48 protein-coding genes, 1 tRNA gene and 2 other annotated features (1 of these 51 running past the window's edge) are annotated in these 57,671 nt (G+C 47.0%); of the genes, 2 read left to right on the plus strand and 47 right to left on the minus strand.

Going from position 1 to position 57,671, the window contains the following annotated elements:
- Positions 1-462: 462 nt before the first annotated feature.
- From MHH93_RS21270 to MHH93_RS21495, 46 genes are all read right to left on the minus strand, one after another.
- Complete coding sequence (locus tag MHH93_RS21270; protein ID WP_500055650.1) at positions 463-2,085, minus strand: LysM peptidoglycan-binding domain-containing protein; 1,623 nt, start codon at positions 2,083-2,085, stop codon at positions 463-465.
- Positions 2,086-2,280: 195 nt separating this feature from the next.
- A complete protein-coding gene (gene ilvE, locus MHH93_RS21275) occupies positions 2,281-3,165 on the minus strand; it encodes a branched-chain-amino-acid transaminase (RefSeq protein ID WP_500055651.1) in 885 nt (294 codons plus the stop codon).
- 148 nt (positions 3,166-3,313) lie between these two features.
- The gene (gene pheA, locus MHH93_RS21280; RefSeq protein WP_500055652.1) at positions 3,314-4,186 is read right to left on the minus strand and encodes a prephenate dehydratase; all 873 of its coding nucleotides are present in this window, start codon (positions 4,184-4,186) and stop codon (positions 3,314-3,316) included.
- Entirely contained in the window at positions 4,183-5,151 is a 969-nt protein-coding gene (thrB, locus tag MHH93_RS21285; protein WP_500055653.1) for a homoserine kinase, read from the minus strand. Before thrB ends, pheA begins: the two co-directional genes overlap by 4 nt.
- Positions 5,148-6,218, minus strand: a complete 1,071-nt coding sequence (gene thrC, locus MHH93_RS21290) for a threonine synthase (RefSeq protein WP_440391641.1) — start codon at positions 6,216-6,218, stop codon at positions 5,148-5,150. Before thrC ends, thrB begins: the two co-directional genes overlap by 4 nt.
- 115 nt (positions 6,219-6,333) lie before the next feature.
- Entirely contained in the window at positions 6,334-7,620 is a 1,287-nt protein-coding gene (locus tag MHH93_RS21295) for a homoserine dehydrogenase (protein WP_500055654.1), read from the minus strand.
- Between the two features lie 58 nt (positions 7,621-7,678).
- Entirely contained in the window at positions 7,679-8,116 is a 438-nt protein-coding gene (locus MHH93_RS21300; protein ID WP_500055655.1) for an ACT domain-containing protein, read from the minus strand.
- A gap of 225 nt (positions 8,117-8,341) precedes the next feature.
- The gene (gene obgE / locus MHH93_RS21305) at positions 8,342-9,652 is read right to left on the minus strand and encodes a GTPase ObgE (RefSeq protein WP_500055656.1); all 1,311 of its coding nucleotides are present in this window, start codon (positions 9,650-9,652) and stop codon (positions 8,342-8,344) included.
- A gap of 17 nt (positions 9,653-9,669) precedes the next feature.
- Positions 9,670-10,467: a Spo0B domain-containing protein gene (locus MHH93_RS21310; RefSeq protein ID WP_500055657.1), complete on the minus strand. Its 798-nt coding sequence runs from the start codon at positions 10,465-10,467 to the stop codon at positions 9,670-9,672.
- A gap of 90 nt (positions 10,468-10,557) precedes the next feature.
- The gene (gene rpmA, locus MHH93_RS21315) at positions 10,558-10,869 is read right to left on the minus strand and encodes a 50S ribosomal protein L27 (protein ID WP_017692622.1); all 312 of its coding nucleotides are present in this window, start codon (positions 10,867-10,869) and stop codon (positions 10,558-10,560) included.
- 23 nt (positions 10,870-10,892) lie between these two features.
- Positions 10,893-11,222 carry a ribosomal-processing cysteine protease Prp gene (locus tag MHH93_RS21320; protein ID WP_342570893.1) on the minus strand — a complete coding sequence of 110 codons (330 nt, stop codon included), beginning with the start codon at positions 11,220-11,222 and terminating at the stop codon, positions 10,893-10,895.
- A 14-nt stretch (positions 11,223-11,236) separates the two neighbouring features.
- Positions 11,237-11,548, minus strand: a complete 312-nt coding sequence (gene rplU / locus MHH93_RS21325; RefSeq protein ID WP_342570894.1) for a 50S ribosomal protein L21 — start codon at positions 11,546-11,548, stop codon at positions 11,237-11,239.
- 14 nt (positions 11,549-11,562) lie between these two features.
- Positions 11,563-11,647, minus strand: a sequence feature (ribosomal protein L21 leader region).
- Between the two features lie 56 nt (positions 11,648-11,703).
- Positions 11,704-12,954: an Rne/Rng family ribonuclease gene (locus MHH93_RS21330; RefSeq protein WP_500055658.1), complete on the minus strand. Its 1,251-nt coding sequence runs from the start codon at positions 12,952-12,954 to the stop codon at positions 11,704-11,706.
- Positions 12,955-13,060: 106 nt separating this feature from the next.
- Positions 13,061-13,921, minus strand: a complete 861-nt coding sequence (locus MHH93_RS21335; protein ID WP_500055659.1) for a site-2 protease family protein — start codon at positions 13,919-13,921, stop codon at positions 13,061-13,063.
- Positions 13,914-14,762, minus strand: coding sequence for a peptidoglycan DD-metalloendopeptidase family protein (locus MHH93_RS21340; RefSeq protein ID WP_500055660.1), 849 nt, complete (start codon positions 14,760-14,762; stop codon positions 13,914-13,916). The genes MHH93_RS21335 and MHH93_RS21340 overlap by 8 nt, the downstream gene beginning before the upstream one ends.
- Before the next feature lie 148 nt (positions 14,763-14,910).
- On the minus strand, positions 14,911-15,705 hold the full coding sequence (gene minD / locus MHH93_RS21345) for a septum site-determining protein MinD (RefSeq protein WP_024633965.1): 795 nt from the start codon (positions 15,703-15,705) through the stop codon (positions 14,911-14,913).
- Positions 15,706-15,708: 3 nt separating this feature from the next.
- Positions 15,709-16,371, minus strand: coding sequence for a septum site-determining protein MinC (minC, locus tag MHH93_RS21350; protein WP_017692615.1), 663 nt, complete (start codon positions 16,369-16,371; stop codon positions 15,709-15,711).
- Between the two features lie 75 nt (positions 16,372-16,446).
- Complete coding sequence (mreD, locus tag MHH93_RS21355) at positions 16,447-16,980, minus strand: rod shape-determining protein MreD (RefSeq protein ID WP_036605906.1); 534 nt, start codon at positions 16,978-16,980, stop codon at positions 16,447-16,449.
- Entirely contained in the window at positions 16,980-17,852 is an 873-nt protein-coding gene (mreC, locus tag MHH93_RS21360) for a rod shape-determining protein MreC (RefSeq protein ID WP_500055661.1), read from the minus strand. The genes mreD and mreC overlap by 1 nt, the downstream gene beginning before the upstream one ends.
- Before the next feature lie 185 nt (positions 17,853-18,037).
- Positions 18,038-19,072 carry a rod shape-determining protein gene (locus MHH93_RS21365; protein WP_500055662.1) on the minus strand — a complete coding sequence of 345 codons (1,035 nt, stop codon included), beginning with the start codon at positions 19,070-19,072 and terminating at the stop codon, positions 18,038-18,040.
- Between the two features lie 184 nt (positions 19,073-19,256).
- Complete coding sequence (radC, locus tag MHH93_RS21370) at positions 19,257-19,946, minus strand: RadC family protein (protein WP_442033309.1); 690 nt, start codon at positions 19,944-19,946, stop codon at positions 19,257-19,259.
- Positions 19,947-19,983: 37 nt separating this feature from the next.
- The gene (locus tag MHH93_RS21375) at positions 19,984-20,595 is read right to left on the minus strand and encodes a Maf family protein (protein ID WP_500055663.1); all 612 of its coding nucleotides are present in this window, start codon (positions 20,593-20,595) and stop codon (positions 19,984-19,986) included.
- A 94-nt stretch (positions 20,596-20,689) separates the two neighbouring features.
- Complete coding sequence (locus MHH93_RS21380; RefSeq protein WP_105410708.1) at positions 20,690-20,932, minus strand: DUF4321 domain-containing protein; 243 nt, start codon at positions 20,930-20,932, stop codon at positions 20,690-20,692.
- A gap of 145 nt (positions 20,933-21,077) precedes the next feature.
- Positions 21,078-22,307 (minus strand): SPOR domain-containing protein, encoded by a 1,230-nt coding sequence (locus MHH93_RS21385; protein WP_500055664.1) that lies wholly within the window; start codon positions 22,305-22,307, stop codon positions 21,078-21,080.
- 118 nt (positions 22,308-22,425) lie between these two features.
- Positions 22,426-23,796: a UDP-N-acetylmuramate--L-alanine ligase gene (murC, locus tag MHH93_RS21390; RefSeq protein ID WP_500055665.1), complete on the minus strand. Its 1,371-nt coding sequence runs from the start codon at positions 23,794-23,796 to the stop codon at positions 22,426-22,428.
- 5 nt (positions 23,797-23,801) lie between these two features.
- Positions 23,802-25,178 (minus strand): bifunctional folylpolyglutamate synthase/dihydrofolate synthase, encoded by a 1,377-nt coding sequence (locus tag MHH93_RS21395; protein WP_500055666.1) that lies wholly within the window; start codon positions 25,176-25,178, stop codon positions 23,802-23,804.
- 78 nt (positions 25,179-25,256) lie between these two features.
- A complete protein-coding gene (locus tag MHH93_RS21400; RefSeq protein ID WP_500055667.1) occupies positions 25,257-27,923 on the minus strand; it encodes a valine--tRNA ligase in 2,667 nt (888 codons plus the stop codon).
- A gap of 67 nt (positions 27,924-27,990) precedes the next feature.
- Positions 27,991-28,272: a binding site (T-box leader), on the minus strand.
- A gap of 155 nt (positions 28,273-28,427) precedes the next feature.
- Entirely contained in the window at positions 28,428-29,960 is a 1,533-nt protein-coding gene (locus tag MHH93_RS21405; RefSeq protein ID WP_500055668.1) for a LysM peptidoglycan-binding domain-containing protein, read from the minus strand.
- Between the two features lie 365 nt (positions 29,961-30,325).
- Complete coding sequence (locus MHH93_RS21410; RefSeq protein ID WP_500055669.1) at positions 30,326-31,231, minus strand: RluA family pseudouridine synthase; 906 nt, start codon at positions 31,229-31,231, stop codon at positions 30,326-30,328.
- Entirely contained in the window at positions 31,228-32,532 is a 1,305-nt protein-coding gene (gene hemL / locus MHH93_RS21415; RefSeq protein ID WP_074096251.1) for a glutamate-1-semialdehyde 2,1-aminomutase, read from the minus strand. Before hemL ends, MHH93_RS21410 begins: the two co-directional genes overlap by 4 nt.
- Before the next feature lie 26 nt (positions 32,533-32,558).
- Positions 32,559-33,560 carry a porphobilinogen synthase gene (gene hemB, locus MHH93_RS21420; protein ID WP_017692601.1) on the minus strand — a complete coding sequence of 334 codons (1,002 nt, stop codon included), beginning with the start codon at positions 33,558-33,560 and terminating at the stop codon, positions 32,559-32,561.
- 101 nt (positions 33,561-33,661) lie between these two features.
- Positions 33,662-35,224 (minus strand): uroporphyrinogen-III C-methyltransferase, encoded by a 1,563-nt coding sequence (gene cobA, locus MHH93_RS21425; RefSeq protein ID WP_500055670.1) that lies wholly within the window; start codon positions 35,222-35,224, stop codon positions 33,662-33,664.
- Positions 35,225-35,228: 4 nt separating this feature from the next.
- Positions 35,229-36,185 carry a hydroxymethylbilane synthase gene (hemC, locus tag MHH93_RS21430; RefSeq protein WP_253440311.1) on the minus strand — a complete coding sequence of 319 codons (957 nt, stop codon included), beginning with the start codon at positions 36,183-36,185 and terminating at the stop codon, positions 35,229-35,231.
- 2 nt (positions 36,186-36,187) lie between these two features.
- Positions 36,188-36,838 (minus strand): precorrin-2 dehydrogenase/sirohydrochlorin ferrochelatase family protein, encoded by a 651-nt coding sequence (locus MHH93_RS21435; RefSeq protein WP_500055671.1) that lies wholly within the window; start codon positions 36,836-36,838, stop codon positions 36,188-36,190.
- A 5-nt stretch (positions 36,839-36,843) separates the two neighbouring features.
- Entirely contained in the window at positions 36,844-37,671 is an 828-nt protein-coding gene (ccsA, locus tag MHH93_RS21440; RefSeq protein WP_500055764.1) for a cytochrome c biogenesis protein CcsA, read from the minus strand.
- 14 nt (positions 37,672-37,685) lie between these two features.
- Positions 37,686-39,071 (minus strand): glutamyl-tRNA reductase, encoded by a 1,386-nt coding sequence (gene hemA, locus MHH93_RS21445; RefSeq protein ID WP_500055672.1) that lies wholly within the window; start codon positions 39,069-39,071, stop codon positions 37,686-37,688.
- A gap of 341 nt (positions 39,072-39,412) precedes the next feature.
- Positions 39,413-39,814, minus strand: a complete 402-nt coding sequence (speD, locus tag MHH93_RS21450) for an adenosylmethionine decarboxylase (protein ID WP_500055673.1) — start codon at positions 39,812-39,814, stop codon at positions 39,413-39,415.
- Between the two features lie 303 nt (positions 39,815-40,117).
- Positions 40,118-40,705 (minus strand): non-ribosomal peptide synthetase module, encoded by a 588-nt coding sequence (locus MHH93_RS21455; RefSeq protein WP_500055674.1) that lies wholly within the window; start codon positions 40,703-40,705, stop codon positions 40,118-40,120.
- Between the two features lie 267 nt (positions 40,706-40,972).
- A complete protein-coding gene (gene yihA / locus MHH93_RS21460; protein WP_500055675.1) occupies positions 40,973-41,629 on the minus strand; it encodes a ribosome biogenesis GTP-binding protein YihA/YsxC in 657 nt (218 codons plus the stop codon).
- A 155-nt stretch (positions 41,630-41,784) separates the two neighbouring features.
- The gene (gene lon, locus MHH93_RS21465; protein ID WP_500055676.1) at positions 41,785-44,124 is read right to left on the minus strand and encodes an endopeptidase La; all 2,340 of its coding nucleotides are present in this window, start codon (positions 44,122-44,124) and stop codon (positions 41,785-41,787) included.
- A gap of 86 nt (positions 44,125-44,210) precedes the next feature.
- On the minus strand, positions 44,211-45,965 hold the full coding sequence (lonB, locus tag MHH93_RS21470) for an ATP-dependent protease LonB (RefSeq protein ID WP_500055677.1): 1,755 nt from the start codon (positions 45,963-45,965) through the stop codon (positions 44,211-44,213).
- 167 nt (positions 45,966-46,132) lie between these two features.
- On the minus strand, positions 46,133-47,230 hold the full coding sequence (ispG, locus tag MHH93_RS21475) for a flavodoxin-dependent (E)-4-hydroxy-3-methylbut-2-enyl-diphosphate synthase (protein ID WP_339237119.1): 1,098 nt from the start codon (positions 47,228-47,230) through the stop codon (positions 46,133-46,135).
- A gap of 118 nt (positions 47,231-47,348) precedes the next feature.
- Positions 47,349-48,602 (minus strand): ATP-dependent protease ATP-binding subunit ClpX, encoded by a 1,254-nt coding sequence (gene clpX / locus MHH93_RS21480; RefSeq protein WP_253440333.1) that lies wholly within the window; start codon positions 48,600-48,602, stop codon positions 47,349-47,351.
- 12 nt (positions 48,603-48,614) lie between these two features.
- Positions 48,615-49,205, minus strand: coding sequence for an ATP-dependent Clp endopeptidase proteolytic subunit ClpP (gene clpP / locus MHH93_RS21485; protein WP_076216932.1), 591 nt, complete (start codon positions 49,203-49,205; stop codon positions 48,615-48,617).
- 379 nt (positions 49,206-49,584) lie between these two features.
- Positions 49,585-50,925: a trigger factor gene (gene tig, locus MHH93_RS21490; RefSeq protein WP_500055678.1), complete on the minus strand. Its 1,341-nt coding sequence runs from the start codon at positions 50,923-50,925 to the stop codon at positions 49,585-49,587.
- 138 nt (positions 50,926-51,063) lie between these two features.
- The gene (locus tag MHH93_RS21495) at positions 51,064-51,999 is read right to left on the minus strand and encodes a hypothetical protein (protein ID WP_500055765.1); all 936 of its coding nucleotides are present in this window, start codon (positions 51,997-51,999) and stop codon (positions 51,064-51,066) included.
- A gap of 235 nt (positions 52,000-52,234) precedes the next feature.
- Between MHH93_RS21495 and MHH93_RS21500 the strand changes: the two genes are divergently transcribed.
- Both MHH93_RS21500 and MHH93_RS21505 read left to right on the plus strand, forming a co-directional pair.
- Positions 52,235-52,308: transfer RNA gene (locus MHH93_RS21500), tRNA-Arg, on the plus strand.
- A gap of 773 nt (positions 52,309-53,081) precedes the next feature.
- Entirely contained in the window at positions 53,082-54,311 is a 1,230-nt protein-coding gene (locus MHH93_RS21505; protein WP_500055679.1) for a CynX/NimT family MFS transporter, read from the plus strand.
- A 136-nt stretch (positions 54,312-54,447) separates the two neighbouring features.
- Here the strand turns inward: MHH93_RS21505 and MHH93_RS21510 are convergent, their stop codons facing one another.
- Positions 54,448-57,671, minus strand: partial view of a S8 family serine peptidase gene (locus MHH93_RS21510; RefSeq protein WP_500055680.1) — the 3' portion only. The gene runs 736 nt beyond the window's last position; only the last 3,224 of its 3,960 coding nucleotides appear in the window; its start codon lies beyond the right edge, outside the window; it ends in the stop codon at positions 54,448-54,450.

Genomic DNA, 57,671 nt, shown 5'->3' on the forward strand with positions numbered 1-57,671 from the left:
CTCAAACTTTCGCGTTCATTCTGCAAGCAGAATGTTCACTCACTCGTTGTTCAGTTTTCAAAGATCAAACTTGTTTCATCATTGCTTGTGTTTCTCATGTCCACCGTGTGTTTCAGCGGCGACTTAAATAATATATCATACGGCTGAATCTAATGCAATAGTTTTTTTTCAATTCTTTTCTTTAGTCGTTTTGCATTAGCTAGAGCTATCATAACGGTTCCCTATCTTGTCCTATCATAATGGTATGAACTCTCATAGGGTACAAATATTTTAACATATTCATGAAAGGGTTTACAATAAAATCTTAATAAAATATATTCCATTATTCATGAACAATTATATCTCCCTTATGCGAAACACATTGTTTACTCAGGTTAACGGGAAGCCAGCTCTCTATTACAGAGTAAGCTTCCCGCTGATAACAAGCACTTTATTACTTATTCATCATTCGCAAATCTCTGATTAGTTTTGTATCCATGGATTGCGACGCTTTTTATTAGATTTCCGTTGGTTGGAAGTAGCTACACTCTCTCTGGATGTTTTCCCGGACACGGATACCTTGGATTTATTCTTCAGAGGAGCCTTGCTTGTTCTGCGTTTTGCAGATGCTGACTTATTCCCGCCTTGCTTGGACTTTGCCTCTGAATCTGATCCAACCTCTTCAATGGCTACTTGACTTAAATTAGCGTCTTCACGCCCCCCTTTTTTACCACCCGTACCTTGCCCTTGAGGAGGATACATCTCACCAAACGCTCCAAGCGGGGATGGTGGAACCATGTTCTGAGTAGGGTATGGATTCTGATAAGCATACTCAATAGGTTGGTTTGGCATCGTAGATGTCGACATTTCAGGCGGCATACCGTAAGAAGGACCATACATATTCCAAGCTGGATCCTGATAACCATGAGAAGGATAAGTATACTGAGGAACATGTGTATGTGAGCCACATCCGCATGGAGGATACGGGAGCATCGAGTATGGCGATATAAAAGACGGCTGGTGATTCATATGACTAGGTGCTGCATACGTTGGAAATGGACTATTCACTTCGCCAGCTGGCGCAATTGGAAATGAGTTGTTTTGCATTTCTGGGGACAGATTTGGCATAACGTTATTGTGGTTATAGCTCTGCTCCGCACCAGTCCACGGACTGTTAGGCAGATCACTGCCACTGTAAGGACTAACTTCCGTAAGCCCTGGGAACGGCGCATTGTTGCTCATTCCTGCCGTGTACATGTCTTGCTGAACACCATATACCTCTTGTACAGGAACCGGGATTTGAACGTAAGGATGTTCCGCTGGCGCATGATGCAGCTTGTTACCACAACCACAAGGCTTTTTCGTTGCTTGTGCAACCTCAGTTGGAGACTTTGTATTAGGCATTACAGGCAGAGGCATAATTTCAGGCGAAAGATTAGGCATTGTGTATTTCTTGGATTCCGCTACCGGTTTTACATGAACTTCGGGTTTAACCTCTTCTTTTTTATGCGTTTCCTTTTCAGGTTTCACTTCAGGAAGCTCTGGCAATTGCGGCAGTACCTCCAGTTCAGGCTTCACATTCGGCTTCTCCGTATTGGCTGGTGGTGGCGCAGGTACTGGAACAGGAACCTCTGCTACTGGAGCAGGAGGAGTTGGCATAACTGGCGCCGGTGGTTCCGGTTCTTTGACTCCCGTGTATTCCTTACCTTCAGGTGACAACTTTTCATGAGCAGCAATATTGCTGGCACCCGAATTAGATGTGCTGTTTCCTTGTGCGTGCATTGATGGAATATAAACTGTCTCCCCCACCAGCAGAGCGTTCGGATTCTTCAACTGTGGATTGGCATTGATCATATCTTTCAAAGGAACTCCCCAGGCTTGTGCCAACTTCCATAATGAATCTCCTTGCTGAACCTTGTGACTGTGCAGCACACCTTCTGGCTTCGGTGTTACTGGCTCTGCAGGAATTTTGACCTTCATGCCAATATCCAGCTTGTCGGGATTTGTGATTTGCGGATTAGCCGCGATCAATTTGTCCAGCGCTACATTGTATTTTTGGGACAGCAGATATAATGTGTCGCCTTTTTTCACCATGTGTATTTTCACAGGGAACTAACCTCCTAGACGTCATACTTGGGCAGTACATTCGCCCATACCGTTACTACATCCTATGCAGAAACCGGGCTAATGACATCAACTAAACAAAAAAAATCCTCCTGTCTCTAAAATTCCCATACACCAGGTATGCTGAATTTTATCGGACAAGGAGGATTTCTGTTCCCTTTGCTATACAATTCTAACTTAAGCTTCCCACACTTTATAGCCATCTTTGTCAACAATCTGACGGAATGCTTCCAGCAGTCTCAGCGTTACCGGACCTGCTACACCCGTACCAATTGTTCTTCCATCCACTTCATATGCAGCGATAACTTCTGCAGCTGTCCCGGTGAAAAAGACTTCGTCTGCGATATACACATCATGCAGGGTGAATGGTATTTCTTTTAATTCAAGCTCCAGTTCTCCACATAGATCGATAATGGCTTGACGTGTAATCCCCTCAAGTGCACCGAGATAACAAGGCGGCGTGTACACTACACCATTTTTGATGATGAAGATGTTATCACTTGAACCCTCAGTAACGTAACCTTGGGAATTCAACATAATTGCTTCTCCAGCACCTGAATAGTTAGACTGGATTTTAACCAGGATGTTATTCAGATAGTTCAAAGATTTAATTTTCGGATTCAAGGCGTCCGGGATGTTCCGGCGTTGGGATACGGACACGGCTTTCAACCCAGTAAGATATGCTTCCTCTGGATAGATCGCCAATTGCTCCACGATGATGATTACAGATGCCTTAGGGCAACGTAACGGGTCCAACCCCAGATTACCAGGGCCACGCGATACAATAAGACGAATATAACCATTACGCATATCATTGCGGCGCACCGTTTCAGCCATCACTTCCAGCATCTCATCCATGGACAGCGGAATGTTCAAACTGATGGATTTTGCCGAATCATACAAACGATCCAAGTGGGCCTTACATCTGAAAATATTTCCGTTATAGATCCGAATACCTTCGAAAATCCCGTCTCCATACAAAAATCCATGATCATATACCGAAACGGTTGCGTTCTCCTTGGTCACATACTGACCATCCAAATAGATCCATTGTTCTGCCACTGATGACTGCACCTCCATAAAAGTTCCATTCCCTGTACTCCGAAACGTTATTAACCCGTCCATTGTACACCAAATGACAAGCCATTACTCGCTCATTCTACCCCGACTTATGACAACCTTCTAACATTCCCAAACACCATCAGGTCAATTATCTCGAAGGATATGTATAACAAGGATAGCTACCCAGAACGCGCACCTGACAATTCAATGCTTCAATCTCTGCCATGGCTGCGGTAAGCAATACCGAATCGACCGTTTCCACAACATCAATGTAGAAATAGTAACTGCCCAGTCGTTTCTTCGTTGGACGAGATTCGAGACGGGTCAAGTTCAGCTTCCGCCATGCAAAAGCTGACAATACCTGATGCAGCGCACCCGGTGCATCTTCTGGCAATGTCACCAGCAAGCTGGTTTTTACATGATCCGGTTCACGTGGAATGTTCACAGGTTCATGGCCAATGAGCACAAAACGGGTGTAGTTGTTGTCATGATCTGTAACCCGTTCAGCCATAATGTCCAAGCCATGCTTCTGAGCAGCAAGCTTTGTACCGATCGCCACCCAGCCCTTACCTGGATTTTTTTTCACAATTTCTACAGCTTCGGCTGTACTGTTCACACCTTCAAGGTCCGCCCCAGGCGAATGCAGCCGAATAAAATTCTGACACTGCGGAATAGCCACAGGATGAGACATGATCTTGGTAATTTTACCGAAATCATATTCGCCGCTCGCCGTCCTAAATTCCGAGCCATGTCCAATAACATTTTGGATGGATGGGTATACCCACTCCGCTTGCATTGGAATATCGACTTCATTCACAAGCCAGTCCATATGAAGACTAACGGAACCTTCAATTGTATTTTCAATCGGAATGACACTGTATTGTGTTTTCCCACTATCTGTTGCTCGAAAAACATCCGAAATCAGCTTGGAGTGTTGCAAATCTAACGGTTCACTGTTAAAAAGGAAATCAATCGCCTCATGGGAAACTGAGCCTTCAGGTAATACTGCAATTCGTTTCATGCATTAACTTCCCCTTTGATTCTGTCCACAAAAGGACGTTCGTCTTGATCAGGCAGCACGGTTACACCGTCCAAATCCGGATCGAGCCACAGCGCAGAAGCAGATATGCCCTCCCGCTCCATGGTATTAAGCAAATATTGTTCTAATTCCGCTTTGCGGGTGTCATGACGATCTACCAAAGTCAATACGGTCGGTCCAGCTCCGCTCAGGGCAGCTCCCAACGCTCCATGATCGACAGCATGTTCCAATATCTCAGCCATGCCTGGCACCAATGATGCCCGATATGGTTGGTGAATTCGATCTGACATCGCCTTCTGAATCATATCCAGTCGTCCACTCGCCAAAGCGGCAACGAGCAGTGAGGATCTGCTAATGTTATGCACTACATCAGACATGCCAAATTGCTCCGGAATCACATTCCTTGCTTTTGAAGTAGACAGCTGGAACTCAGGTACAATAACCAAAGCCTGCAAATCCTGGTGTGGTTCAATGCGAATATGATCAACCTTCTGACCATTCCAAGCAGCTGTAATAATACCCCCAAATAACGATGCTCCCACATTATCAGGATGTTTCTCAAGGGATGTGGCCATATCCAGAAGTTTCGCATCGGATAAAGGGGCACCAATTAATGCATTTGCTGCCGCCAGCGCACCAACGATGGCGGATGCACTGCTCCCGAGTCCCCGCGTAAGCGGAATATCGGAATACATGGATATCTCCAATTCAGGTACAGATACACCAGCTTCATCGAATACCATCTGTGCGACCTCATAGATCAGATTCGATTTATCCGTAGGCAGGCCTGTCAGATGATCGCCGTGAAGATGAAATGTCGTCTGCTCGGCAGGTTTCATTTCCAACCAGGCGTATAGAGACAATGCCATGCCCAGGGTATCAAACCCCGGGCCGAGATTAGCTGTGCTTGCAGGTATTTTTACAGTTACCTTTTCACGCAAACTCATACAGATTGCTGCTCCAGTTGTGCAATGGCCGCCATTACCGCTTCTTCCGTATCTTCAACAACAAGTGGCTCAGTCGCTACTGTTTTGATCGCAATATTAGGATCTTTCAAGCCATTACCTGTCAGTACACAAACGACAGTCTCTCCGCCTTTAAAGTACCCTTCACTCTTCAGTTTGTATACACCGGCAAGGGAAGCCGCAGAAGCAGGTTCAGCAAAAATTCCTTCCCGAGAAGCAAGTGTACGATACGCTGCCAGGATTTGTTCATCCGTTACATAGTTGATCTGTCCGCCAGATTCCTCAGCTGCAGCTACTGCCGTTTTCCAGCTCGCCGGATTACCGATTCGAATTGCTGTTGCTACTGTTTCAGGTTCAAGGATCGGCTCTCCTTTGACAATGGCCATCGCACCTTCAGCTTCGAAACCAACCATACGTGGAAGCGTGCTGGATTTACCTGCCTCTTTATATTCTTTGAAACCTTTCCAATAAGCCGAGATATTACCGGCATTACCAACTGGAATAGCCAGAACGTCAGGCGCTTCGCCAAGTTGTTCAATGACTTCAAACGCTGCTGTCTTCTGTCCCTCAATCCGGAACGGATTCACAGAGTTTACAAGCGTGATCGGATGTTTGGCTGTGATCTCACGCACAATCTCCAGTGCACGGTCAAAGTTACCATTAATCGCGATCACCTTAGCTCCATAGATCATGGCTTGGGCCAGTTTACCCAGTGCAATGTTGTTATTCGGGATCAGTACGATACAATTGAGGCCACCACGTGCGGCATAGGCCGCTGCAGCTGCTGATGTATTACCTGTGGATGCACACATGATCGTACGGCTGCCCTCTTCCATAGCTTTGGCAACTGCCATAACCATACCGCGGTCTTTGAAGGATCCCGTAGGATTCAAACCTTCGTATTTGAAGTAAACATTCAAGCCAAGTTCCTCAGACAGATTCTCTGCATGAATCAACGGTGTATTTCCTTCCTGAAGCGTAAGCAGGGGTGTATTTTCATTAACTGGAAGGTGCTCTCTGTACGTTTGCAAAAGTCCTTGATATCTCATTGTGGGTAAACTCCTTTATGTTTTAATAATCTGAAATGATGACCTGTTGAACCAGATATGATTAACTTGTACGTTATAACTGAAATAATTGAAATGCCGTATGGAATACGGACAATTATCCTTCGACCCGGTAGACACTCTTAATGCGGCGAATGACGCTGAGTGATTCAAAATGTTTTAACACCTTATCCATGCTTGCCTTACTTGCATTATGTGTAACGATAATGATCTCGGCATCCGGGTTGTGCTCATTCGGCTGTTGAACAACCGACGCCAGACTGACATCATATTCTGCGAAAATTTGTGTGATTTGTGCCAATACACCGGCTTTGTCGTCTACGTGTAGTAAAATAAAATTTTTCGACACGATCTGCTCGTCGCTTTGCAGCCGCTTCGTCTTATAAGGCACAATTGCTTTGAGACCATTCACACCAAGTTTGAGGTTTTTGGTAACCGCCACAATGTCAGCTACAACCGAAGTTGCCGTTGGCAGTTCTCCCGCACCCGCACCGTAGAACATCGTCTCCCCTACAGCTTCACCGTGCACATACACAGCGTTAAACACACCGTTGACTGAAGCAATCGGGTGATTCTGTCTAACCATAGTCGGCTGTACGCTAATCGTGATCTCATCGTCAATCCGGTCCGCGATACCCAGTAACTTCATCTCATAGCCCAGTCTTTTGGCATACGTTATGTCTTCACGGGTAACGGCGGATATCCCTTTAACAGTTACATCCTTCAACTCCACATTGGTGCGGAAACCCAGCGTGCTCAAGATCGCCATTTTGCGAGCTGCGTCAAGTCCTTCCACATCGGAGGTTGGATCTGATTCCGCGTATCCCAGCGCCTGTGCCTCAGCCAGCACTTCTTCATAGGATGCACCTTCCTGACTCATTTTGGTCAGAATAAAGTTCGTTGTTCCATTCACTATCCCCATAATGCGAGTAATCCGGTCTGAAGAGAAACCTTCAATTAACGTACGAATGATTGGAATCCCTCCCGCAACACTCGCCTCATAGAACACATCACATTGCTTTTCCTGCGCCTTCGCCAAAATCTCTGTACCATGCAGTGCCATGAGATCTTTGTTCGCTGTTACGATATGTTTCCCACGTTCCAACGCTTCAAGGATATACTCCTTCGTCTGATCAATGCCGCCCATGACTTCAACGATGACATCAATATCCGGATGACGAATGACTTCCCAAGGATCTTCAGTGAGCTTGGCACGGTCTACAGCAATAACACGTTCTTTCTCTGTATTTTTCACTGCGATCTTCTCGATGACAATCGGCGACCCAACCTGACTGCTTAGATCTTCCTGATTCCCTTCCACAATACGAACGACTCCCGTTCCGACAGTTCCCAGACCCAACAATCCGACTTTTACTGGTTTCACTAACGATCTACCCCCTAATGTCTATTCTTGTCTGTCAGTCCTGTATGTTAAAGCCTAATTAACCTTGGCCTACAATACGCGTGCGTCTTACACCAGGCATATCTTGCATTCGTTCCAGCATTTCACCAATTTCACTATGAAGATGTGTCGTTTCGACTGAAATGACAACATTGGCTCTCCCCTGAAGCGGGATACTCTGATTAATCGTGAGAACATTGGCTCCATAACCAGCTACATGTCCAAGCACACGAGACAAGATCCCTGACTGATGCTCCAGATCAATGGAGATCGTTACAATTCTCTCGCGTTCAAGCTGGTTGATTAGATGAATTCCATCCTTGTACTTGTAAAAGGCACTCCGACTTAATCCGACCTGTTCAACCGCCTCATGCACTGTTTTAACATCACCAGAAGCCAGTAATTCTTTTACCTGCATGGTCTTCACCACAGCCTCTGGCAAAATATCTTCCCGTACTAAGTAATAGCGTTCGTTCACGGAACGTCCTCTCCTCAAAGACTCATGTATTCATATAGTGGACATTATATAGGATCTGTGGCAAAAGGGCAATACATGACACGCCTATTTTTTGAAATACGTTCCTCACAGTATACAAGTTTATGCCTCTCCCATGTCAGGAAAAACAAAAAAAAACGCAGAGGAGTAGGTCAACTTCCCACTTCTCTGCGTTCGTATATCTGTCTCTCCATGGAAGACGGCTACTTAGTAGTAACTGCTGCCTTCCACGAATTCGAATTCAAAGTCTCCGATGCGCACGATGGTGCCTTCTACAGCTCCGCGCTTACGCAACTCAGCATCCACACCCATATAACGCAGTGTACGTGCGAGTTTCAGTATAGCCTCATGCGAGTTCAATTGCATCCGTTTCATCATGCGGTCAATCTTGGCGCTTTCGACAACGAACATTTCATTCTCACGCACAATTTTGAAACCATCGTCTTCTTTTTTGTCCAGACTGTATACTTTTCGTTCAGATACATCTGCTACCTCTTCAACTACTGGCTCGTCAGCAATCTGATCCAACAGATCAGCGGCACGATACAAGAGCTCTTGAATCCCTTTACGAGTCAGAGATGAAATAGGCATTACTTCAATATCCGGTTGCACCTCACGAACTTGCTGTAAGAATTGCTCTAAGTTTGCTTCGGAGTCCGGCATATCCATTTTATTGGCTGCTACAACCTGCGGTCTCTCAGCAAGAAGCGGATTGTACAGTTTCAGTTCATCATTAATTTTCTGCCAGTCTTCAAATGGATCGCGTCCTTCTGAACCCGACATGTCCACCACATGAATTATAATACGAGTACGCTCGACATGACGTAAAAACTCATGTCCCAGTCCGATTCCTTCATGTGCCCCTTCAATCAGACCAGGCAAATCGGCCATAACGAAGCTGCGACCTTCACCTACACCGACTACACCCAGGTTCGGTGTTATGGTTGTGAAATGGTATGCACCAATCTTTGGCTTCGCTGACGAAACGACAGAAAGCAATGTGGATTTCCCGACACTCGGGAAACCAACCAGACCCACATCGGCCATAACTTTCAATTCAAGCACGATGTAACGCTCTTGTCCTTCTTCACCGTTCTCAGCAAGTTCAGGCGCAGGGTTGTTCGGGGTGGCAAACCGGATGTTACCCCGTCCGCCCCGACCACCACGAGCAATAACAACCTGTTGACCGTGGCGTGTCATATCCGCCAGTACTTCTCCACTGTCTTCATCCAAAATGACAGTTCCTGGTGGAATGCGCACAATCATGTTCTCAGCGTTTGCACCATGCTGACTTTTATTACGTCCCTTCTCACCACGCGGAGCTTTGAAGTGACGCTGGTAACGGAAATCCATCAACGTCCGCAGACCTTCATCCACACGGAAAATGATGTCAGCGCCTCTGCCTCCATCGCCTCCAGCTGGTCCGCCGTTTGGTACGTACTTCTCACGACGGAACGAAATAATTCCGTCCCCTCCGTCTCCGGCTTTTACATAAATCTTCGCTTTATCTACAAACATTGGTTAACCCCTTCTTCCTATATTCCACACGGCATTCTGAATTGTATAAACGTATCCTCAGACGGAAACTGCTCCGTTCTGACTTTTTTTCCTTTGAGTACGGCAGTGAGCTGCCGCAGTGTTTCCGGATCGGGTGTTTGATCCCCATCCAGTCGGACAACCACATCTCCATGATCCTGTCCGAAGTTCAAGGTCAGTTTGCGAACCTCTCCCCAAGAAGACCGGCCGCCGCCGTATTGATAGGCCCTGATTGCATCCGCAATCGCCCCGGTAAGTGACTCGCCATCCTCGGGAGAGACCAGAGCACTAAGCTGCAACTCATCTTCTATTTCCACATGCAATTCCAGCGCCATTCCACTGGCCCGAAAAGATTGAAGATAAAATACGAGGGAGGGAATGCCCAACCTGGAGATTCGGCTCTCTTCCGTAACCCGCTCTTTTATTCTTTCCACACATTGCAGAGATTTATCAAGTTTGCCCAGCCGAAGATATCCATATAACACCTGAAGGTCGTTCATCCAGTCGTGTCGATGATGGTTTAATGAAGCAATTGCTGTCTTTTCCATGGATTGTATGATGGTTCTGCGTTCCGCCTCCGCCTGTTTCTTCATCGCATTCACAGAAATGAGCAATACTGCGACGGACCACAATGCGCATACGACGCTTGAGATCATCGCCGGATACAACATAACGAAAACCAAAGGAATCAGAAGTGAACATGCCGCAATCCACGGCACTCTTTTCCAAGATTTCATGGCTTCTCCCCGTTCTACAAAACTCGGTTGGTCTACACCCACCGTAACCAAGTATAACATGTCTTTTCTGCCAGTTCATTATCGAATAACCGTTGAATACAAAAAACCTTCGGCAAAAATGCCGAAGGCTCCTTAGGCGGAATGCCGATATTACGCTTCTACTGCTGCTGCTACAGGAGCAACATTAACAGGATAGATGCTTACTTTTTTGCGATCGCGTCCCCAACGTTCGAATTTTACAACGCCGTCGATTTTCGCGAACAAAGTGTCATCTTTACCGATGCCAACGTTAGTTCCTGGGTGAATTTTCGTTCCGCGTTGGCGAACAAGAATGCTACCACCAGTTACAGTTTGACCATCAGCACGTTTAACACCCAGACGTTGAGCATTACTGTCACGTCCGTTCTTCGTGGAACCTACACCTTTTTTCGATGCGAATAACTGAAGATTTAATTTCAACATGATTGGTTGTCCTCCTTCTTTGCTTATTTGAATTGCTGTATTTTAATATACTTCCCGTATGACTCTGCAATATTAGAGAGCATAACCACCATGGATTCGAGTAACAATTGTACCTGGGACCAGGTTTCCCCTCTCTCTAACAAAGGTAAAGAACCACTTAAAAAGCCATTCTTCATCTTGGCATCCATTTCGACACCGGTCAATGTTTCAATTGAGTTCACCGTACCCACTGTAACAGCGGATACCCCGGCACATACGATGTCTTCTCCCCGCTTGGCAAAATTAGCATGCCCTTCGATGGAAAAGCGTTCGATGCTCCCGTCCTCATCACGAAAGATTTGAACGATAATCACTTATCGCACCTTCTTTACGCTTTGATTGTTTCGATAGTTACTTTAGTGTACGGTTGACGGTGACCTTGCTTCACATGGTAGTTCTTTTTAGGTTTGTATTTGTATACGATAACCTTTTGTCCTTTGCCATGTTTCTCCACTTTAGCCGTTACAGTAGCTCCTGAAACCAACGGTGTACCTGCTGTCAAACCTTGATCGTTAGATACAGCCAGGACACGGTCGAACGTTACGCTTTCGCCATCGTTCGCAGTCAATTTCTCGATGAACAGAACATCGCCCTCTTGGACTTTGTACTGTTTACCGCCTGTTTCAATAATTGCGTACATTTGCCTTGCACCTCCTCATGTCTCAGACTCGCCCGTTCTCAGGTGACAGCCTCCTTGCGGAACTGTTCTTATACCTGGCCAGTGCGGTTACAGCATGTGCAAGACCAATAGGCTAAACACATACTTGAAGATTATATCACGCAATATATCAAAAATCAATGCAAAGGTGAAATATATCTTTTCCCCGTTCCATGACAGGAAGAACACGGCTCCTCATAGGGCAACGTACTCTCTTCCCGCACTTTCTTACGTGTAAGTTCGAGCAAACCCAGCTTGGTCCAGCCGATTACAAACGCTTTGGTCCGGTCCTTCTTGAGCTCGTTCTCCAAGGTTGCCGCGACTTCATGCCGATTCGAGGCTTCCTCCATATCAATGAAGTCGACAATAATCATGCCGCCGATATCCCGGAGGCGCATCAGACGGGCAATCTCTACTGCCGCCTGCATGTTGGTCTCTGTCACGGTCTCTTCCAGACTGTCACCGCCGGCTCCCGTATATTTGCCTGTATTCACATCTACTACAGTTAGAGCTTCGGTATGATCAATGACAATATATCCGCCACCCGGTAGCCACACTTTACGGGCAAAGTCCTTGTTCAACTGTTCCTGCACACCATAGGCAACAAAGATGGATTCTGTTCCCCGATACACCTGTACTTTGGGTTGATGACCGGGGCTAATCTCTTCCAGTAATGCCTTTACCTCACGGGCTTGTCCTTCACTATCCGTGATGACCTCGTCACTTCCTGGCGTATAGACATCTCTGATGATTCGCTGTACCATGCTGTGATCCCGATGCAAGAGACTTGGCGAAGGCAAACTGCCTGCTTTTTCACGAATCAGATACCACTGCGCGCGTAATGTTTCCAAGTCCGACTTAATGGCTTCATGCTGCTCTTCTCCAGATACGGTTCGAATAATAAGTCCTTCCTCATCCCGCCTCAGCTGCTCCCCAAGTGCCTTAAGACGGGAACGATCCCCCTCACGGGCAATTTTCTTGGATACCGCTACATAGTCGGCAATTGGCATGTAGACAAGCCAGCGGCCCGGGAGTGAATAATGAGTCGTCACCCGGGCTCCCTTGCCTCCTACCGGTTCTTTCAGAACCTGAACAATGACTTCCTGACCTGGACGAAGCAACTCCGAGATGGAAGGCTTCACCTTAGGCTGCTTCTCCAGATGGGGATGTAACACATCATCCACATACAGAAACGCATTCTTTTTCTGACCTATATCCACAAAAGCAGCCTGCATACCTGGTAACACATTCACGACCCGTCCCTTGAAAAAGGAACCAAGCAGTCCACGATCGCGTGTACGTTCTGCCGTAAATTCCACAGCTTTGCCTTCTTCCAGAAGCGCCATTTGCATGAGGTTATGTTCATTATGTACAATCATTTGTTTCATGGCTTCACCTCTAGAAGACATTTCAATTCATCCACATCCATTTCAGTATCTTTACAATCCTCATTGTACATGTATTAACCCATTTCAGAACAGGTCCACCAGAACACTATAATTTATCACCATTTTGTTGAAAATAGGAACCGATAATCCGTTGCTCAGGCAAGACGGCCATAATTCGACCCTGTCTGTTCATCACGTATACCATATGGTATCTTTCTCTCTTTAATAGACGCAAAATAGTGTCCAAAGGTTTCGCCGGAAATGAGATTATGGGCTGCGCCAAACTGCCAGTAGCCGCGTGACGAGCAAACAAACCCTCTCGATTCATAAGAAAACGGATAAAGCGATAGGGCACATTTCGGTAATCCGTCAAGTTGGAATAGAACAAAAAAAGGCCAATTAACAGAATGTTGAGCGGTAGGCCGTAGTCTCCAGTAAACCATTGGCTTATCGCGTATAAAATAACCCCTACACTACATAGAATGCTAATTCTGTAAGTCCACATTAATGTTGTATAGTAGGGTGCCCACAGACTGACAAGTGCCTGAACAATTTTCCCTCCGTCCAGAGGAAGTACTGGCAGCAGGTTAAAGAGCGCGATGAGCAGGTTCCCCTGAATGATATAATTGAGAAAAACCGGATCGCCCAGATGGCCATACTGTAGCAGCAAAACCACACCAACCATCAGCATGTTCTGTAATGGACCTGCCAAAGCAATCACGATCTCCCGGTAAGCCGTGATCGTACCCCCATCTTCGATAACCGCTACGCCTCCAAAAGGAAGCATCTGGATCGACAAAACACGATAGCCCAGAAGCGCCGCCGCAGCAGCATGTCCACATTCATGGATGAATACGATGGCAAACAACGTAATAAGTTCAATAAAATGTCCAGTCAAAAGGGAGGCCATCATGATAATTACAAAAAACGGATGGAACGATATTCGGACTCCCCACACCCTAATCAAGGGCAACAACTTCCGTTGGATCTACGTACTCCTCACCCTCTTTGACTGCAAAATAGAGCGTGGCCGGTTGTTGACCACCAGTAGCCTTGAGACTTCCCACCGGATTTCCCGCTTCCACCCAATCATTCACACTCACTTCGCTTTCGTTCAGCCGACCGTAGATCGCCGTGACATTACCGGTATGCTGGATGACAACCGTGAATCCACTTGCTGCATCCCCGATAACCTCCATGACACGCCCGGCATCCGAACTTGCAACTTGTATAAGTTCTGCACCTGCGGCATCCGGAACGATCTCAATTCCCTTCATACTCAGCGCGAACGGCTGAACCACTGTTCCTGAGATGGGTTTCCCCAGTAACTGCCGAATGCCTGAACCATTGACAACATCCGTCGTATGTCCAAGTACAGGCAGAAACGAAGGCGTTCCTCCAAAATACCGCTCATACCAAGCAGCTGCAGAGGCAAAATCCATATCTCGATGGAGTGCATCGGCAATGACTGTTTTGGGGGATGTTGTCCACGATGTATCTAATTGAAACAGCCCCCATACGCCGCCAAATATGAAAGCGCTAATGACCGTTCGTTTTAGAAGCGACTTGAACAGGTTGAATCTCGAATGCCCTCCTGGAGCGAAATGACCGTTCTCTTTTTTCCACAACCATTCCGGATCTCGTTCTTGTATCTCTTCACTAGACGTAAACGGTTTCCGGTGCAAGATCTCATTCTTGTCCAACAATGAACCTACCTTTTGCTCCTGTAAGACCTCCACAGTCGCACCGTCCATCAGCCGCCGAATGCGTTCTTCTCGTCTCTGCTTGATTCTGAGTTTCGTATTCATGGAATATCCTCCCGCCGAGGCTTGTTTACTACATCCTATGAAGAGGTAGATGATAATATGAACAAGCCTGCGGGCAGGTAACAAAAAAAGCCGGGCTATGAGCCACGGCTGTCATGTATTCAGGTTATGAATAATTTCGTTTAACGAGTTAACCCATTCCGAAGAACTTTTTGAAACGAGAAAAAGCACCCTTTTTCTGCTCCAGCTGCATCAAAGGAACCGTATCTCCCAGAATGCGGCGTGCGATATTCCGATATGCAATCGCTGCAAGTGAATCCGGATTCATGACCGTAGGTTCGCCTGAATTGGCAGCTTTGATGACCAGTTCATCATCAGGCACGATGCCAATCAGGTCAATATTAAGTACTTGTAAAATACCATCGATATCTAACATGTCACCCGATTTAACCATATTATTGCGAATTCGATTCACTACCAGCTTTGGTGATTGAATGTGCGAACTCTCCAGTAACCCAATGACGCGATCCGCATCACGTACTGCAGCATTTTCCGGTGTAGTGACCACGATGGCTTGATCTGCTCCTGCTACCGCATTTTTGAAACCCTGCTCTATACCGGCTGGGCAATCAATAATGACGTATTCAAAATCTTTTTTTAGTTCAAGGATAATATCCTTCACCTGTTCTGGCGACACCGAGTTTTTGTCTCTCGTCTGCGCCGCAGGCAACATATATAATTCTTCGAAACGCTTGTCTTTGACCAAAGCCTGATTCAGACGGCAGCGGCCGTCCGCAACGTCGCACAGATCGTAAATAATACGGTTTTCGAGTCCCATCACGACATCCAAATTACGAAGGCCGATATCGGTATCTACCAGACAAACCTTTTTGCCGAGCAGCGCCAGCGCTGTCCCGATGTTTGCCGAGGTGGTTGTTTTACCCACGCCGCCTTTACCCGAAGTGATCACGATCGCCTCTCCCATGAGCTACACTCCTTTAAACACATTAAAATCTCGGCGTAACCGAACGATATTGCTCATTTTGTCTATCTGCATCTGATTGTCCTGTAAGTAAGCAAATTCCATTCCGGTCTCTCGGCTCTCCCATTCATCGGGAGGACGACTGATGATATCGGCAATACGCAGCTGCGTCGGTGCAAATACCGAAGCCGCAATGATTGCTTCTTCGTCCCCTCCAATTCCGGCATGAGCCATGCCTCTGAGTGAACCCAACACATATATATCTCCGGTACACGTCACTGTGCCCCCCGGATTGATATCCCCAAGAAACAGGAGATTTCCTTCATGATGAAGCACCTGACCTGAACGCACCATGCCACACATGGTTACAATCGGCGGCGGTCCTTTAACCTCCGGTTGGAGTGCAGGTGAGTCGATGGATCGAATAAGCAGATTCCCTTTTTGCTTTAATATATCGAGGATTGCTTCTTTCTGGTCCTCTGTCACTTCGCGGGCACCCAACTTGATATCCACATGAACAATCGGTCCGGTCAAAATATTTTGATGGCTGTGTTCCAGCTTATAGCGGAGCTCATAGAGCAATTCCTCGAATTCACATTGATCGTCCAACAGGAAAACCAGGCCGTCTCGGATGCCTTTAATCGTTACGTGATTCGATTTTACCGTCATAAGCCTGTCCCTCCCATCTCATTACATTTCGTGCCCGGGGCCCCAAGTTCCTGCTTTGCGCTCCATAAATGTATTTTAGGAAGCTTCTTCTGTCTTGCTCCGTCTCTTGCCGATCCGCTCCAGTTGTTTCCGAAGCGGGACATATATGATCAAGGCAAACACAAAATGAATGAACAAATTAGGAATCATGTATTCAATCAATGCCCAGTCAAAGGTCACGTGGTTAAGTTGGAAGAGCTTGTACAGGAAGAATAGCATGGTGTCATTCAGCAGACTTCCCAAAATGACAACCGATACCATAACCGGCAGTGGTGCACGCGGTGCTTGAAAAATGAGTCCCATCATGTAAGCCGATAATCCCATCGAGAATCCATAAGGTCCAATCATCTCGCCGTAGAATACAACGTCATGCAATAGTCCAAAAAATATACCAAGCACTAGTGCCGTGTGCCGATGATGATATACAGCGATAAACAAAATGACGATATAGACCAGATTGGCAGAAATACGCATCTGCCAGCCAGAAGGAATGAGCAGCGGCAAAATCGTGCCTTCCGCAATGAACAAAACGAATAACAACAGGAACAAGACTTGCTTGCGTGTCACCATTATTCTTTTACCTCAGGCGGGATAATGACAATCAGCTCTTTCCAATCTAGGAAGCTCGCATATGGCTCAATCGTAGCTGTTTTGGTTAAACCATACTCACTTTTCTCGACACTCTTCACTTCACCAATCCGCATGTACTTCGGAAAGTTATTGATGATTCCGGAGGAGATGATCTCATCACCCTTTTGGATATTAGAATCTTCCGAGATTTTGGTCATCTTGAGCATGCCCGTCTTCGGATCATAACTCTCAATCATGCCAAATACTTTTTCTTTACCTACAGCCGTTGCTGCAATGGCATTGGATGTCGGATCGTTGGCATCCATGGACGTTAAAAGATTAACGGTTGACGTATATGAGCTGACATGACTAATCACGCCGACCAGCCCTTCCTGCGAGGTAACAGCCATCCCCGGCTTAATCCCCGCATTTTCACCGATATCAATATTAATCGTTCTGCTGTTTGGATCTGAATTGGCACTGATAACCTGAGCAATTCGTGAACCGTAATTATACCGATTTTTCTGTTCTTCGGTGAAATTGAGCGCTTTCTGCAGCTGCTCATTCACTTGCTCCATATCATTGTACTTCAGCCGGTCCCGGGTATAGTGCCCCATCGCGATGCGAAGCTCTTCATTCTCCTCATATACCGTACGCATGTTCGCTACATCTTTGAAAAAGCCCGCTACATAGGAAGCGGGCTTGTAAAATACGTATTGTACAAATCCAACTGAATCCTTCAGGAATTTCTCCGGCCAGGATAGAGTGGTTCGCGGACTGAGCGTAAAGCCCATTAACGCGATAAATGTAACAAGGCCCACCAGCAAAACAAAAAGTCTTTTGTTGCCTAGCAGTTTAAACAGTTCTAACACCCTCTAACATCCATATTCTCTTCCGAGCCATGCCCGGCGGGGAGACTGTCAGACCTGTAGTCCCTGCGAGAATATCAGCCGATCCTCCCCTGTTAAGCGGGTAATAGCTCATCCCCGGGGTTAACCGGGTCCTCTATAAAGATATCTTGCCACTTAGTCGCTATGCCAAGTTAGGCAAATACCCATTAACGTTTGGAACGAACTGCCGAACTGCTTCTGCTTTTGAACAAATGAATATTCTCTAGCGCTTTACCTGTTCCGATCGCTACACAATCCAGCGGGTTCTCAGCCACGATGACAGGCATTCCTGTCTCACCAGCCAGAAGCTTGTCCAAGTTGCGAAGTAATGCCCCACCACCTGTAAGAACGATTCCACGATCCATGATATCTGCTGCAAGTTCAGGCGGGCATTTCTCGAGTGTTACTTTTACCGCTTCAACAATCGCATTCACTGTATCAGCCAACGCTTCGCTGATCTCGTCCGATGTAATCGTAATGGTCTTCGGTAGACCTGTAACGAGGTCACGTCCACGAATTTCCATCGTTTCTACTTGCTCCAATGGCATTGCTGATCCGATGTCCATCTTTAATTGCTCCGATGTACGCTCACCGATCATCAGATTGTATTGGCGCTTGATGTACTGGATAACGGATTCATCCATCTCGTCACCTGCTACACGAACCGAACGGCTCGTTACAATACCACCAAGAGAGATAACAGCCACTTCTGTTGTACCGCCACCAATATCGACAACCATACTACCCGTTGGTTCCCATACAGGCAGATCTGCACCAATTGCAGCCGCAAAAGGCTCTTCAATTGTGTAGGCTTCACGTGCTCCAGCCTGTTTGGTTGCATCTTCAACCGCACGTTGTTCTACTGCCGTGATCCCGGATGGTACACATACCATCACGTTTGGATGACGTTGGAACATGGAGCGTTGTTTCTGCGCCTCACGGATAAAATATTTAATCATTGTTGCCGTTGTATCAAAATCGGCAATAACGCCATCTTTCATTGGACGAATGGCACGAATGTTACCTGGTGTACGTCCAATCATTTTTTTGGCGGATTCACCTACTGCTTCGATACTATTTGTATCTGTCCGTATTGCGACAACCGAAGGTTCGCGCACCACAATTCCTTTTCCTCGTACATAAACCAACGTATTTGCTGTCCCCAAGTCAATACCCAAATCTTTCGTAAAACCACCAAACATAACAATAATCTCCTTTTCTGCCTCATATAGCTGCTCTATTCTGATCCAGAGCGTGATCATTTCATTCCCACGTAACACGTGGAGCTAATATTCGCATTTGTTTTTTTGCATTTGTAAAGTGAACCTATCTTTTACGGACAACGCCGTTAACATTCATAGGAAAACATCAACGCCAACCATTATATTATACTAAGCCCTTCTCCTTCAAACTTACGTACGTTCCATCTCCGATAATAATATGATCGAGCACGTCAATACCAACAATAGCACCTGCTTCAATCAGTCTCTTGGTTATTTGGATATCCTCCGGACTGGGCGTAGGATCACCGCTCGGATGGTTGTGTGCGCACACAATCGATGCGCTACTGCATTTGATGGCAGCCCGGAACACTTCACGCGGATGTACAATCGAAGCATTAAGGCTGCCCATGGAGAGTGTTTCCTGGGCAATAATATGATTTTTGCTATTCAGAAAGAGACACACAAAATGTTCTTTTTGCAAATAACGTAATTGTTCGATCAGGATGTCAGCTGCATCACGCGGTGTACGAATTGAAGTCGACTGTGTGAGTCTACTCTTGGCAATTCGATGCCCCAGCTCAATGCCAGCTTTCAATTGTACAGCCTTGGCATTGCCGATCCCTTTCATCGCAGTCAATTCTTCCAGACTCAGATCCATTAACGAACGAATGCCACCCGTTTCGGTCAGAATCCGCTGTGCCATATGCACCGCGGATTCCTGTCTAGTGCCTGTTCGAAGTAAAATTGCCAGCAATTCAGCATGGCTTAAGGCGCCCGCCCCGTATTCCATCATGCGTTCTCTCGGGCGTTCTTCCTGGGGGATGTCGCGCATCATGTATTGAGGCGACTCCATATGTTCCCTCTTTTCATCTCACAACATCTGGCTTCTTTCATGCTCGTGGCAACACATGTACGCCGAACCCGTCCAACATGTCACTTAGCAAGGATAGCGGCAGTCCAACCACATTAAAATAACATCCTTCAATACGGTCGATCAGTGAAGCGCCAATGCCCTGAATGGCATAAGATCCCGCCTTATCCGAAGGCTCACCTGTCTTCACATAAGCACGGATGGTCGCATCCGACAGTTCTTTCATTGTTACATCGGTCTGTCGGTAATGAACTAACGACTGTCCATTTCCCGCATCAATACAAGCGACTCCGGTAAACACCCGATGTACACGACCCTGTAGCCGGGATAACATACGTTCAGCATCCGCTTCGTCTACGGGTTTGCCTAGAATCTCACCATCCAGAACAACAACGGTGTCACTACCAACAATAATGGCTTCCTGCTCGCGGCCTTCAAGCCCGCGATACACGGCAAGCGCCTTGCGCAAAGCAAGCTCCTGTACCGTCTGTTCAGGTGTCCACTCTGGTGGTGTATCTTCATTGGCATGACTTGGTATTACATCAAACGCTAGGTGGAGTGATGCGATCAGTTCTTTGCGCCGAGGCGATGTAGAGGCCAGAATAATAGGGCGTTGCTCTGCGTTATCCAAAATGAACGGCTCCTTATGCCACGGCAACATCCTGTCCGGATCACGATAATAGATGTCACTGGTTTAATTTTTTTCGTCATAACTCGTCATTCTCCTACAGTCTGCGATACAGCCACACAGCGGCAATTATACCGATCAGACTCAGAAGGCTCATTTGAAATTGAAGTGAAATATCATAACTGATAATATCAAGATCAGCCTGCGGCGACCAACGTATGGTCGTGGCTTTCGTAAGAAAGGCTACTGCCTTAACAGGCTGCAGTGCCTTGGCGATCCACGCTCCGGCCATCCAGCCGAGCAGCAGAAACAGCAATAACATGCCGAAGTTTTTTTTCATCGGTAATCTTCCCTCGCCATTTTTTGACACCCACATTATTATACGGGGTTTTGTACGTCAATACAAACACAAATCCGGCAAGGGGAACTATTTCCAGTTCCTTGCCGGATCGGTATTTCCAAGCGTTGTTATGGGAAAGAGCATGTTACTGCTTAATCGCTTCGAGCCATTTTTTCTGCTGTAGAACATATTCCATCAGATCGGACTGCACGGACCACATGTGCACATCATCCGGGTTCTTGTTGTACTCTGCAATAGCCGTGATTGCACTGTTCATTGATTTCTCCATTCCACCAACAATAGGTTGTACCTCTGCAGTCAGGCCGGGTGAGAGGCTGTTCAGACCGGTTAACCATGACTGGTGCTTATTCTGAATCGCAGTCATCGTTTCTGCTGAGACTGCTGTCGGTGCGGATTGTCCCAACTGCTGAATGGACAAGGTAGACAATTGTTCGACCAGTGCAGAACTGTTTGTGAAGAAAAGCTGCACATCCTCTTGCTTGCCACCGAATATAGCCGGATTGATCTCCGGGTTCACGATCTCCTTGACATACAGTTCGACTCCCTGAGCTTTTAGCCTGGAGCTAAGTAGCTTGGCCTCTTCACGATCAGCCGAAATGCCTGCATATACTCGATTGCCATCTTCAGGATCAGACCCTGCGGCTATACCTGCCTGAGCCAGCTCAAGCTTGGCCTGCTCAGCTCGTTCAGGAGAACTGAACACGCCGTATTGAAGTGCATAATACGTGCTGCCAGTCGCCGCTGTCTGTTGCTGCTGCGCTGTACCTGCAGCCCCCTCCTGACCCGTCACTGTGGAAACTGCCTGATTGGCGGGCAGAAGATCGCCTGGCTTGACAGCTCCTTCTTTATTAAAAAATGAAAGAATAACCATGCCAAAAAGTGCTCCGGTAACAAGTGCCCCAGTGACAGAACCAATCATTTTCCAGCCCCTTGGAGGGCGATTGCGCTTATAGGAATAGTTCTCGGAATCTGCAAGCCAGTCGTGGCCCTGATCATCCTGGGCATTAGACAGATGGCGACGCTCTTCCTCCGGATCTTCTGAATAATTATCATAACCGTAACCGGAACGGCTCCCCAAATAATGGGGTTCATCCAAGTTCAAGTTCGAATCAGGGCTCACCCGCTCGTCAGGTTCAGGTACAGTAGAGCTGGTCAGCACTGTCTCTCCCCAGTCTCCGGGGATATCCTCAGGCGTCCATGATGGGGTTGCATCCATCTGCTTAGGCGTTAGCGGTTGATGATGCGGTACTTCTTCACTTAACGTACCCAATGGACTGGACGCGGAACTCCTCTTGTTTCCAGGCTTGTCCGACTCATGATCCCCGAAGCGAAACGTCATTCTAGCATTGCTCACCCGTACCCTCTCCTTTGTCCCATTTATATCAGCTATATGCAGAGAAGGCAGAATACATTCCTAATAACGCAAAAAAAACGCCTGCTTCATATCGAAGACAGGCATTTTCTCAAATAATTTATTTCAAGCCTTTGGCAAGTGTATCGCCGACTTTCCAGATATCACCCGCACCCATCGTAATCACCAGGTCTCCTGGCTGCAAACGATGCTGCAGATCAGCTACAACTTCCTCTTTCGTAGGAAGGTACCGTGCAGATGCATTACTGTTTTGAACGATTAGTTCAACCAGTTTGGCTGAGGTTACCCCTTCGATCTGTTTTTCGCCCGCAGGAGAATAGATATCCGTAATAAGCACCTCATCCGCTTCCGCGAAAGCACGACTGAACGCATCCAGCAGGAAGAACGTACGTGTATAACGCTGTGGCTGGAATACCGCAATAATGCGTTTGCCTGTTGCTTTGGCTGCACTAATGGTCGCTTCAATCTCAGTTGGGTGATGAGCATAATCATCAATGATCAGCATATCACGCGCCTCGCCCAATACCTGGAATCTGCGTTTGGCTCCGTGGAACTGGATGATCGCTGCCACAATCTTCTCAAATGGAATACCTGCTTCCAGACAGGTAATTACAGTGGCCATCGCATTATAAACGTTATGCTTACCCGGCACTGATAATTCCACCGTGCCCATAGCAGAACCCTGATGATTCATCGTAAAGGAGATACGTCGATCGCCCAGTACAATATCCGTTGCCGTATAATCTGCAGCACGATCAATACCATAGGTTGTAATCCGTGACTTGAGTTCTGGCAAAATCGCTTGAACATTCTCGTCGTCAGAGCACACAATGGCTGTTCCTTCCGGACGAATCTGGCTCAGGAACTGCACATAAGCTTTTTTCAGTTCCTCAAAATCACTGTTGTAATTCTCCAGATGATCTGCCTCAATATTGGTTACAATACCGAGCCATGGATGGTACTGCAAAAATGAGCCATCGCTCTCGTCCGCCTCAGCGACTACCCAGTCGCCCTGGCCCGCCTTGGCGTTGGTGCCCACATTCATGATCTCTCCGCCAATGATATATGTCGGATCCGTATCACATTTATCCATAACCAGTGCAATCATGGATGAGGTTGTTGTTTTACCGTGAGCTCCGGCTACAGCCACACCTTTACGTTCGTTCAACAAACGTGCAAGCATCTGAGAACGATGCAGAATCGGAATGTTCAGCTCTGCAGCCGCTACCCGTTCCACATTATCAGCAGGCGCTGCCGTAGAGTATACAACCAGGTCTGCTCCAGTGACGTGCTCTGCCGTATGTCCGATATATATTTTCGCTCCCTTGGCTGCCAACTTCTCGGTCAACTCCTGTGAAGCGACATCCGATCCGGTAACGGTGTATCCCATTTCCAACATAACTCTTGCGATGGCACTCATGCCATATCCGCCAATCCCTATAAAATGAACGTGTTCCGATGTATTTAACAAAACTTTCACCAACCTTTTTCAGAATCGGTTTGATGCAAAAGGGCTGCCCGCACATCCGCAATCAGGTACAGTGTGCCGGAGACCACCCCCAGATCTTCCGCTTCCGTCCGTGACTTCAATAGATCAAGTGCCTTTGCCCATTCGGGCTCGACGATGATTTCCAGTTCCTGCTTCGCAATGGCGGGACGTACCCGTTCGACAATCTGCAGCAATTCGGCTGCATCCATTTTGCGTCGGAAATCTGGCTCGGTCAGGATCAGCGTATCCACTAGTGGCAGTATATGCTGCAAATACGCTTCGTGATGCTTATTTGCCAACATACCCATCATCAAAATTAACTTGTTGTGAGGATAGACTTCCGTAATGCTCTTGGCCAGTGACTCTGCCCCTTCCGGATTATGTGCTCCATCGAGCACAATTCGGGGTTCATCGACGACTTTTTCGAATCTTCCTGCCCAGAAAGCATTCTCCAGTCCAAGTGCAATATCGTTGTCATCCAGCATAAATGCCATGTATTGTCTAAGCAATTCAAGCACCATCAGTGCGGCCGCAGCATTGTCACATTGATGTGAGCCCTGCATGCGTATGCGAACGTCCAGATCACGAAACGGGCCGGTAAAATGAAAAGATTGTCCGTTCTCATTACTCTCCAGTCGATGATAAGAGAATTGATCTCCAGCTAAATACAGGCTTGATTGAAGCTGCTGTGCTTTCTCCTGAATCACTTTCACAGCTTCGGGTTGCATCGCGCAGGTCACAACGGGGACTCCCGGCTTGATAATGCCTGCCTTTTCTCCAGCAATCTGCTCAATCGTATCTCCAAGCACATCCGTGTGATCCATACCAATGTTGGTGATGACGGACACAACAGGCGAAACAATATTCGTTACGTCCATCCTTCCCCCCAGCCCCGTCTCCCATACCACAACATCAGGGTAGCACTCTTCTGCATAATACAGAAGCGCGAGAGCCGTGGACACCTCAAACATCGTTGGGGAACCAAGCGGAGTAGATGCCATTTCCATAACCAACGGGCGAAGACGGTTAGAGATCTTCAACAGAGTCTCTTCCGGAATATCCTCGCCGTTGTATTGAAAACGGTTCGTAAACTTGGTGATATAAGGCGACGTAAAGGTACCCACATCATATCCAGCCTGAAGAAGCACTGACGTCAAAAAAGCGCAAGTCGAACCTTTGCCGTTCGTTCCCGCGACGTGAATAAATTTGAGACGTTGGTGAGGATTGCCTAACATAGACATCAGACTCTCGATTCGTTCCAATCCAGGTCGGATGCCAAAAGGAATAAGGCCATTGATCCAGTCCACGGCCTCGTTATACGTAAGTAAAGGAGCTGCTGCATCTGTCCCGTCTAATTCCGTCATCTGATTCACCTTCGGTCCCGAGTTTGAGTGAAAAAAGCGGCCGGATGGCATAATGGCTCTCCATCCGACCCAAATATATTAGCCTTTCAGTTCCTTGATTCGTGCAATCACTTTATCCCGTTTGTCGGAATAGTCTGCTTGCTTGGCGCGCTCTTCCTCAATAACCTTGGCAGGCGCTTTGGCAACAAAGCCTTCATTCGACAGCTTTTTCTCCACACGGAGTACTTCGCCCTCAAGGTTCTGTAACTCTTTCTCCAGGCGAGCCACTTCCTGTTCGATATCGATAAGACCAGCCAGTGGCAAGTATAGCTCTGCTCCTGTGATGATTGCAGTCATTGCCTTATCCGGGGAGCTTAGATCCAGCCCACTATCGAACTCGGACGTATTACAGAAACGTTTGATGTAATGGCTGTTACGTTCGATGATGCTGGACGCTTCAGGGCTATTTGCTTTTACCATCAATTCGATCTTTTTGCTCATCGGCACGTTCACTTCTGCACGAATGTTCCGAACTGCACGAATGGTATCCATGAGCAGGTTCATCTCGGCCACAGCCTCTGGGTTCTCAAGAGCAGGATCATATACCGGCCAAGACGCCAGCGTAATCGTCTCGCCTTCATGCGGCAGATGCTGCCAGATCTCTTCGGAGATGTATGGCATGAACGGATGAATCAGACGCATAGTCTGATCGAGCACATAAGCCAGCACGGATTGCGTTTTTTTCTTGGCAACCGGATCTTCCCCGTAGAAGGACAGTTTAGCAAACTCAATGTACCAGTCACACAGGTCATCCCAGATAAAGTTATAAAGCACACGACCCGTTTCCCCAAATTCATACGCTTCGATTAGACGCGTAATATCGCGGGAAGTTTCGTTCAGACGGTGCAAAATCCAATAATCCGCTGTACCAAGCTCTCCGCTGATGTCGCGATCCTCATAGGTGAATCCTTCCAGATTCATCAATGCAAAGCGCGAAGCATTCCAGATCTTGTTGGCAAAATTACGAGCCTGCTCCACCCGTTCCCAACGGAAACGTAGATCCTGACCTGGCGTACTGCTGGTTGAGATCATGTAACGCATTGCATCTGCGCCGTATTTCTCAATTACATCCAGTGGGTCTACACCGTTACCCAGTGATTTGGACATTTTGCGTCCATCTGCGTCACGAACAAGACCATGCATCAGCACATCCTTGAACGGAATCTCATCCGTGAATTCCAGTGCAGTGAAAATCATACGTGCAACCCAGAAATATATGATGTCATACCCTGTCACAAGTACACTTGTCGGATAATAACGTTGCAGGTCTTCCGTATCTTCCGGCCAGCCTAGTGTGGAGAATGGCCATAAGCCGGAGCTAAACCAAGTATCGAGTACATCGTCATCCTGTCTGAGCTTGCGTCCAGCATTTTCTGGCAGCGTAGTCGGATCTTCAGCAGATACGATGATTTCACCCGTTTCCTCATCATACCAGGCAGGAATACGATGTCCCCACCATAGTTGACGGGAAATACACCAGTCACGAACGTTCTCGATCCAGTTCAGATAGGTTTTCTCGAAACGATCTGGAACAAAATTAACCCCTTCGCCGCTTTGTTGTTTCTTGATCGCTCTCTCTGCAAGTGGCTTCATCTCAACAAACCACTGGGTAGACAGATACGGTTCAACAACAGCGCCGGTACGTTCACTGTGTCCAACCTGATGCGTGTGATCCTCGATGTTGATCAGTACACCTTGCTCTTTCATATCAGCAACAATCTGCTTGCGGCATTCACTGCGATCCAGTCCCTGATACTTGCCGGCTTCTGCATTCATTGTGCCGCTCTCATCCATGACCGTAATCTGAGGCAGATCATGACGAAGACCTACTTCAAAGTCATTCGGATCATGCGCAGGCGTGATTTTAACTGCACCACTTCCGAACTCTTTATCCACATAATCATCAGCGATAATTGGAATTTCTCGTCCGATGATAGGCAGTACAAGGACTTTGCCAATCATATCTGCATAGCGCTCATCCTTCGGATGAACAGCGACCGCTGTATCACCCAGCATCGTTTCAGGACGCGTTGTTGCTACTGTAACGTAGCCACTTCCGTCTTTGAGCGGGTAACGCAGATGGTACAGGTGACCCTGAACCTCTTTGTATTCAACCTCAATGTCGGACAGGGCAGTCCGGTTCACCGGGTCCCAGTTAATGATGCGTTTGCCACGATAAATAAGGCCTTTTTCATACAGCTGAACAAATACTTTGCGAACCGCTTGGGACAGACCTTCATCCAGCGTAAAACGTTCACGTGAGTAGTCAAGTGACAACCCCATTTTGCCCCATTGTTGACGAATGGTCGTGGCATATTGATCTTTCCAATCCCATACTTTCTCCAGAAACTTCTCGCGTCCCAGATCATAACGGGTCAGACCTTCTTCACGCAGTTTCTGCTCCACCTTGGTTTGGGTAGCAATACCTGCATGGTCGGAACCTGGGAGCCACAGTGCGTCGTAACCCTGCATGCGTTTTGTGCGGATCAGAATATCCTGCAGTGTAAAGTCAAGCGCATGCCCGATATGCAGCATCCCGGTCACATTCGGGGGTGGAATTACAATCGTATACGGCTCGGCATCTTTACGTTGACCGGCTTTGAAATATCCGCGCTCCATCCAGGTGGAGTACCATTTGTCCTCTGCCGCTTTAGGATCGTAAGTGGTCGGCATTTCTGTTGCAGCTGATTTTTTTTCCTCAGACATGTGTCATTCCTCCGTTACTTCATCTTCATCATCTTCGCCAAAAAAAACAAAAAAAACCTTTCATCCATCAAAGGACGAAAGGTTAGCTTTCGCGGTACCACCTTTGTTTCACGCTGACAGCAAGATAGACTTCACCCTCTGTACATGACGTGACACTTCAAGCAGATAACGGCTGCTACCGGCCCATCCTACCTCAGAAATAAATGACGGTAACTCTCATTCATCCCTTGTATTCAAACAGGCAACTCCCGGGCGACTTCGATCAGTTGGTTCCTGCGGAATCTCACAGCGTTGCAATTCCACTCTCTGAAAGGTCATACTGTCTACTACTCCCGTTCCACGTTGTTCTTCAAAAAACCTACACACATCATACCTTGCTCGTGCGCGATAGTCAACCTGACAACAGTGGATAAAGTGCGCTGGAATGCAGGTTTAGGGCAAATCATGCAAAAACCCGCAATCCTCAAGGGGATCACGGGTCGTAACGAAGGCTTTAACTACGGATTAAGGGATGTACAATATCTGACCTTCTTCCACAACTTGTTCAGACAATCGGTTATACAACTGAAGTTCCCTCGTGCTCAATTGGTATCGATCTGCAATGGCATCCAGTGTATCTTCCCGCTGGACGATGCACAGTTTCACTTTACGGAATGGCGTCTGGTCCACGATCGTTCTCAGGAACAGATTCTTCCATTCCACATCCTCTGGTGCATACGTTTCTTCCTGTATCACACCAGCTGGAACCTCTTCGCCTCTCTCCACTTCAGCATCGCGTGCTGATCTGCCAGAGGATAACAAGGAAGAGATACCCACACCCTCCTCTTGTCGTGGTGCGGATTCCTTTTTGCTGCCAAAAGCAACCTTCATCTCCGGCTTGTCTTCCGTCTCAGCCACAGGTTCAGGAACAAATGCTTCATTCTGCACAAACTCATCTACCCCAGCCGTCTCAAAAGAAGGGCGGTCTTCCTCAGCGTTGCCTGGTTCGGAAGCAGCGAATACACCTTGCCAGTTCTCAGCCTGTGGTTCAACCGGAACATCAACTGCCTGATTCTCCTGCTGAGGTACAGATCTCGCTGATTCGAAGTGCCATACATCTGGTTTGTCCGGTACATCTGGTGCTGCGAACTCATTAGATGATTGAGCAGTAGGCTCTGAAATTGCTTGATCTGAATTTCTAGGCTCCTCAGGCAATGCATCCACGGAAGGCTCGGACCATGCCGAAGACTCTTCTTCCAGAGGCAGCAATGGTTCCGACTCAGGGTAAGAAGCTAACCGATCAGCGGTCTCAGCCATAAATGACGAGATGGGAGAAGGTTCGCTGTATTGCTCCTGGGATGCCAGTGCATCTCCATTCGCTGTCAGAGATGCAGGATCTTCGTTTGCATCAGGTTGTCTGTTTTCGTTAGCGTACTCCGCACTTTGCTCCGCCGATTGAAGTGGCTCCGCCGAGGATAAGTTCGCATATTCCTGATGATATTCCGGCGCACCATAGGCAATTTCTGCTGCATTCGCAAGTCTCTCTTCCTCACTCCGCTGAAGCAGATATTCTTGTGCAAATGTGTTCGGGTCGCTATCTGTCTGTTCTGCTTCATCGGAACGGTTGGATTGCTGAGCTTCAGGTGAGTGGACAACTGTAAACTCATCTGCTGACCACACTTGCGGCTCTTCAACAGGAAAGCCCTCGATGCCTCGCAGCGACAACACGCCAGTAATGTTCAGACTGCGATTGGATAACAGATCCACGTCGAAATTTTCAATCTCGATGGAAATATCCTCAATTGATCTGACCCGGTTCAGCGGCACTGTGATCTCCACGGGAATGAAATGTTTGAGCTCCTCTGAAGCCTCATTTTCTCCTCTGTACGCGCCTGTTAGTAAAAGATGCCCTCTTAACGTGGCATGATCATCCTGCCCTATGACTTGAATGCGCGGGTATAGTTCAATTTCTTCCAATTCCTCAATCACAGGGACTCCCTCAGACAAATGAACGCGCTCATAAATATCGAACCGCAAACCATAAGGTTGATTCAACAAAGGTGGCGTCCTCCTTTCGGCATATGTTCACCATGATCCTTCTCATGGGACTGATCCATGGTCCAAATCCTTCGTTACCCCATCTATATGCCTTGAATGAGATGAGCATGCCACCTTTTGAAAAACCTTGCTATATATGTTCAACTCATCGTTATTTACACTGTCACTCCAATGACAGAACAACCTTCCGATCGCTGTTATCCCCAGATTTTTCATTCCTTTTTATAAAAGGGAAATCCGGGGATAGCTTATGCTTCCGAAGCAGCTTTCTTTCAGAAAGCTTTTAGGCGAACGCTTTGCTTCTTCTGGTTGTTTCTGTCCTTTCCGTTTTCGTGTAAATAGTTAGTTGAACTTATACAGTATAATTAATAAGCCCGCTCGCGCTCTGCCAGTTGTGTAAAATCGGACGGCCAAGGGTCATTCACTTCAATTATGGCTCCAGTTAACGGATGGCTAAAATTCAGCATTTCTCCGTGAAGCGCCTGCCGACCAATGGCATCCGCTCTCCCACCATACAACTCATCACCGATGAGCGGATGTCCCGCGTAACTCAGATGTACACGAATTTGATGTGTTCGTCCTGTATCCAGCTTCAATCGCACAAGGGTTGCTCGTTCCCATACTTCGACGATCTCCACATGAGTAACAGCTTCTTGACCACCTTCCGAGACACGTCTGCGCTGTTTGTGATGTCTGTCCTTGCCAATGGGAGCATCAATTTTGTGGAGTTCAAGGGGAATTTGTCCACCTGCAATGGCAACATAGTGGCGGCCAATCTCTTTGCGACGCATCGCTTCATCAAGTTTGGTGAGGGCAAACGCATTTTTGGCATACAGGACAGGTCCGGTTGTATCCTCATCCAGTCGATGAACATGACGCACACTTGCCTGTATTCCATTCATTTCATAATAGGAGGCAACCACATGATCCAGCGTGATGGCCTGATCAGCCCGGCTTCCATCCGGATGCAGTTTCATGCCTGCCGGTTTGTGCATAACCAGACAGAAATCATCCTCATACAGGACCTCCACCTCAGCCCAGCGTGGCTCAACATCGATTGGCTGAGACGCAAAAAGGGCCAGCCGAAGCCGGTCCCCTGCGATTTGTATTCCTCGGTTTGCTTTAAGCTGACGTAACAATTTCTCTGGAAACTGAAGCTCAGACAATAGCCATTGCTCCGCAGCCATCGGTTTGTCCGTGCTGCCTGTTACTGCTTTGCCTGGCATCAGCTCAAGCCATTCCCCGCGGCGTTTCCAACTTTTGATCGTCATAACGATTGAAGAGCTTTACGATTCGCCTCGATCGTATCGTCAATATCCTGCTCCGTGTGCACACCAGAGACAAACATGCCTTCGTATTGAGAAGGCGCAACACTCACACCTTGATCAATCATGGCCGCAAAATAACGACGGAATTGATCCAGATTGCTTTCTTTGGCAATATCATAATTGGTTACGGGAACAGCACTGAAGAACGGACATACCATTGAACCCACACGGTTAATGGTTATCGCGACACCCGTCTCAGCTGCATTTTTCTCGAATCCGGCTTGCAGACGTGCAGACAGTGTCTCCAGACGGTCATAGACCTCTGGTGTTAACAATTTGAGCGTGGTATATCCTGCTGCCATAGCCAGCGGATTCCCGCTTAGTGTACCTGCTTGATAGATCGGTCCCGTAGGGGCAATCTGTTCCATCAGATCCCGGCGACCACCATAAGCACCAACCGGGAGTCCGCCACCGATAACTTTCCCCAGACAAGTCAGGTCAGGTGTAACCCCATACCGTCCCTGGGCACAATTCAACCCTACGCGGAAACCGGTCATAACTTCGTCAAAAATAAGCAGGCTTCCATATTGCGTCGTCAAACTGCGCAAGCCTTCAAGGAAGCCGGAAGCCGGAGGTACAACCCCCATGTTACCCGCCACAGGTTCCACAATAACAGCGGCCAGTTCTTCACCATAACGTTCAAAAGCAAGCGTCACGGACTCCAGATCGTTATAAGGTACCGTAATGGTATTCACAGCTACGCCCTCAGGCACACCCGGACTATCTGGCAGCCCCAACGTTGCAACACCTGAACCAGCCTTGATCAGCAAGCTGTCCGCATGTCCATGATACGATCCTTCAAACTTCAGAATTTTACTGCGTCCGGTTACCCCTCGTGCCAGTCGAATGGCACTCATGGTTGCTTCCGTACCGGAATTAACCATCCGCACGATATCGATGGAAGGTACACGCTCACAGACCAGTTTCGCCATCTCGGTCTCCAGCAAGGTAGGTGCACCAAAGCTTGTTCCTTTAAGGGCTGTCTCACGCAAAGCTTCTACAACGTCAGGGTGTGCATGTCCCATGATAAGCGGACCCCATGATCCTACATAGTCAATAAAAACATTGCCATCAATATCGTAAATTTTGGACCCTTCGCCGCGCTCCGCATAGATCGGCGTCAGTCCCACCGATTTGAATGCGCGCACAGGGCTGTTCACCCCCCCGGGTATGTACTGCTTAGCTTCCTCAAACGCGCTACGTGAGCGCTCATCATTACGACGATTACCTTGTTGTGCAGTCATGAGTATCCTCCCTGATAACGATTATTTTATTTCTCAGCCAACCAGCGTGAAGCGTCTTTTCCGTAGTAGGTAATGATCATATCTGCACCTGCGCGTTTCATGCTTAGCAGGATTTCCATGGCGACTTTTTTCTCATCGATCCAGCCTTGAATCGCCGCTGCCTTCACCATGGCATACTCACCACTAACGTTATAAGCGACAAGCGGAAGATCAAATTGATCCTTGATGGTGCGCATAACATCCAGATAGGAAAGGGATGGTTTTACCATCAACATGTCCGCTCCTTCCAGCACATCTGTTTCTGCTTCACGCAAAGCTTCACGTGCATTGGCCGGGTCCATCTGATACGATTTGCGGTCACCGAATTGCGGCGTTGAATCTGCTGCTTCGCGAAATGGGCCATAGAAAGCTGACGCGTATTTTACAGAGTAGGACATGATCGGAATATGACTGAATCCATTCTCATCCAACCCGGCACGGATCGCTTGTACAAATCCATCCATCATGTTGGATGGCGCAATGATGTCCGCTCCTGCTTTGGCTTGGGACACTGCCGTCTGCACGAGCAGATCGAGTGATTCATCATTTAACACATCTCCGCAGATGTGACCGTCAATCTCCACAGTATGCACCATGCCGCAGTGACCGTGATCGGTAAATTCGCACAGACAAGTATCTGCAACAACCAACAGTTCTGGGTACCACGATTTGATCAATCTCGTTGCTTCCTGCACAATGCCATCTTCAGCAAAGCCAGATGAACCCACACTATCCTTAGTCTCTGGTATACCGAACAATAACACAGCCGGAATTCCCAATTCGGCAATTTCTGTTACTTCTTCCTGAAGGCGATCCAGTGAGAAGCGGAACACCCCCGGCATGGATTTGATTTCGGATTTCACATTTTCTCCATACGTTACATAGATCGGTTGAATAAAATCATCCACGGTTAGATGGGTCTCTCTGACCATATTGCGAATACCTGTGGATTGACGTAAACGGCGATGCCGTACAATTGGAAAACTCATATGTGTTAAACCTCCCTGATAGTTAAATAGAGCAAAAAGGGAAGCGCGCTGGTATCTTGTCGAATTCAGCACGCTTCATATGTTGACATATTACATGTGTATTAATTCCGAAGAGCGCCTTCTTTGGTACCCGTCCGTTTCCATTCACACAGAACTGTGATCAAGCTATCCATCGTCGCTTCCTCTGCCATCAGAGTAACCTTTAGTCCAGCGGCCTCTGCGGTCTTCGCTGTAACCGGTCCGATACATGCAACCTCTACGTCTTGTAATAAAGGCAGCGGATCTTGCAACCCCATACGTTTCAACATACTCATGAAGTTGGTAACCGTTGATGAACTTGTAAAGGTCACCGCATGAATACCGCCTTCTTCAAGCAACTTGAGCAGTTCATCATCATCCTCGCCAGCAAGGATCGTATCATAGGTGATGGCTTCGGTGACTTGAAGTCCTCGTTCTCTCAACTGGTCACGTAACCACGTACGGGCCAGATCACCGTGTGGAAGCAGTACGCTCTGACCTTCCTTCAATTCGCTTTCAAAAGCCTCTAGCATGCCTTCGGCCTGGAAAGGACCTTTGACTACCTCTGCAACGATGCCATGTTTACGCAAGGCGTCTGCTGTGGAAGGTCCTACAGCAGCAATTCTCGCTTGATGAATCGAGCGAATATCCTTGCCTTCCTGTTCCAGATGGCGGAAGAAAAACTCTACGCCGTTCACACTTGTGAAAAACACCCAGTCATAGGTATTTAAAGCACTAAACGCGTCTTTGACACTTTGCTTCGCAGATTCACTGGATGGCATGACCGTCTCAATGACCGGAAACTCATACGGCTCACCGCCAAGTTCCTCAATACGATCCACGAGTTCACTCGCCTGGCTGCGAGCACGGGTCACCAAGATCCGTTTGCCAAACAGCGGCAATGCCTCTGCCCATTTCAACTGTTCCCGTTGATTCACGACATCCCCCACCACAATAACCGCTGGCGGTTGGAAATTGGCCGCAATTACTTTCGCTTCTATATCTTCAAGGGTACCTGTGATGGTATCCTGTTCCGCTCGTGTTCCCCAACGTATAAGAGCTACCGGTGTTTGCGCCGGACGACCATGACGGATCAACTGTTCGCTGATATATCCAATTTTGGCAACACCCATCATAAATACAAGCGTGCCCGTTGCATTCGTCACTTTATCCCAATGGATGCTGCGATCGAGCTTGTCCGGACTTTCATGCCCCGTAATGATAGAGATGGAGGACGCATAGTCACGGTGTGTCACGGGAATTCCGGCATAAGCAGGTACACTTATCGCAGCTGTTACCCCAGGCACAATCTCAAACGGGACCCCGTTTTTGTGCAGCAAATCCGCCTCTTCGCCCACGCGTCCAAAGATCGTCGGATCGCCGCCCTTAAGCCGAACCACAATCTTACCTTCAAGAGCCAGATCAACCAACAGTTGATTGATCTCTTCCTGTTTCATCGTATGCCGATCCGGGCGTTTGCCCACGTAAATCTTAACCGCACCGGGTTTCATTTGTTTTAACAATCTCGGACTTGCCAAGCGATCATAGACTACAGCATCCGCTTTACCGATGGATTCCCACCCTTTTACCGTAATCAGCTTTGCATCCCCAGGACCTGCTCCTACCAAAAAGACCTTCCCCACCATGTCTTCATCCCCTAACTTCTGCCAGTATCTGCTCTGCTCCCCGTTCGATCAATCTCCAAGCCACTTCTTCTCCCAGACGAACCGGGTCTTTGCCAGTCAGAGCTTCCTTAAGAATCAGTCCACCATCCGGTGTACCGACCATACCTGTTAATTGTAACGTGTTTTCGCCATTCAGGGAATCTGCATCTTGCTGAGGCAGCCATACTGCATGAGCACCAATTGGAACCTGACAGCCCCCATTCAATACACTGAGAAAACGGCGTTCCGCCTGTACAGGAAATGCTGTCTCCGGATCGTTATACAGCTGCAATAAGTGCAACAATTCCTCATCGTCTTCACGACATTCGATACCAAGCGCACCCTGGCCCACAGCCGGAAGGCAAGCCGTCTCGGTCAAGTACTCGGTAATCCGGTCTTCCCAGCCCATCCGGTACAACCCTGCAGCAGCCAGAATAATCGCATCAAGACCTTCGGTCTCCAGCTTCCGCAGACGGGAATCAATATTGCCGCGAAGCGATTCCAATTGCAAATCCGGACGATAGGCCTTCAATTGACTGGACCGGCGAAGGCTACTTGTACCCACTCTAGCTCCTTCTGGCAGTTGATCCAGCGTGAGTCCACCATTGGAAATCAGCGCATCCCGTGGATCTGCACGACGGGGAACAGCGCCATTAATTAATCCTTCAGGTAACTCGGAAGGCATATCTTTCATGCTATGCACAGCCATATCAATGGTACGATCAAGCATCGCCTGTTCAATTTCTTTGACAAACAATCCTTTGCCTCCCACTTTTGACAGCGTTACATCCAGAATCAGATCTCCCTTCGTAACAATCTTATGTACTTCAAAGTCAAAAGCTAATCCTTCCCGCTCACAAATGTCGCGTAAATCCTGAATGACATGGCCTGTCTGGGTTAGCGCAAGCGCGCTCTGTCTACTTCCAACTTTAATTGTACGCATATCTATACTTCCTCCTGATTACGGGATATCCAGTCCCCGATTTCTTCTTCGGTCCACCACCGGAAATGGCCTGTGCGAATATCTTCTAATATGTGCATTTCAGTTAACTGCCGAAGCAACGTACTTCTAAGACTAGAAGAAGATACGCGTAACTTCACCTCGGTCCTCATCTGGTGCAAAAACTCAAGGTACGTTTCATACTCATCACCGAACTGTTGCTCGAGTGTGGCACGTATCTCAGCAGCTGCTGCCGGACCCGCTCCTGCTGTCGATATCGCTATGCTTAATCTCCCACGCCTGACCACGCTGGGTGTAATGAAACTGCTGTGCTCCGAGGACATCGCGTCATTCACCAGTATGCCCTCAGCCTCAGCATCCCGAACCACAGTTGAATTGACCTCTGACCGGTCAGTCGCTGCATATACGAGAAAGGCCCCCCGCAAATCTCCATTGCGGTAGGACCGGTCTATCCATTGAATTCGGGATTCATGATGCAGTTGTTTTAATACGGGAGTAAGCTCCGGACTAATGACCGTAATCTGTGCTTCCGCATGTAGCAATCCTTTAATTTTACGCTCGGCAACACGTCCACCACCAACCACACAGCAGTTCTTTCCTGAAGTATTCACAAATATCGGCGTGTAACGGTCCATCCCCTTCACTCTCCCGTCCAACGATGAAACGCTGAATACGCATTGGATAAAAAACTCACAATGACAAATCCGTACCCGATCAATGTCCACCTTGCCATAATAATCGTCGAGAACTGTTTCCTTCTCTTGGATACGAAGTAACCCACATAGATGGCAATAGCAAGGCCTGTCGCAATAACTTTGAGATCCAAAAGTAGAATCCAGCGTCTTTCTGCCACAATGGATAATACGGCAAGCATCACAGAAACTCCAAGGAGCGGTGTTCCGATCAACGTGGCACCATCCATATACTTACCGATCACTTCCAGGCTTGGCAGCCGTCGCATCGTATCATTCCACATTTTTTTCTTCAACTTATGGTGCAAGAACAGATATAACAAGGCAAACACCGTAGCAACGGTCAACGCTGCAAAACCAAGATTCGCCAAGGTAATATGCATGATGAGTAATCCATGTACCGTTTGCCAGTTATGCAGTGATATCTCTCCGGCCGTAAACCACAGTCGGTTTAATACTGTAACGGAAAAACCTACAACATTCAGCAGCAAAATCACAAATTCGGAACGCTGGATACGATTCATGATGAGAGACATCAGCACAATACTGAATGAAAATATGAACAAAAAATCAAAGGTTGTGTAAATTGGGAAATGGCCTTCAGTCCACATGCGCAGTATGACATGTGTAACCTGTAGCCCCCAAACTACAACAAGAAACCCTGTGCCTGTCCGCTTCGCCCCCGCATTGCGTCGAATGCAGTCCGAGAAATAGAACAGTAGGCTCAGGGCATACATATAGATTAGAGCTTCATAGACTTGTTCAGCAAGGGTCAAGCTGCCCACCCGCCTTATACGCCTGCCGGAGCATAAGCCGGCACGGGGTCTTGCCGGTTTTCGTTAAGGTGCACGGCTGGTTTTGCCAGAGCTGTAGCATCACTCTGACTCACTTTTTCAGCAGCCATCTCTACTGCATCTTCCAAAGCGAAAATCTGAGTAAACATGCGCAGAGCTTCATCACCTTGCTTCGTGCCTGCCATTTCCTTAATCCGATTAATCGGATCTGTCGTCATTTGATTCACAATACTTTTGGTCAAACGACGAATGACTTTACGTTGATGTTCATCGAGCTCAGGCAGTTTGTTAAACAGGCTATCCATCGTTTCTTCATGAATGGAGACACCTTTTTCCTGCAAAGCACGAATAACGGGACGAACCCCCAACGTTTTGAGCCAATGGTAATAATCTTCCATCTCAAGCTCAATCATTCTCTCAATCTTGGCAGCTTCCGCCTTACGCATCTCCAGGTTACTCTCCACGATTCCTTCCAGATCATCAATGTCATAGAGAAATACGTTGGATAATTCACCAATCGCCGGATCAATATCGCGCGGAACCGCAATATCAATCAGGAACAATGGACGAGATTGACGACGCTTCATGCTCTCCCGTACCACTGCTGCATCCATGACATAACGTTCAGCTCCAGTGGAACTAATAACAATGTCAACTTCATTAAGTCGATCTAATGCCTGTTCCATCGTACAAGGTGTACCCCGGAACTTGGCCGCCAATTCTTCTGCTCTTGCGAGCGTACGATTCGCTACGATGACTTCGGATGCCCCGTTGGAATACAGATGTTTCACGGTCAGTTCACTCATCTTGCCGGCACCCAAAATGAGTACCTTCTTGTCTGTGAACATGCCAAAAATCCTCTTACCGAGCTCAACAGCAGCATAACTGACAGATACGGCGCTCTCCCCGATGGAAGTCTCCGAATGTGCCCGTTTGCCCAGCGTAACTGCCTGTTTAAACAGCATATTAAACCAGGTTCCTGTTGATTTCTCTTCCTGCGCTTTAAGAAAAGCCTGTTTCACCTGTCCAAGAATCTGAGTCTCACCAATGACCATGGAATCCAGTCCGCAAATCACACGGAACAAATGGCGCATAGCTTGGTCATCTTCATATATATATAAGTGTTGCGTAAATTCTTCCCGTGGTACATTAAACCATTGTTCCATGAATGTTCGAATAAAATAACCACACATGTGAAGACGGTCCACCACAACATACAACTCGGTACGGTTACATGTGGCTACGATTACACCTTCCAATACACTCTTGGTCAGCTTGAGCTGCTGCAGCGCTTCAGACAAGTCCTTTTCTGCAAATGTGAATCGTTCCCTAACCTCTACAGGCGCCGTGCGATAATTCAAACCAACGACAACGATGTGCATTGCAAGTTCACCTGCCTAATAAATTTCCAATCAAAGTGCTTACTGCATATGTCTATCCATTTATGATTGACATGGTTAATTATATCACACATCATAGCCCTGACCGGGTCATTTTTATGAAATGTTTATGAAATCCCCATGTTCATCATCATATGCACTGTCATTTATTGTAGTGTCTCACCAAAGTTCACCGTTATGCGTTAAAATGTGTCGATTATCATATTCATAACGATATGGATATTAAAACAAATAGCCATGGAATTATTCCATGACTATTAGAGTTTGGGAGGTTATGTGTCCATCCCGATATGTGAACATTGTGTATGCGATCTACTTATTATTTAAACCTGTTCAATCTGGTTGTTCATCTCTGGAGTTTCCACTTGCAATTCGCCCAATCCACGTACCAGCTTCTTTGCATACGTTTTTTCAGGCTTTAATACAGATACCGGATAATCAATGGCCAGCTGTGGGTCAACGGTATCCCCACAAGTGTAACAATCAATCGCTGCAAAACCTCTCTCAGGATACGTATGAATGGAGAGATGGCTCTCAGACAATAGTACAAGTACGGTTGCTCCCTGTGGGTCAAACTGCTTGGACTGCACGGACATCACTGTCGCGCCACATGCCTCCGCTGCTTCAACCATTTGGGCTTGCAAGTACTCCGCATTGTTCAGTAGATTAAAGTCGACACCCCAAGTATCAACAGCAACGTGTCTTCCGAAAGTTGAATATTCCATCCTTCGGTTCCCCCTTCCTAGGAATAAAATGTTTGAAAAAATTTCATCCGCTAGGACCTACGTCATTCACTTCCCGAGGGAAAAATCTCTCGCAACATATAATGTCCTGAGTGAATCCTGGTTCCTATATTGTTTTCAACGAGATTAAAAATAACATCGAATCAGCGTGAAATCAACCCTTTTCCAGAAGATTGTAAAATAAAAAAAAGTCCCCTGAAACCTCCGCATTGGCACGAGCCACTGTCCGGAAGAAGCAAGGGAATTTAAACTATTCATATACGTGTATAAACATACACTTTCAGGTTAATAAGCTTCAAGCTCAAAAAACCGTCTTTGATAACGTGCAAGGCTCTCATCAATCTGATGAAGCTGTTCAGCAGTCGCATCTTTTCTAGTGTCCAGCAGTGAATCAATCTCGGCATACACACGGTTGATTTCGCGTTCTACATCTCTCGCCTGGAACAGATGTTGCAATTCAAGCAACGTATTTTTGTATTCATAGATCACTCGGGTGTTCTCCCCGGTTGTCTCCACAATTTTACGGACAGTGCCTTGAGCATAAACATACGTCATGGTGAACCCTTTATAGATCCGATGCACAACCCCGTCACCCTTAAACGTCATAAAGAGCTTCCGGACAACGTTGGTCAGATGCAGATTCACCAGGCGGCAAGATAACTCACAGATATAAAATCCTTCTATGCGGTCAAATGGGAAATGAACCTCTTCTCCACTTACATCCCCCAGCATAATCTCCTGACATCCATTGTCCAACACCTTAACCCGATGATGAAGCCTGCCGTCTTCTGTCATGCGCAAAAACTGATGCATCTGGGGTTCTGACAATTTCATAGTCGCCTTAACATATTCTATGGCTAACCGCTGAGCCATACAAATCCCTCAATTCTTTCCCGATTGTTTTGCCTTCCTGCACATGAAGCAGTAATCTCAAAATTCTTCAGGCCGGCAAAGCCGGTATTTTTGGTACTGTTGGCAACATGCACCTATGCTCATTATACACTACCCTAACGCTATTTTTCTCCAGATCCAGATGATGAATTCTCACAAAAACCCATAAAAAACGGGATTAATCTTAATCTCATCAACGTTTCAATTTGCATGCTTCCATTCGCTCACTAAAACAGTATTCTACCTCGGTTATCCGTTAATTTCGTTGTTTTCTTCCACTTCAGAAACACCCTCTGTATCTAGCACTGGTGCATACTTATCAATGCGAGCATGGCGGGTAATGATGTCCCATAACTCTTCTTTCCCCAATCCCTCTTCGGATGAAAACGGTACAAACAAATCCCCTGAACGAAGACCCAGTGATTCCTTGATGACTTTGATATGTTTGGCTCTGCGTGTTTTGGGAATCTTGTCCATCTTGGTTGCAACCACAACCAAAGGCAATCCGTTATGACGAAGCCATTCATTCATCATCTTGTCTTCCTTAGATGGCTCATGTCTCATATCCACCATCTGCATAACCAGTTTCAATTCCTCGCGTCCGAGCAGGTATTTCTCCATCATTTTACCCCAGGCAAAGCGCTGCTCTTTAGAAACTTTAGCGTAACCATATCCCGGGAAATCGACGAAGTAGAGATCCTGATTAATTTTATAATAGTTCAGCTGCTGTGTTTTACCTGGTGTTGCACTCGTCCGAGCAAGATTTTTACGATTGATCAAACGGTTGATCAGGGAAGATTTTCCCACATTGGAGCGTCCCGCCAACGCAATCTCTGGCAGACCATCCTCGGGGTATTGTTCAGGCCGAACGGCACTGATAATAAATTCAGATTGATTTACTTTCATATTGTATCTTTCCTCTCTTGAACGCCTTTGCTATGCATAACAGTTGAAGTTATTATGCCATGGATTGTTCTATCATACCAAAAAAACCGTTCCAGCGGACGCCGAAGCCTCCGCAGAACGGTCTACTCTTCATACGAACCTTTCGGATACATGGATTACAGGTGAATTCCCGCCTGCTCAACAAGCGCATGCTGCAATACCTGATCCATGTGGGCTACAGGGACAAACTCCACATCTTCCTTGATGCTGTCTGGAATGTCACGCAGGTCCCGTTCGTTATCCTTGGGCAATAATATTTTTTTATAGCCTGCACGATGGGCTGCCAGTGATTTCTCTTTCAAACCACCAATTGGCAATACACGTCCACGCAATGTTATTTCACCAGTCATCGCGATATCCTTGGACACATGTTTGTTCGTCAGAGCTGAGATTAACGCTGTCGCCATCGTAATCCCGGCAGATGGACCATCCTTCGGAATCGCTCCTTCCGGAACGTGAATGTGGATATCGTTCTTCTCATGGAAATCAGGCGCGATCCCAAGCTGTGTAGCTTTGGAACGAGTGTAACTGAATGCGGCTTGTGCCGATTCCTTCATGACATCCCCCAGTTTACCCGTCAGAGTCAATTTACCCGTACCAGGCACAACTGTCACTTCAATGACAAGGGTATCTCCGCCCACTTCAGTCCATGCCAGACCCGTTACGGTACCAATCTGATCTTCCAGTTCGGCCATGCCATAACGGAACTTGCCCGGTCCAAGGTAGTCTTTAATCTCATCTGATGAAATGCTAATCTGGCCCTCTACACCAGATACGATATTCTTGGCAGCTTTCCGGCACAACGAAGCCATTTGTTGTTCCAGATTACGTACACCTGACTCCCGTGTATATTCACGAATGACACGCAACAGCGCGTCATCGGGAATTTCCAGTTGCTCTTCTTCCAGACCATGGTCCTGCTTCTGTTTGGGCAACAAATAGTTTTTCGCAATTTGCAGCTTCTCCAGCTCTGTGTAACCAGGGATGTTGAGCATTTCCATCCGATCCAGCAATGGACGCGGAATATTGTGTACCGTGTTGGCAGTTGTTATAAACATAACGTTGGATAAGTCAAACGGCAATTCTACAAAGTGATCACTAAACGTATTATTCTGTTCCGGATCAAGGACTTCAAGTAACGCTGCGGAAGGGTCTCCGCGGAAATCTGAAGCCATCTTATCAATCTCGTCGAGCAGGAATACCGGATTAAGCGAACCCGCCGTTTTCATACCTTGAATGATACGACCAGGCATGGCTCCTACATAGGTGCGTCGGTGTCCACGAATCTCTGCTTCATCTCGCACGCCGCCAAGAGAGATTCTTACAAACTCCCGCCCCAGCGATCTCGCGATCGAACGGGCAAGGGATGTTTTACCGACCCCTGGAGGTCCAACCAGACAGAGAATAGGCCCTTTGAGCTTCTTGACAAGCTTCTGGACAGCCAGATATTCAAGCACACGTTCTTTTGGCTTTTCCAACCCGTAATGATCTGCATTGAGCACATCCTCGGCTTTTTGAATATCCAGGTCATCTGCTGTCATCTGGCTCCAAGGAAGGCCGAGTAGCCAATCCACGTAGTTGCGGATGACTCCGCCCTCAGCTGAACTTGCAGGCATCTTCTCCAGTCGATCAATTTCTTTCTCGACCTTTTCTTTCACCTTGTCCGGCAAGCCGAGTTCTTCCATCTGAGTGCGAAGTTCCTCGACCTCACCTGCACGGCCTTCTTTTTCACCCAGTTCTTTCTGGATCGCTTTCATCTGCTCGCGCAGATAATATTCCTTTTGCGTTTTCTCCATCTGTTTCTTCACACGTTGACTGATCTTGCGTTCAAGCTCCAGCACTTCGCGCTCGTTGTTCAGGATATCCAGCAATTTCTCCAGACGTTCCCGAACGTCGATGGTCTCCAGAATTTCCTGTTTATCCTTGATCTTCAAGGACAGATGACTTGTGATCACATCGGCCAGTCGCCCTGGTTCTTCGATGTCAGACACCGCTGCGAGTGTCTCTGGTGTCACTTTTTTGGACAGATTAATATAATTCTCGAACTGGTTCAGAACAGTACGCATCAAGGCATCCGTCTCCGGATGGGTATTCTCCTCTTCAGGCAGCTCTTTGGCCAGTACTTCATAATATTCCTCGTTGTCCGTATATTCAATAATTTCAGCCCGTTCCAAGCCTTCCACGAGTACACGAATCGTACCGTTCGGAAGCTTCAGCATCTGTCTGACCTTGGCTACGGTTCCGATTCTGAAAATGTCCTCTTGTGTTGGTTCTTCAATATTTACTTCGGCTTGGGAACATAGGAGAATCAGATGTTCTTCTACCATCGCTTTTTCTAAAGCCTTGACCGATTTCTCCCGGCCCACATCGAGATGCAGTACCATACTCGGGTAGACGAGAAGTCCTCTTAAAGGCAGTAAAGGAAAACGACGACCTTTCGCTTTGCTCGGTCCCATCGCTTTCGCACCTCCAATGGCTCTCAGGTTGTAGTCATTCATTATTCTATCAAATGTTCACATAAAAAACCAATGAAGGGAAGCGCTTAGCAGCTTCCCGAATCTGTAACCTGTCCTGGACGAGGCACGTCAGCACGCAAATAGGAAGCGGATGCCGGTGGAAAAATCTCCGGTGCAGGTGCAACTGCCTCCTCTGTAAGCTTCGTCTGTTCCATCTGTTGTGATTCCGGAACCCAGGCGAACACTTCACGGAATACGTCCTGTACCGTATCTACCGGAATAACGCGCAAGCCATCCAGATTCTCGAAAATGGACTGCCAGTTCTCCGCGGGAATAATAACCGTCTTTGCTCCCGCCTGAAAAGCAGCCTCCACCTTGGCCAGCACGCCACCAATGGGCTTCACCCGACCATGAATACTGATCTCGCCAGTCATCGCTGTCTCATGATCCACAGGGCGTCCCTGAATGGCTGATGTAATGGCAGTCGCCATGGCAATCCCGGCTGATGGACCATCAATAGGCGTCCCACCTGGGAAATTCACGTGTAAATCATAATCATTCGGACGAATACCCATGGCTTTTAATACGGTTAACACATTTTCAACCGAGCCTTTAGCCATACTTTTTCGCCGGAGTGTACGCGAACCGCCTCCAATCTCTTCTTCATCCACAACGCCTGTAATGTTGATTCGGCCTTGATCTTTAAGAGCCGGAACAGCAGACACTTCGATTTCTAAAATGGTTCCCATATTCGGTCCATATACCGCCAAGCCGTTCACAAACCCCACCTGCGGCTGTGAGGGGACCTTCCGGTCAGGCCGTGGCTGAATCTGGCTGCTACCAGCCACCCACTCCACATCGGACGCCTGAAGCGTCTCACGCTTCTCTGTCAGCGCAAGTCCAGCAGCCAGCTGGATGATATTGACCGCTTCACGTCCATTGGTTGCATATCGCTTGACCACATCAACAGCATCCGGACATGGACTGAATCCTATTTTCTGAACAGCATCTTCTGCAATTCGTCCAATCTCCTCAGGCAACAAAGGCCGGAAATAAACTTCCATGCAGCGCGAACGCAAAGCTGGTGGCAGTTCATGCGGCGAACGTGTCGTTGCCCCAACAAGGCGGAAGTCGGCTGGCAAACCATTTTGAAAAATATCGTGGATATAAGCAGGAGTATGCGTGTCTTCCGAGTTATAGTACGCACTTTCCAAAAACACCTTGCGATCTTCCAACACTTTCAACAGCTTATTCATCTGGATGGAATGCAATTCACCAATTTCATCAATAAAAAGCATGCCTCCATGCGCTTTCGTTACAGCCCCCGGTTTAGGTTGAGGAATACCTGCAACGCCCATGGCTCCTGCTCCCTGATATATCGGATCATGAACCGAACCAATTAGAGGGTCAGCAATACCACGTTCATCAAAACGGGCTGTTGTTGCATCCAGCTCGGTGAATTTCGCGTCTGGTTTGAAAGGAGAAGATGGATTCTTCTTCGCTTCTTCCAGCACAACCCTTGCGGCAGCTGTCTTTCCGACTCCGGGAGGGCCATAAATGATAACATGTTGCGGATTGGCACTGCATAGGGCAGCTTTAAGGGCACGCAGCCCGTCTTTTTGTCCAACAATATCGTTAATGGTCGCGGGACGCGTCTTCTCCGACAACGGCTTGGTGAGTGAGATTGAACGCAGCTTGCGCAGCTTCTCCAGTTCCTTGCGAGATTCTCGCTCAACAGCACTACGGTTTGTTTTCTGGCCACGCAGCAGGTTCCAGAAATACAAACCAATCACCACTCCAAAAAATAACTGAATCAACATGATGACCATACCAAATTCCATGTCTTCACATCCTCCTATTTTGTCGCTATTCTCATATGAGATCGTGCTAATACTTGGTAGTATAGCCTTTTCAGCGAGACGTAAACGGGCGATGAGGAATTTGTATGTGAGAATATAAAAAGCCCGCCATCGCAGGCGAGCTTTTGTTGTAACCAGATATGAATCAATCAGTGCGAACGACCAGGAATAACACCTGTCTCTTCATAGGCTTCGACGATTTTATCAATCTCTTTTTTTAATTCTTCAACCATAATTTCTTCAGGGACTTTACGGATCATCTTGCCGTGACGGAACAAGAGACCTTCTCCACGAGCACCGGCAATCCCGATATCCGCTTCTTTTGCCTCACCTGGACCATTCACTGCACAACCCAACACGGATACTTTAATCGGCACCTTCAGTTTGGAGATGTACTCTTCCACTTCGTTGGCAATGGAGAACAGATCGATATCCAAACGTCCACACGTTGGGCAAGAGATCAATGTGGCTGCATTCGTAATGAGTCCAAATGTTTTGAGCAGATCACGAGCGACCTTGATTTCTTCTACAGGGTCCGCACTCAGCGAGATCCGCATTGTAGATCCAATACCCATGGACAACAAGGCTCCCATACCTGCAGAGCTTTTGATCGTACCGGAGAAGAGTGTACCTGCTTCGGTAATCCCGAGATGCAACGGATACGGAATGATCTGAGCTGCTTTGGTATATGCCTCAATGGCCATCGGCACATCCGATGCTTTGAGAGACACGATGATATCGTGGAAATCAAGTTCTTCCAGAATACCAATGTGATACAATGCACTTTCTACCATAGCATCCGCTGTAGGATACCCGTACTTCTCAAGAAGATGATTTTCCAGAGACCCCGCATTTACCCCGATCCGAATTGGGATACCACGCTCTTTACAGGCCTTAACGACTTCTTCCACTTTGGAACGTTTACCGATATTACCTGGATTAATCCGTACTTTATCAATGCCGTTCTCAATTGCAAGTAAAGCCAACTTATAGTTGAAATGAATGTCCGCTACGAGCGGTATATTAATGCGTTTTTTGATTTCCTTGATGGCTGCGGCAGCTTCCTCATTATTCACCGTGACACGTACCACTTGACAGCCCGCTTCTTCCAGTCGCAGAATCTCTGCAACCGTTGCCTCAACGTCTGCTGTTTTGGTTGTACACATACTTTGAATAATCACTTCGTTACTACCACCGATCGTTACGTTTCCCACTTTTACGGGACGTGTATCCTGTCTTAAATACATGAGTGATTTCTCTCCCCACAACGTCAAAGCTCCACCCTGACAGAGACATGAATTCGCCTTCTGCCAAAGTGGAGAACTGACAAGTCTATATTTCAGAGTTCAACGGGATTCAGACCTATTAGGCGCTTTCTTCCTGCTTATCGTCCTTTGATTGGCTTAGTTCAGGCACGACTCTTTTCTCAACCACTTCTTCAGTAATGACACAATTCGTAACATCTTCACGTGAAGGCACTTCATACATGATTTCAAGCATGATTCCTTCTATGATGGCACGTAATCCACGTGCACCCGTGTTACGTTTGATCGCTTCTTTTGCAATCGCGAGCAATGCAGCTGGTTCAAATACCAGGTTCACATTATCCAGCTCAAGCAGTTTTTGATACTGTTTCGTAAGCGCGTTTTTCGGTTCGGAAAGAATCCGTACCAATGTATCTTCATCCAGCGGCTCCAAAGTGGAGATGACTGGCAGACGGCCTACAAACTCCGGAATCAGACCAAATTTCAGCAAATCTTCCGGCAATACCATACCCAGGTATTCACCTGGTTTCAGATCTTTTTGCTCAGAAACGGTATTGAAGCCAATGACTTTTTTACCGATCCGGCGTTTGATCATTTGCTCCAGACCATCAAAGGCACCGCCGCAAATGAACAGGATGTTTGTTGTATCGATCTGAATGAATTCTTGATGAGGATGTTTACGGCCACCTTGTGGTGGTACAGAAGCAACAGTTCCTTCAAGAATTTTCAAGAGAGCCTGTTGCACACCTTCGCCCGACACATCACGAGTAATGGATGGGTTTTCGGATTTACGCGCTACTTTATCAATCTCATCGATATAAATAATGCCACGCTCTGCTTTTTCCACATCATAATCAGCAGCTTGAATTAGTTTGAGCAGGATGTTCTCTACATCCTCACCCACATAACCTGCTTCTGTTAATGACGTAGCATCCGCAATCGCAAAAGGAACATTTAGAATTTTTGCCATCGTTTGCGCAAGCAACGTTTTACCAGAACCTGTTGGTCCTAACAGCAAAATGTTACTCTTTGACAACTCAACGTCTTCAATCTTGCTTTGTGTGTTGATCCGTTTGTAGTGATTATACACAGCAACAGACAATGATTTTTTCGCTTGTTCCTGTCCAATAACATATTGATCCAGAATATTACGAATTTCTTTTGGTTTTGGAATATCTTTCAGGTCTATTTCTTCATCATGACCGAGTTCTTCCTCAACGATTTCGGTGCAAAGTTCGATACATTCATCACAAATGTACACGCCTGGTCCAGCGACCAGCTTGCGTACCTGCTCCTGAGATTTACCGCAAAAAGAGCATTTCAGTTGCCCTTTCTCATCGTTAAATTTAAACATGAAACCACCCCTTTAGGAATTGATCGGTCTACTGAGCACCTGGTCAATAATGCCGTACGTCTTAGCTTCTTCAGCGCTCATGAAGAAGTCACGGTCTGTATCCCGCTCAATTTTCTCAAGAGACTGACCCGTACGATCGACGTATATTTGATTCAGTTTCTGACGTGTTTTAATAATCCATTCTGCGTGTATCTTAATATCCGCAGCCTGTCCTTGAATGCCGCCAAGCGGCTGATGAATCATAACCTCGCTGTTGGTCAGCGCATATCTTTTGCCAGGTGCACCGGCTGTTAGCAATAACGAGCCCATGCTTGCTGCCATCCCTACGCAAATGGTAGATACATCCGGCTTGATAAATTGCATCGTATCGTATATACCCATCCCTGCGGTGACAGAACCACCAGGTGAGTTAATGTACAAGCTTATATCCTTCTCAGGATCGTCGGCTGCCAAAAACAAAAGCTGTGCTATGACAAGATTGGCTACATCGTCATCAATCGCACTGGTTAGAAAGATAATGCGATCTTTCAGCAAACGTGAATATATATCGTAAGACCGCTCGCCTCGATTGGTTTGTTCTATAACCATTGGCACCAGACTCATGAGACCAACCTCTTTTCTACATGTAATTAGACATAGGCCACCTGTAAAGCAAACCCAAATTCATTCTAACACTTTCCTGTGACAATGTCATTTTTCACAAGAGAGGTCAGACATCCGTTTGTTTACTTTTTTAGCCTGATCATATTTAACCATGTTTTCTATGTATGTGCAAATTGAAGCCATCCTATGCCGTCTTGCCATTTTTTATTTGCATGAACTACATAGGTATGTAAAAAGTGTACACAGATCAATAAAATTAGTGTTCATCCATATAATTACTTCATTTTCTATAAAATGGATGTCATAATTTAAAAATAAGGCACGCAATAGTTCACGTGCCTTATCATTTATTCAACTGACAAGTTGATCACAGCTTGTCTTATTTTTCGTCAGCTTCTGCAACAACTTCTTCAGCTGGAGCTTCATCTGGCTCAACAACTGTGCTGTTCTCAACAAGAACGTCGATTGTTTTACGCAGTTTTACTTCATCGCGAAGGCTGTCCAGGGAACCATTACCTTCGAGGATGCCACGGATCTCTTCAGCAGGACGCTTGTAAGATTCGGCCATTTTCTCGAGTTCTTGATTCACTTCTTCATCAGATACTTCAATGTTTTCCGCTTTACCTACAGCTTCAAGCACCAGGTTGTTGCGAACACGTTTGGAAGCATCTTCTTGCATTTGTCCTCTCAGGTCAGCTTGAGTCTGGCCAGAGAAGCTCAGGAACATTTCAAGGTTCATACCTTGGTTACGCAGACGGTTGTCGAAATCACGCATCATGTTTTGTACTTCGCTGTCAACCATTGCAGCCGGAATGTCCACTTCAGCGTTCTCAGCCACTTTTTCTACAACTGCATTTTCTTGTGCAGCTTTGGCTTCGTCAGCTTTACGGGATTCCAATTGTGTTTTCAGGTCAGCTTTGTACTCTTCAAGTGTGTCGAATTCGCTAACATCTTTAGCAAACTCATCATCCAATGCAGGAAGCTGTTTGCGTTTGATTTCGTGAATTTTCACTTTGAATACCGCTTGTTTGCCAGCAAGTTCTGCTGCATGGTAGCTCTCTGGGAAAGTCACTTCTACGTCTTTGAAGTCACCTGTGGACAGACCCACAACTTGCTCTTCAAATCCAGGAATGAATGTGTTGGAACCCAGTTCCAGGGAATAACGCTCAGCTTGTCCACCTTCGAAAGGTACACCATCAACGGAACCGTCGAAGTCGATTACTGCAACGTCACCGTTAGCAGCGGAACCTTCGTCGATTACAACGAGTTCAGCGTGACGTTGTTGAAGACGCTCAAGTTCTTCAGCAACTTCTGCATCCGTTACTTCACCTTTTGCTACAGCAACTTCGATTCCTTTGTACTCACCAAGAGTCACTTCAGGTTTCACAGTTACTTTCGCTTTGAACTTGAATGTTTGTCCTTTAGCGAATTGTTCAACATCTACGTCAGGACGATCAACCGGGAAAATATCCGTTTGGTCGATTGCTTCTGTATAAGCTTCAGGAAGCAAAATGTCGATTGCTTCTTGATAAAGGCTCTCAACACCAAAACGTGCTTCGAAGATGGAACGTGGTACTTTACCTTTACGGAATCCAGGTACGTTTGCTTGTTTAACCACTTTATTAAAAGCTTTGTCGAGTGCTGCAGTTACACGATCCGCATCCACTTCAACCTCAAGAACCCCAAGGTTCTTCTCTATCTTTTCCCAAGTTGCTTTCATTGTATACTTTCCCCTCCAAAATTCACATGTTCACGTAGGCAATCACGTACAAAATAACCATTTTAGTATAAACAAGATTAGATTCTTTTTCAAGGGGAATCCCTTGATACAGTTTAAGGAAAACGTTTCCGGCCTCGATTAACCGTCCAAACCGGCAGATACAAACTGTTTCATGGATCGATAAGCCTGCTCCAGACGAAAGCGCATCGCGCCTGTCACAGCATACATTGAGCGTGTATTCTCCTCATCATGCGAACCACCCAAACTGTCTGCAACGGTCATATGTAGAGCTGCTGCCCATATATCTGTCATGGAATCATTTTCTTCCAGCATCGATATATAATCGCGGGTTCCATACACCGCCATAACATATTGTATCCACAGTTCCTGGGCAAAATAAAAGAGCGTAGGTTCATGAACCTCCGTCTGATCTGCCACTCGTTCCAGAATCTGAACAATCTGGAGCGGGAATTCCTCTGGTCTAAGAGGCACGGTATCGATTTCGACTTCAACCTGCTCTTCGCCTCTCGTAAACAGGATCATACCTTGAACACCTCGCCGACGCAAGGTTTGTAGCACACGAAATTGAAGCAGAGGATGAAGCGACTTATCTTTTAACCAACTTGTAAGTGCCTCGTCAATCTTCGGTAGATCAAGATAAGCCAGTTGCTCCAAAGCCAGCATCGTCTGTTCAGACAGCGGCTCTTCCATGACTGTGCGAAGCATCTTGTCTGCATAGCCATCATCCTGTTCAAGCTTCATTCGGGCATGATGCCGTGCCATGTCTTCCTCACTGATCTCTTCTGCCTCTTCTCGTTCTTCAAGAATGGCAGGCGAGCTTTCTTCATACTGAGGGAACGCAGCCTGAAGCCATTCGAGCAGGGCACGCCATTCATCGTAGTGGCGCTCTTCCTGTCCCTGACATTGAAGCAAAAAGTGAAGCAGTTTCATCGCTTCACCATACCGTTCATTTTCAAGCATAACTGTCAATTGAATCTGGTAATAGTCCAGCGTCTTAGGAAACAGCACAATATTGTTGTTATGCTCGGTTTCCGGGGTCGTGGATTCCTTAATGGGAGCACCTCCTCTATATCCTGAATCTCCAGTTGGAATTAACCTAAATAGATGTATATATTATATATTAAATGTCGATCTATTTTTGATTTCTCCTGATATTCTAACATAACCTTAAATATAATGAAAAAAACGTTACCGCCGCCAAATATCATATACAAAAAACACTTTAAAATAAAATGCTTGATATTCCTGTATGCATATGATAAAATCAATTTTGCTTGAAAAATTTCATGTCTCAGTAGCTCAGCTGGATAGAGCAACGCCCTTCTAAGGCGTCGGTCGGGGGTTCGAATCCCTCCTGGGACGTATTAAAAAGAAACTTCCTTCGGGAAGTTTCTTTTTGCGTTCTGGGGATGAGAACCCTATGGTTCGTCGGAGCATCTGCTTCGTTAGCACCACTTCGCAGTCTCGACTGCAAGGAGAGTATCCCTCCTGGGACGTATTAAAGAAAACTTCCTTTGGGAAGTTTTCTTTGCGTTCTGGGGATGAGAACCCCTATGGTTCGTCGGAGCATCCGCTTCGTTAGCACCACTTCGCAGTCTCGGCTGCAAGGAGAGTATCCCTCCTGGGACGTATTAAAGAAAACTTCCTTCGGGAAGTTTTTTTGCGTTCTGGGGATGAGAACCCCTATGGTTCGTCGGAGCATCTGCTTCGTTACATGTCTATGTCACTTCATCAAAATGTTTGCATTAGCTCATTCCATGGGTGACCACCATGTCTTAGTATTGATGTTCTAACGAACATAGGACACTTTATATGACTCAAATTTAGCATCATGGAATTCTAACGAATCTTAGAGAGCTTATTTCACCATTCTGGGGGATTAACCCACTTATTTGCACTTAATAGCCTGATTAACGTCGCTGAGGTTCGTTAGAATCTGAACATGGTGTTTTTACCCGTTATAAGAACATCTGGATTCGTTAAATTTTTTCTGGTCCAAGACAGTTAGAGCCTCGCGCTCATGTATGTGTTTTTTCATTTCATTGTTCAATATTGACATAGAATGTTATGCTTGTGGAGTGGATAATGTAACAATCCATACATATTAACCTATTAGGAAACAGGAGATTTTATCAATGTCATCTTCAATGCAGCAGCACTCGTCCATCCATGCCGAGGAAGAACATTCTTCGACATCGAAAAGTTTCGGCCTGTTATTAGCAGGCATTATCGTCATCGCCGCTACCATGAGGTCACCGATTACAGCAACCGGACCTGTAGTGGAGATGATCCGCTCAGATACAGGTATCGGCCACACGATGGCCGGACTTCTAACCTCACTACCTTTGCTCGCCTTTGCAGCAGTCTCTCCTTTTGCACCACGTCTTGCCAAACGGTTTGGACTTGAATCCGCTCTGCTATTGGCTGTCATCATCGTAACCATCGGGGTGACCTTACGCTTGTTGCCTTCCGTTCTCTCCTTATATACAGGAACCGCAATATTGGGATGCGGCATAGCGTTAAGCAACGTGCTCTTGCCAAGTTTGATCAAACGTGATTTTCCATTGAGGGTAGGTATTGTCACCGGATTATACTCTGTATCCATGAATATTTTTGGCGCCATCGCCTCGGGTGTCAGCGTACCTGTAGCCGGAGCTACGTCTATGGGTTGGCGCGCTTCGTTAGGCATGTGGGCCCTGTTGTCCATACTGGCACTCCTCTTGTGGCTCCCCCAGATCGCTGCAGGACGCCAGCGGATGTTATATGTTACCTCCCAGAGCGAAGGGGCACCTGTGCGTCTAAGAACTTCTGGGCTAGCTTGGTCCATTACTTTATTTATGGGTCTGCAATCCCTAATCTTCTATACGACGATTACCTGGCTTCCCGAGGTTCTGGCCGAGCAAGGATTCAGCCCCACCTCAGCAGGATGGATGCTCTCCCTAATGCAGATGGTTAGCGTACCAGCTACCTTTATCGTTCCGATCCTTGCCGGCCGAACGCGAGATCAGCGTCTTCTAACCGCGATTACGTGTTCTTCTTTAATTGTCGGGTATGCGTTATTGTTAAGCGGCATCGGTTCGCTCGTTACCATCGGCGTCACGTTGGCAGGAATAGGTGCCGGAGCTTCATTTGGACTGGTAACCATGTTCTTCGTCCTCCGTACAAAAGATGCCAGACAAGCTGCCAGTCTGTCCGGTATGGCCCAATCTTTCGGATATATGCTGGCAGCAGTGGGACCTCTACTGTTCGGCATGCTTCATGACTGGACAAGAGGATGGACACTTCCGTTGCTGATACAGGTCATTCTGGCCATTGCTTTACTAATCGCAGGGCTTCAAGCCAGTAAAAATCGGATGATCGGTTAGTCATACCATTTATTTATTTATTTATCTATTAAAAAAGAACCAAATGAAACGGCCTCCATCCTATTCATCAGGATGGAGGCCGTTTATGCATGGAACAATTCCTTCATTAATTGAGTCAGCTTTAATGATTATAAACTTACTTCACTTTTACCTTAATCGTGTCTGTGCTGGTAACTCCGGCTGCATTAATTAACTCGGCCCGATACGTATACGTACCCGACGCTTTGCCGGACAGTTTAGTCACAGCACTTTGCGCAAGAGGTGATACCGCACGGAGTTCTTGCGTGTCGATCAACTTATCATTTTCATAGAGACGATACTCTGTAGCGTTGGTTCCCCACCACAGGTTCATGGTCACCTTATAATTGCCATCACCGTCCCAGTTATCCTGAGAAAGAACTGCTTTGCCTGGCGCTGCGTTGGTAACCTGAACAGTCAACGTCTGACTCCGCGTTGTTCCCTTGTCGTTTGTTAGCTCAGCCACGTACGTATATGTGCCATTGGCTTTACCCGTAATCTTCGTCTGAGCAAACTGCGCCCAAGGTGCGTTATAAGTCAACTTTTGCGTATCAACTAGAACCCCGTTCTCATATAACTTGTAGCTAGTCCCGTTCTCGCCCCACCACAGGTTCATGGTAACGATATACGAGCCTTCTGGAAGGCCGTTGCCTACCCAGTTATTGTGGGACAATACAGGCGTACCCGGAGCCTTGGTAGCCGGAGTTTCAGGTTCAGTCTCCACAGCTTCCAATTTCAGGACCGTATTGGCTGTACCCGCAAGCCCCTGTTGGTCTTTTACCGTAAGTTCAACGGCATACTCGCCTGCTTCTAATCCTTCCAAAGGAAGGCTAAAGGTTCCATCAGCTTGTACCTCAAAGACTCCCTCTTTATAAACTGAACCATCCTCTTTACTCACAACATACGTTGCTTCCAGAGAAGCTGCCGGATCAAACGTGATGTCCCATCCGCTGGCAAGCGCAGGAGCAACACGGAAGTACAAATCTTCCACACTACCATTAAGGACAGCAGACTCATCCGCTTTGAACTCCAATGTTTCTGGTGCAGTTACAGCCGGAGCTGTCTTTTTCACCAAAAATGGCGAAGTGTCTTCCTTATAGGTTTTGCCGTCCGTTCCAATAGTAGTGATATCAACGGTGTATAAACCATCCGGAATCTCTGTCACTTCATCCGTTGTGTAATCCGCATATGTGCCGTCCCAGGCAAGATTATATCTTGCGTTAGCATTGAAATTATAATAGTTACCGAAAATGGAGCCGATATAACCATCTTGATAATATCCACCTTCCGGATTAAGACCATCAAAAATCTCAATCAGGGCGAATGTCATCGGATTGTAGAATTCCATCGCTACATTAAGCGTATCCAACGTACCATCAGCCTTCAATGGATAGTGGAAAGGATTTTTTTCAGTGCCTTTTACGGTTTCAATATACTTAACTCCACTCAACGTAACGTTGAAATGAGCAACATATGGCACAGTAAATGTATTGGTTCCGTTCGAGAACTCAATGTATCCTTGTGCTTCTGTAGTCGCAGTAACCCCTCGTGGAACGGTAATTGTCACTGCAAGCTCTTCTTCACCATTCAGTGTGAAGGAACTCTTGTCTACCGCAACGGATACACCAGCAACATTACGAGTTGGATTCACATTTACGGTGTAATCCCCTCCACTGCCATTCCGTGCTTCAACTTTAATCGTTTTGGTAATCGTCTTTTCATCTGTGCTCAGGAAATTACCGTAGTTGATGCTTCCGGTGATATTCTCCTTATCAACAACAGCGCCACTTTCAGTGTATTGAGTTACATCAAGCACTTTGACAAAAGCAGCAGGATCAATAGTATTCACAGCCTGAATACGGCCAGCACCTTGATCAAATACATCAAACTTCGTCGTATCCAGCACTTTACTATTGTTCATAAGCGCAACTTTGATATCAAATGGCGTCCATTCCGGATGCTTCTCGATCAGCAGCGCAATCAAACCTGCTACATGAGGTGTAGCCATACTTGTACCTGATTTACGATCATACGCCTGTGCGTAATCTGCATCTGGCTCATCCTTGCCGTAGGCAGGAATCGTAGACAGAATGCTTGTACCTGGTGCAACAATATCCGGTTTGATGTCCAGTGTTACCTTGGCAGGTCCTCGTGAACTGGATGAATTCATTTCATCACCCGGCGTTTGGCTGCGTTCAAAATCACTAAAGCTCACTTCAACGGCTTGTCCTCCGTCCAACTCAGCCTTGATCACTTCTCCATCTTCTTTGGACATGCTCAGTGTCGGAATGAGTTCAAAGTTATCCCCCAGACTTACACCGATTGGACCTGGAATGTTGTTATATACAATAACAGCCACGGCTCCAGCCGCTTTGGCATTGGCGATTTTCTCTACAAATGCGAGTTCACCACGCTGTATTAATGCCACTTTGCCTGTAAAATCCTTACCTTCAAAATCAGTAGGTTTGCCCAGTGCTGCAAACTCCAGCTCATATTTCCCTGTCAAAACAGTTTCAGGATCTGCTGACAAGCTCCATCCCATCAGATCCAGACGGTAAACCGACTCTGTAACAGCCAGTGGAGCTTCAGTTGGAGCAACTACAGGCTCTTCTTCCACAGGAGCAGCTTCAGGAGAAGCTTCTACCGGTGCAGAAGGTAAAGCAGATGACGTATTTTCTTCAGTTGTAGCTTCTTCTACGTTCGGAATTGCAGCTTCGTCAGAAACTACATCTTCTACTCCTGCTTCACTATCTTCAGTAGTAGTTGCAACTACACCTTGCTCCGAACCTTCAGGCTCTTCTGTTCCAGGTGCCGTCCCCAGTTCAGGGGATGGTTCAACCTCTGGCACCGGTTGTTGCTCAGGTTGTGCCTCTTCGCCTTCCTCACCAATCCAGAAGTGAGTATCCGCTGTAATAAGCTGGCTAGGGCCTGTGGAGTTGCCTACCGTGATGGCCATGGCAGATGCCCCCGGAGAACCAAGTGTATACCGGTTGGGTCCGTCATTGCCACTGGCAACTACTGCTGTCACACCAGACAGCATCGCATTATTCAGGGCTACCGAGGTAATATAACTTGGATCGTTAGCGGCATTCCCCAAAGAGAGATTAATTATATCCATGCCATCTTCAACGGAACGATCAATTCCGCCGAGCACCCATGAGGTTTGACCACTACCATACGGCCCAAGTACACGGTATGCATAGATATCTGCTTCAGGAGCAACGCCAACAATCCCGTAATCCCCTGCTTCACGAGCAGCAATGGTACCGGCTACGTGCGTACCGTGGGATGTGTAAAAGGCACTTCCCCTTTCGTTAAACTCAGGTTCCCCTGAACTTTTCC

Origin of the sequence: Priestia sp. FSL H7-0729 (assembly GCF_038005685.1) — a bacterium.
Lineage (GTDB): Bacteria > Bacillota > Bacilli > Paenibacillales > Paenibacillaceae > Paenibacillus.

Excerpts from the sequence above, each read along its gene's own strand:
- lon (WP_500055676.1), bottom strand. The coding sequence starts at position 44,124 with ATGGGACCGAGCAAAGCGAAAGGTCGTCGTTTTCCTTTACTGCCTTTA.
- clpX (WP_253440333.1), bottom strand. The coding sequence starts at position 48,602 with ATGTTTAAATTTAACGATGAGAAAGGGCAACTGAAATGCTCTTTTTGC.
- rplU (WP_342570894.1), bottom strand. The coding sequence starts at position 11,548 with ATGTACGCAATTATTGAAACAGGCGGTAAACAGTACAAAGTCCAAGAG.
- tig (WP_500055678.1), bottom strand. The coding sequence starts at position 50,925 with ATGAAAGCAACTTGGGAAAAGATAGAGAAGAACCTTGGGGTTCTTGAG.
- MHH93_RS21400 (WP_500055667.1), bottom strand. The coding sequence starts at position 27,923 with ATGTCTGAGGAAAAAAAATCAGCTGCAACAGAAATGCCGACCACTTAC.
- MHH93_RS21435 (WP_500055671.1), bottom strand. The coding sequence starts at position 36,838 with ATGGACCGTTACACGCCGATATTTGTGAATACTTCAGGAAAGAACTGC.
- mreD (WP_036605906.1), bottom strand. The coding sequence starts at position 16,980 with ATGGTGACACGCAAGCAAGTCTTGTTCCTGTTGTTATTCGTTTTGTTC.
- MHH93_RS21310 (WP_500055657.1), bottom strand. The coding sequence starts at position 10,467 with ATGTTATACTTGGTTACGGTGGGTGTAGACCAACCGAGTTTTGTAGAA.
- lonB (WP_500055677.1), bottom strand. The coding sequence starts at position 45,965 with ATGGAATTTGGTATGGTCATCATGTTGATTCAGTTATTTTTTGGAGTG.
- MHH93_RS21505 (WP_500055679.1), top strand. The coding sequence starts at position 53,082 with ATGTCATCTTCAATGCAGCAGCACTCGTCCATCCATGCCGAGGAAGAA.
- MHH93_RS21395 (WP_500055666.1), bottom strand. The coding sequence starts at position 25,178 with ATGACGGAATTAGACGGGACAGATGCAGCAGCTCCTTTACTTACGTAT.
- MHH93_RS21330 (WP_500055658.1), bottom strand. The coding sequence starts at position 12,954 with ATGAAACAAATGATTGTACATAATGAACATAACCTCATGCAAATGGCG.
- obgE (WP_500055656.1), bottom strand. The coding sequence starts at position 9,652 with ATGTTTGTAGATAAAGCGAAGATTTATGTAAAAGCCGGAGACGGAGGG.
- ispG (WP_339237119.1), bottom strand. The coding sequence starts at position 47,230 with ATGTATTTAAGACAGGATACACGTCCCGTAAAAGTGGGAAACGTAACG.
- thrC (WP_440391641.1), bottom strand. The coding sequence starts at position 6,218 with ATGAGATATCAAGGACTTTTGCAAACGTACAGAGAGCACCTTCCAGTT.
- MHH93_RS21365 (WP_500055662.1), bottom strand. The coding sequence starts at position 19,072 with ATGTTTGGTGGTTTTACGAAAGATTTGGGTATTGACTTGGGGACAGCA.
- minD (WP_024633965.1), bottom strand. The coding sequence starts at position 15,705 with ATGGGAGAGGCGATCGTGATCACTTCGGGTAAAGGCGGCGTGGGTAAA.
- rpmA (WP_017692622.1), bottom strand. The coding sequence starts at position 10,869 with ATGTTGAAATTAAATCTTCAGTTATTCGCATCGAAAAAAGGTGTAGGT.
- MHH93_RS21340 (WP_500055660.1), bottom strand. The coding sequence starts at position 14,762 with ATGAATACGAAACTCAGAATCAAGCAGAGACGAGAAGAACGCATTCGG.
- radC (WP_442033309.1), bottom strand. The coding sequence starts at position 19,946 with ATGGAGTCGCCTCAATACATGATGCGCGACATCCCCCAGGAAGAACGC.
- MHH93_RS21455 (WP_500055674.1), bottom strand. The coding sequence starts at position 40,705 with ATGGCTCAGCGGTTAGCCATAGAATATGTTAAGGCGACTATGAAATTG.
- yihA (WP_500055675.1), bottom strand. The coding sequence starts at position 41,629 with ATGAAAGTAAATCAATCTGAATTTATTATCAGTGCCGTTCGGCCTGAA.
- speD (WP_500055673.1), bottom strand. The coding sequence starts at position 39,814 with ATGGAATATTCAACTTTCGGAAGACACGTTGCTGTTGATACTTGGGGT.
- hemC (WP_253440311.1), bottom strand. The coding sequence starts at position 36,185 with ATGCGTACAATTAAAGTTGGAAGTAGACAGAGCGCGCTTGCGCTAACC.
- hemB (WP_017692601.1), bottom strand. The coding sequence starts at position 33,560 with ATGAGTTTTCCAATTGTACGGCATCGCCGTTTACGTCAATCCACAGGT.
- hemA (WP_500055672.1), bottom strand. The coding sequence starts at position 39,071 with ATGCACATCGTTGTCGTTGGTTTGAATTATCGCACGGCGCCTGTAGAG.
- MHH93_RS21380 (WP_105410708.1), bottom strand. The coding sequence starts at position 20,932 with ATGAAAAAAAACTTCGGCATGTTATTGCTGTTTCTGCTGCTCGGCTGG.
- cobA (WP_500055670.1), bottom strand. The coding sequence starts at position 35,224 with ATGGTGGGGAAGGTCTTTTTGGTAGGAGCAGGTCCTGGGGATGCAAAG.
- hemL (WP_074096251.1), bottom strand. The coding sequence starts at position 32,532 with ATGACTGCACAACAAGGTAATCGTCGTAATGATGAGCGCTCACGTAGC.
- MHH93_RS21410 (WP_500055669.1), bottom strand. The coding sequence starts at position 31,231 with ATGACGATCAAAAGTTGGAAACGCCGCGGGGAATGGCTTGAGCTGATG.
- minC (WP_017692615.1), bottom strand. The coding sequence starts at position 16,371 with ATGACGGTAAAATCGAATCACGTAACGATTAAAGGCATCCGAGACGGC.
- clpP (WP_076216932.1), bottom strand. The coding sequence starts at position 49,205 with ATGAGTCTGGTGCCAATGGTTATAGAACAAACCAATCGAGGCGAGCGG.
- pheA (WP_500055652.1), bottom strand. The coding sequence starts at position 4,186 with ATGAAACGAATTGCAGTATTACCTGAAGGCTCAGTTTCCCATGAGGCG.
- thrB (WP_500055653.1), bottom strand. The coding sequence starts at position 5,151 with ATGAGTTTGCGTGAAAAGGTAACTGTAAAAATACCTGCAAGCACAGCT.